A 57,671-nucleotide genomic window follows, 5' to 3' on the forward strand; every position below is an offset into this window, starting at 1 on the left:
ATCAGACAGTGTCGAATGCATTGTTGCATAAGGATTTACAGCGTTCAAGGACGCACAAAGGCGAACATGAGGAAACCCGCAAGGAAGGAACTACGGATCAGAAGGTTTCAGGTTCGAATCCTGACGGGTGCGCCACTCATTTAAAAAAATGAGTTCATGATTCCCGGGCGGCACAATCTTGCTTCGCTCCATCAGTGATCCTCGGCAAAGGTTCCGCGCAACTTCATGCATCCGCCGGCCATGACCCGTCGAAAGATCACTGTCTTGAATCCTCAGAGCACGGACGCGATCATTCCCACGGCCTCTCGCAGTACGGCTGCGGCGCAGCGCCTTTGGACGGGCTGGTTCAAAGGCAAAAAGTGGAAACCTTTTCCCTTTCAGCAGGAGGCCTGGTCCGCTTTTCTGGCGGGGGAGAGCGGTCTGGTGCATGCACCCACCGGGCTGGGGAAAACATATTCCGTCTGGGGCGGTCCCGTGCTGGAGTGGCTGGCGGCAAATCCAGACCGCACAAAGTGGCCCAGGAAGACCGAGCCCATCCGCGTGCTCTGGCTCACACCGCTGCGTGCTTTGGCCAATGATACGGTGGAGTCCCTGCGTGCCCCTTTGGCGGATCTCGGCATCCCCTGGTCCGTGGAACTGCGCACGGGAGACACCACCACCGCCGTGCGGCAGAAGCAGCGCCGCCATTTTCCCACTGCACTGGTCACCACACCGGAGAGCCTGTCTCTCCTGCTCACGCATGCGGACACCCAAGAAAAATTCGCCTCGCTGCGCTGCGTCATCGTGGATGAGTGGCACGAGCTCATGGGGACGAAGCGCGGCGTGCAGGCGGAGCTCTGCCTCGCGCGGCTGCGGCAGTGGGCTCCCGGCCTGCGCGTGTGGGGCCTGTCCGCCACGCTGGGAAATCTCACTGAGGCGCTGCACACCCTGCTCGGCGCTACTGCACAGACCGCGCAGTCGCGGCTCGTCTCTGCTCACGTGAACAAAAAATTCGAGCTCAAGACGCTGCTGCCGCGCAGCATGGAGAGCTTTCCCTGGAGCGGTCACGCGGGCCTGCGCATGCTGCCGGAGGTCATCCGCCGCGTGGAAAAAAGCCGCACCACGCTGCTCTTTGTGAATACGCGTTCCCAGGTGGAGCTGTGGTTCCAGTCCCTCCAGGCCGCGCGGCCTGACTGGGTGGAGACGGCGGACATCGCCCTCCACCACGGCTCCGTGGACCGCCAGCAGCGGGAGGAGGTGGAGGAGCGCCTGCGCGCGGGCACGGTGAAGTGCGTGGTCTGCACCGGCAGCCTTGATCTCGGCGTGGATTTTTCTCCGGTGGAGCAGGTCATACAAATCGGTGCGCCCAAAGGCGTGGCGCGCATGCTGCAGCGTGCGGGGCGCAGCGGCCACCAGCCCGGTGCGGTGAGCCGCATCTACTGCGTACCCGCGCATGCGCTGGAGCTCGTGGAGTTCGCCGCCGTGCGCGATGCCATCGGACGCGGAGAAATGGAGGCGCGCGAGCCCGTGGAGCGTCCGCTGGATCTCCTCGTGCAGCACCTCGTCACTCTCGCGCTCGGCGGTGGTTTCCACGAGGAGCAGACCAAGGCGGAGATCCGCTCCACGCATGCATTCCGGGATTTGAGCGATGAGGAATGGCAGTGGGTCATCGACTTCATCACACGTGGCGGAAAAAGCCTGCGCGCCTACCCGCAGTTCCGCCGCGTGCGGCAGGACGGCGATTTTTACACGGTGGACCAGGGGGACATCGCGCGCTTTCACCGCATGTCCATCGGCACCATCACCAGCGATGCCATGATGTCCGTGCGCCTCCTGCGCGGCAGCCACCTCGGCAGCATTGAGGAGTCCTTCATCGCGCGGCTCAAAGAGGGGGACGGCTTTGCCTTCGCGGGCTTTCAGCTCGAGTTTGTGCGCGTGCATGACATGACCGCCTTTGTGAGAAAGAGCAAGAAGACCGCGCGCCGCGTGCCGCAGTGGATGGGCGGCAAGATGCCGCTCTCCACCCAGCTCGCCCGCGCCGTGCGCCTGAAGCTCGCGGAGGCAAAACGCGGCACCTTTGACTCGCCGGAGATGCGCGCCGCGGAGCCTGTGCTGCACATTCAGTCGGCATGGTCGCTCATTCCCGAGCCGGACGAGCTGCTCATCGAGTGGACGCACACCCGTGAGGGCGTGCTGTACTTCATCTACCCCTTCGCGGGGCGTCTCGCGCATGAGGGCCTCGCCGTGCTCACCGCGCATCGGCTGGGCAAAATCGAGCCGCGCTCCTTTGCCCTCACCATGAATGATTACGGCTTCGCCTTGATGACACCCACGCCGCTGAATCTCGATGAGCAAACCTGGCGCGAGACGCTGTCACCCGAGCGGCTGGTGGAGGACATCCTCGACTGTCTCAATTCCACCGAGCTCGCCCGCCGCAAATTTCGCGAGATCGCCCGCATCGCCGGCCTCGTGTTTCAGGGCTATCCTGGCAGCTCCAAATCCACGCGCCAGGTTCAGGCCTCCAGTGGTTTGTTTTACGACATGTTTTCCCGCTATGAGCCCGACAACCGCCTGCTGGACCAGGCGCGGCGTGAGGTCATCGAACGCCAGCTTGAGGTGCGCCGTTTGCAGGAGGCGCTGGCCCACGCGCAGACCATGAAGCTGACGCTGCGCCACACCGAGCGCCTCACCCCGCTCTCCTTTCCGCTGTGGGCCATGTGGGTGCAGGCGCAGGTCACCACGGAAAAATGGGCCGACCGCGTGCGCCGCATGAGCGAGCAACTGGAGGCTGAGGCCAGGAACACATGAGAAACGATGTGACGCTGGAGTGGGGCGGCACCACTCTCACCCTGCTTCCGGAGCGCGCCGTCTGGTGGGCTGCGGAGAGCACGCTCTTCATTGCCGACCCTCACTTCGGCAAAGCCGCCGCCTTTCGCTTTGCCGGCATCCCCGTGCCGGAGACCTCGCATGAGGATGACCTGGAGCGCCTCACCCACATCCTCACGCACACCTCCGCCCGCCGTCTGGTCATCCTGGGGGACTTCCTGCATGCGAAGACGGGAAGGAATGAATCCATGTTCGCCGCGCTCCGCACCTGGCGCGAGAGCCACGCCGCGCTGGAGATCGTGCTGGTGGAGGGAAACCACGACCGCCGCTCCGGCACGCTGCCCGAGGATCTGCGCATCACCTGCGTCAAAGGCCCCTGGCCGCTCGGCCCCTTTCACTGCCGGCACGAGCCGCAGGAAGATGCGGAGGCCGTGGTGCTCGCCGGGCACATCCATCCCTCCTACGGTCTCTCAGACCGCCTCGGCACTTCCGTGCGCGCGCCCTGCTTTCACTTCTCCGCCCGCGTCGTCCTGCTCCCCGCCTTCGGCTCCTTCACCGGCACCCATGGCATTCGCCCCGCTGCGACCGACCGCGTCTTCCTCGTCGGCACCGATGCGGTGATCGAGGTGAGCGGCGCGGTAAAGTGAGTCTTGCTTTTAATGCACGGCCGCACCTGGGGGAGCGCCCGGGCCATCACAGCGCTCTCAAGCTTTCATCGCAGCCTCGGCTTCCACGTCTCCGCGCCGCGCTCACCCGTTGTTTGGCAGACGGGCTGTCGTGTGACATGGGCCGCGCCTAGTGCGTGTCCGTGGACCAAGCGGGCCCTGCGGTCTGACAACCGTACGAGGGATGAGGTGGATGAAGCCCGGGTTCAGGCTCCCGGGCGGCTTCGTCGTGTGGCGCTTCCGCTTCCTTTTGACTGCATGTTGGAAGAACGCCCCGCTTGGAGCTGCATTTCATGCCGCAGTCTTTCACCCGCTTCTTGGTAAGTGTGAATGGCTTGTTTCGCTTCCTCATGCAGAGCGGAAGCGCGGGCGATGGCACGCTTGGATTCTATCCCTGACGGCGTTCAGGCGGCATCAAACCCTGGACGCTAGGCGAAACGCTCACGGTCGCGCCATGAACTTGGAGCAAAAGCCTTTGGCTGGATTTCCTTTTCCCAGTCCTGAAGGGATAACTGGGCGCGCAGGAGATCCAACGCCTCCTTCAGAGAGAGGAGGGCGGGTTCTGGGTGGGGCGGTGTCTCAAGGGCGTTCATGGTTGGTGAGAGAACCATTCGAAGTGGTCTCTGATAATGCAACGATGAGCGGGTCAGGAGGGCCGCTGAAATTTCGCTCAGGCAAACCAGCAAGATCTCCGAATCTTGTCCCGGAAAGCGTGACATGCCTCCTGCCGTGGCGGTCGCATTTTCGTCTCACCGCAGAGGCTGCGCCTCCCCGGCGCGGACGGCACTTTGGCTGCGCAGTTGACGAAATTCTTTACCAACCGTGGAGCCTTTGAAACACGATCTGCTCAGACCGTGAATCTCCTTCCCGAATACGATGACGCATGGCGTGCGCAGGGCCGCGTCAGGCGTCGTTTCTCGCGCCGCCGTCTGGGATGAGATCAGCTCCTTCGAACTTCTCCCCCCTTTGCCATGAACCAGCTTTTCCCGCGCTCGGCCAATACCATCGCCCGCGTGGCGCTGGTGGGAGCCGTGCTGGGATTGGCAGGGCTGGTGTGGGCGCTCAGCGCCGTCAATGGCTCCTCCCACATGACACGCGTGGGTACGGCGCTGGAGCAGCCCGTTCCTTTCAGCCATCAGCATCACGCCGGCGAGCTGGGCATCGACTGCCGCTACTGCCACAGCACGGTCGCCGTTTCCGCTGAGGCGGGGCTGCCGGCCACGGAGACCTGCATGACCTGCCACTCGCAGGTCTGGAAGGACGCGCCCATGCTGCAGCCGGTGCGGGAAAGCCTGCGCACGGGCCGGCCCTTGCAGTGGACCCGCGTGAGCACCATCCCGGATTTTGTTTACTTCAACCACAGCGTGCATGTGAAGGCCGGCGCGGCCTGCATGGAGTGCCATGGCCGCGTGGACCGCATGCCGCTGACCGCGCGGCAGGAGCCGTTTGAAATGCGCTGGTGCCTGGACTGCCACCGCCACCCCGCGCAGCGACTCAGCGCGCCGGGCACGCAGTTTCAAATGCCCGACACCAAACCCGCCGACGCCACCGTGGCCGCCCGGTGGATGCGCCAGCGCCACGTGGAGACAGACACGCTGACCAACTGCACCGCCTGCCACCGATGAACCCTCCGCGCCTGGATCCCGCACTTCTCCACCATGCCGCGACGGGGCAGGGGGGCATGCAGTGGCGCAGCCTGGAGGAGCTGGCGGACACGCCCGAATTTCGCGCCGCTGTGCAGCGTGAGTTTCCCGCCGGTGCCTCGGAGTTTGCAGATGCTGGCAGCCGCCGCCGCTTTCTCGGGCTCATGGGCGCCTCCCTCGCACTGGCCGGCCTGTCTGCCTGCCGCCGTCTGCCCATGGAAAAACTGGTGCCGTATGTGAAGCAGCCGGAGCAGCTCATTCCCGGCGAGCCGCTGTTTTTTGCCAGCACGGAGGTGCTCAGCGGCTATGCACGCGGCGTGCTGGTGGAAAGCCACGAAGGCCGCCCCACCAAGATCGAGGGCAACCCCGGCCACCCCGCCAGCCTCGGGGCCACGGATGCGCTCATGCAGGCTGCTGTTTTGCAGCTCTACGATCCCGACCGCTCGCAGACGCCGCTGCGGCAGGGGCAGCCGGACACAGTCAGCAACTGTTTTGCCACACTGACGGCCCAGCGTTCAGCTTGGGAAAAGAACGGCGGTGCCGGCCTGCGCCTCGTATTAGGACATACCACATCACCCGCGCTGCTGGACCAGATCGCTCGGCTTGCGGCCCGTTATCCACAGGCCCGTTGCTGTGTGCATGAGCCCGCGCTCAATCTGCATGCCTCACATGCGCCGCTCCCGCTGGCGGAGAAGGATGTCATCTTCTCGCTCGATGCGGACTTCCTCGCCTGTGGCCCCGGGGCAGTTGCGCACACGAAGCAGTTTCAGAAGCGGCGCGATCCCGCTGGCAAAATGGTGCGGCTCTACGTGGCGGAGAGCACGCCGAGCCTCACCGGCGCGCAGGCGGATCATCGCTTTGTGCTCACGCCGCAGGAGATCCAGCAGCTGGCGCAGCAGATGGAGGCGGCACTGCAAGGGGCATCACCTCAGGATGCACCCGCATGGCTCCCAGCGGTGATGCGAGACCTCAAGGCGAATGCGAAACGAGCTCTGGTGGTGGCCGGGGAGTTTCAGCCGCCAGCCGTGCACGCCGCCGTGCGCCGCATCAACGAGGCCCTCGGCGATGCCGCGCCGCCTGCCGCCACCGTGGCTTTCCCCGCACCTCTGCAATCCCTGCAGGAACTGAGCGCAGACATGCTTGCAGGAGAGGTGGCCGCGCTGTTCATCCTCGGCTGCAATCCCGCCTACTCCGCGCCTGCGGATGTTCCCTTCGCAGACGCCTTGGCAAAGGTTCCCCTCAGCCTGCATCACGGTCTCCATGCAGATGAGACCGCCGTCCGCTGCACATGGCACCTGCCCGCCGCCCACTGGCTGGAGGCCTGGGGAGACGCCGCCGCTTGCGATGGAACGTGCAGCATCCAGCAGCCGCTCATCGAGCCTCTCTACGGCGGCCTCTCCGCGCATGAAATTTTGGCCGTCCTGCTCGCCCAGCCATCTGCTCTAGGCGGCTACGAAACCGTGCGCGCCTTCTGGCAGAAGCAGCACACCGGCGCGGACTTCGAATCCTTCTGGCGCACCTCCATCCATGACGGCGTGATCCGTCAGGGAGCGCGGGATTCATCCCGCAGCACCCCGCCGCCACCCGCCGCTCCGCTTTCCTCCGCAGCTTCCGGCTCGAACGGGCTCACGCTGCTCATCCGTCCAGATCCCCACATTCACGACGGCCAGTTCGCCAACAACGCCTGGCTTCAGGAGCTGCCGAAACCCATGACCAAACTCGTTTGGGAAAACGCCGCCCACATCGCCCCCGCCACCGCAAAACGGCTGGGCCTGAACCACGGCGATGTCGTCTCCCTCAGCCAGGGTGGCAGACATGTGGACGCTCCGCTCTGGCTTCTCCCCGGCATGGCGCAGGACTGCGTTCTCATTCATCTCGGCTACGGCCGCTGGCGCGCAGGCCGTGTGGGCACGGGGCTGGGCTTCAGTGCTTACGCATTGCAAACCTCCAACGCCCTCTGGCAGATCAACGGCCTGGAGCTGCGTCCCACCGGCGCACGTCACTCCTTCGCCACCACGCAGGACCACTCCGCCATGGAAGGCCGGGAGCTGGTGCGCCATGCCGATCAGCCGGCTTATCAGCGCGATCCTGCCTTCGCGCAAAAAGCCTCTCCATCGCCCGGCGCAGACGAAACTCTCTACCCCAAGGTGGCCTCCAAAGGCCACGCCTGGGGCATGGTCATCAATTTGAGCAGCTGCATCGGCTGCTCCGCCTGCACCATCGCCTGCCAGTCGGAGAACAACATCCCCGTGGTCGGGCGCGAGCAGGTGACGAAGCACCGCGAGATGCACTGGCTGCGCGTGGACCGCTACTTCGAAGGCACGCTCGAAGCGCCCGCCATCCTGCATGAGCCTGTGCCCTGCATGCATTGTGAAAACGCCCCCTGCGAGCTCGTCTGCCCCGTGGCCGCCACCGTGCACGACAGCGAGGGCCTCAACGCCATGGTGTACAACCGCTGCATCGGCACCCGCTACTGCTCCAACAACTGCCCCTATAAAGTCCGCCGCTTCAACTTCCTGCAGTTCGTCGACACCGAAACGCCGCAGCTCAAACTTCAGCGCAACCCCAACGTGAGCGTGCGCACCCGCGGCGTGATGGAGAAGTGCACCTACTGCGTGCAGCGCATCGAGTCCGCCCGCATCTCCGCCAAGGTGGCGGGCCGTGAACTGCGGGATGGCGACGTCACCCCCGCGTGCGCGCAGGCCTGCCCCGCGGAGGCCATCACCTTTGGCGATCTGAACGACCCCGCCAGCAAGGTCTCAAAACTCAGGGCAGACCCGCGCAACTACGCGCTGCTGGCAGAGCTGAACACCCGCCCGCGCACCACCTACCTGGCCAAAGTGTGGAACCGCAACCCGGAGATCCCCGCCGCATGAGCACGAGTGCTGACACCTGCGAACGCGTGAATGCGCAGATCACCACGCTGGTGATGCAGCGGCCCGTGGGGCGTCGCTGGCTGCTCGGTCTGGGCGTGGCCTTTCTGCTGCTCAATCTTCTGCTCGTCTGCATCGCATGGCTGCTCATCAAAGGCGTCGGCATCTGGGGCGTGAACATCCCGGTGGGGTGGGGCTTTGCGATCACGAATTTTGTGTGGTGGATCGGCATCGGCCATGCGGGCACCTTCATCTCCGCCATCCTGCTGCTGCTGCACCAGAACTGGCGCACGTCGATCAACCGCTTTGCGGAGTCCATGACACTTTTCGCCGTCGCCTGCGCGGGTCTCTTTCCGCTGCTTCACCTCGGCCGCCCGCAGCTCTTTTACTGGCTGCTGCCCTATCCGGACACCATGGGCCTGTGGCCGCAGTGGCGCAGTCCGCTCGTGTGGGATGTGTTTGCCGTCTCCACCTACCTCACCGTCTCGCTGCTGTTCTGGTTCATCGGCCTCCTGCCAGACCTCGCCACCTTGCGGGATCAGCAGCAGCGCCCGCTGTGGCAGCGGCGGCTCTACGGCCTGCTGGCCCTCGGCTGGCGGAACTCCGCCCGCCACTGGCAGCGCTACGAGTCCGCCTACATCCTCCTCGCGGGGCTGGCCACGCCGCTGGTCATTTCCGTGCACAGCGTGGTCAGTTTTGACTTCGCCGTCGGCATCGTGCCCGGCTGGCATTCCACCATCTTCCCGCCCTACTTCGTGGCCGGTGCCATCTTCTCCGGCTTCGCCATGGTGCTCACGCTGATAATCCCCGTGCGCCGTTGGTACGGGCTGGAGGGGTACATCACGCCGCGGCATCTGGAGAACTGTGCCAAGGTCATGTTCGCCAGCGGTCTCATTCTCGCCTACGGCTACTTTTCCGAATGGTTCACCGCGTGGTACAGCGATGACAAGGTGGAGGCCGCCGGAGTGATGGACCGCTTCTTTGGACATTACGCACCGGCCGCCTGGCTCATGCTCGGCTGCAACATCCTCGTGCCTCAGCTCCTCTGGTTCCGTGCCGTGCGCACTAGCGCCGCCATGCTGTTTGTCGTGTCGCTCCTGGTGAATGTGGGCATGTGGACGGAGCGCTACGTCATTGTGGTCGGCAGCCTCTCGCATGATTTCATGCCCTCCGCCTGGGGCCAGTTCCACCCCACGTTCTGGGACTGGGGCACCTATGCGGGCACCATCGGCCTCTTCCTCACGCTGCTCTTCCTCTTCGTCCGCGTGCTGCCCATGATCGCCGTCTCTGAAATGCGCAAGCAGGAGGTGGCCGAATGAGCGCGCGCATCCACGGCACCGTCGGCGAATTCGCCGAAGTGAGCGCGGTCCTCGCCGCCGCAAAAAAAGCCCGCGAGGCCGGTTTCGCAAAGCTGGAGGCCTACACCCCCTACGCCGTGGAGGGCCTGGCCGAGGTGCTCGGCATGCGCCGCACCGCCGTCCCGCTCATCACCCTCGCCGGCGGCCTGCTCGGCGGTCTGGTTGGTTATGGCATGATGTGGTATTCAGCCACCATTGCCTACCCGCTCAATGTCGGCGGCAGGCCCCTGCATAGCTGGCCCGCCTTCATCCCCATCACCTTTGAGCTGACCATCCTCGGCGCCGCGCTGGCCTGCGTCTTCGGCATGCTGGCGCTGAACGGCCTGCCCCGCCTGCACCACCCCATTTTTAACACCCCCGGCTTCACTGCCGGCAATGCCTCGCACAGCTACCTGTGCATCTGCGCAAAAGACACCCGCTACGATGCCGCGAAAGCCGCGGAACTGCTCCGTCAGGCCGGCGCCCAAAACGTCTGGGAGGTGCCCGCATGATCAGGCGCCTTCCAGCACTTTTGCTGCTGCTTTTCCTCGCCGCCTGCAAACCCCAGATGGGCGAGCAGGCCAAACACGAAGCCTACACCCCCAGCGACTTCTTCGCCGACGGCGCCGCCATGCGCCCGCTGCCTGCGCACACCGTCGCGCGTGGCCAGCTCAGCGCCACGGACGCCTACCACACCGGTTTGCGTGGCGACGGACAGCTCACCACCGAATTTCCCGACCCCGTCACGCCCGCGCTGCTCACACGTGGCCGTGAGATGTTTGAGGTCTTCTGCTCCGTCTGCCATGGCTTCACCGGGGCAGGGGATGGCATGATCGTGCAGCGCGGATTTCCCGCACCGCCCACGTTTCACAGCGACCGCCTGCGCCAAGCGCCCGTCGGCCATTTTGTCAATGTCATCCACAGCGGCTACGGCGTCATGTATCGCTACGCCTCACGCGTGCCTGCGGCAGACCGCTGGGCCATCGTCGCCTACATCCGCGCCTTGCAGCTCAGCCAGCATGCCACCCTCGCGGACGTTCCAGACGCCGACCGCTCTCGCCTCGCAGCGCCTCCGCAGAAAGGAGGCGGTTTATGAAAGCCTTCCTTGAGGCCTGGCTCATTGCCTGGCTTTTCTGGTCCGGCCTGGCCTTCGGCGCGCTGGCAAACCGCCTGCTGCAGGCTCTCACCGGCGGTGCCTGGGCGCAGGCGGTGCGCGCTCCGTGCGAGGCCGCAGCGCTCACCCTGCCGCTGCTCGGCGTCCTCTTCCTCCCCATCGCCTTCGGTGCCGAAACACTTTACCCCTGGGGAGACCGCGCCCTCTTTGCCACCCACGACTGGCCGCACAAGGCCGCGTACTTCACGCTTTCGTTTTTCAATGTTCGCAGCGCGCTCACGCTCGGTATCGGCGCGCTCTTAACCTTCCTCGTGCTGCGTTCTGACCGGCGGGAGGCCGCTCTCGGCGCCGGCGGACTCATCGCCTTCTTCCTGTGCATGAACTTCTCCGCCACCGACTGGGCCCTCTCCCTCACGCCGGAGTTTTCCTCGTCCATCTTTCCCACCATCCTCATGTTCTTCCAGTTCGTGGCCGCGCACGCCTTCGTGGTGCTCACCGCCTGCCGCACAAACGCAGAAACACTGACTGCAAAGCAGTGCCACGACCTCGGCAATCTCCTTCTCGCCTTCCTCATCTTCTGGGCCTACGTTTCCTTCTCCCAGTTCCTCCTCGTCTGGTCCGGCAACCTGCCGCGTGAAATTTCCTGGTATCTCCCACGCTGGAGCGGCGGCTGGGAGTGGCTGGCGCTGCTGCTGGTGCTGGGAAAATTCGCCCTGCCGCTCGCCCTCCTGCTGAGCAAAGCCGCCAAGAGCGACCCGCGCCGCCTCGCGCGCATCGCCGCCATCGTGCTGGCGGCATCCGTGCTCGAGATCTTCTGGCTCGTCGCCCCCGCGTTGCATCCCCGCACCCTCGCGCTGCCCTGGCAGTTGCCTCTCACATTCATCATCATCGGCTCCCTCTGGCTCTTCCTCTTTCGCCGGTTGCTCTCATCGAGAAAGGAGGCCGCCCATGCCTGAGCCCCGCTACGAGACACGCGATGCCAGCACCCGCGGCGTCTGGCTCTTCATCGCCGGCCTCGCCATGGTGGTCGGGCTCGTGTGCGCGGGTGTCTTTCTGCTGCAGCGCTGGCTTTCCTCCCACCCCAGCTCCCCGGTTCAGGCCTCTCACAGCACAGGTCCCAGCCTCACCCCGCCCGGCCCTGCGTTGCAGTCCGCTCCACGCGAAGACCTCATCGCCTATCGCCAGCGACAGCAGGCCCTCCTCGAATCCACCGGCTGGAACGACCCCGCAAAAACCAGCCTCCACATCCCCATCTCCCACGCCATGGACCTCATCGCCCAGCGTGGCATCAACGGTGGCAAAGCCGCGACCCCGCTCGAGATGCAGCAGCAAAAAGCCACCACCCCCCGCACACCATGAGGCACCACTCCATACCACACGTGCCTTCAGAAAAGTACGATGGGCATTGCCTCACTGCGTTCGCCCTTCGGGCAGCCTGCGGCTGGCTATCTCCGCTTCGCTCCGGTTCCTGCCCGTCGATCAGCGCTTCCACATCTCCCAACGCCTCCACCCAACCACAAGTCCCGCTCACACCACCAGGCATAGCTCTCGCCGCACAAAACACACGGGTGCCGAACTCTCGCTGCCTCTCCATCCTCCTCACCTGCCTCCTCATCCTCCACCCATTCACCGCCCACGCCCAGACCCTCCCTCCCGACTACAAAGACCGCGTGGGCTTCGACCAGCACCCCGGCCACACCCTCCCGCTCAATGCCGTCTTCGCAGACGAATCCGGCCGCCCCATCCGCCTCGGCTCCCTTCTGGGCACCCGCCCGGCGGTTCTCGTGCTCGCCTACTACGGCTGCCCCAATCTCTGCACTGTCGTGCTCAACAGCACGCTCGACAGCCTCCGCGATCTCAAACGTACCGTCGGCACCGACTTCGATGTCATCGTCGCCAGCTTCGACCCCTCCGAAAAGCCCCCGCTCGCCGCCGCCAAAAAGGCCGCCACCGCCCGCCGCTACGGCCGCCCCGGCTCGGAGGCCGGATGGCATTTCCTCACAGGAAATACCGGCTCCATCCGCCAGCTCACCTCAGCCGTCGGCTACCGCTATTTTTACGATCAGGCCACGCAGCAGTTCGCGCACCCCAGCGGCATCGTGGTCATCACGCCGGAGGGGAAAATCGCCCGCTACTTCATGGGCGTGGACTTCCCGCCGCAGGATCTCGCCACCGCGCTGGACGAGGCTGCCGCGGAAAAAATCTCCCCCCTCAGCCGCGCCCTGCTCCTCCTCTGCTTTGTGCATGATCCTGCCACCGGCAGGTACACCCTCCTCATCTCGCGGGTTTTTCAAATCGCCGGCGTCCTCACCGTCGCAGGCCTCATCGGCATGCTCGCCTTCATGAGCCGCACACGCACCGCGCCCCCCGCTTCCAGCGCATGAAAGACTTCCTCCAGCTCTTCCGCAGCGCGTCAAATTTCGGCGGCCCCGTCGATGCCCTCCTCTGGGCATTGCTGCTGACCTGCGGGCTCATGACGCTGATCCTCGGGGCGCTCATCCTGCTTTTCTGCTGGCGCTACCGGCGCGGCTCCCCCGCCAGCCGCGCCCCTCTGCAGCTCTCTCAGACCAAAGTGGAGATCACCTGGACCCTCATCCCGCTGCTCATCTTCCTCGGCCTCTTCGCCTGGGCGGCCAAGGTGTACTTCGACATGGCCCGCCCCCCGGCCGACGCCCTGGAGATCCACGTCGTGGCCAAACAGTGGATGTGGAAAATGCAGCACCCCAACGGCTGCCGCGAGATCAATGAACTTCACATTCCCGTCGGCAGGCCGGTCTCTCTCGTCATGATCTCGCAGGACGTCATTCACAGCTTCTACGTGCCCGCCTTCCGCACCAAGCAGGATGTGCTCCCCGGCCGTTATACCAGCGAATGGTTCACCCCCACGCGCACCGGCCGCTTTCATCTCTTCTGCGCGGAGTACTGCGGCACAGACCACTCCGCCATGACGGGCAGCATCGTCGTCATGGAGCCCGCGCAATACAGCGCCTGGCTGGCCTCCCAGCCGCCGCCCGAGTCCGTCACCGCAGCGGGCCAGCGCCTCTTCCTCGCCCTCGGCTGTGCCGGTTGCCACGCCACCGGCAGCCGTGTGCCCGCGCCCTTGCTGGAGGGCCTTTACGGCAGGCCCGTCGGCCTCGCAGACGGCACCACCCTCATCGCGGATGAGGCCTACCTGCGCGACTCCATCCTCCTGCCAAACAAGCACATCACCGGCGGCTACCAGCCCGTCATGCCCACCTACCAGGGCCAGCTCGGGGAGGAGGAGGTACTCCAGCTCATCACCTACCTGAAATCTCTCTCCGCTCCTCCGCCCCCCACGCCATGACGCCCACCTTCCATCCGCAGGCGTCTCCGCAAACGCCCGCCACTCAAGCGCCGGACTACCTCTCCGGTGGCACCACGCTGCGCTCCTGGCTTCTCACCACCGATCACAAGCGCGTGGCCATCCTCTACATGGTCGCCACCACGCTGTTCTTCTTTGTCGGTGGCACCGCCGCCGCGCTCATGCGTCTGGAGCTTGCCACCCCGGCGGGAGATCTCGTCAGCTCCGCCTTGTACAATAAACTCTTCACCATGCACGGCGTCGTCATGGTGTGGTTCTTCCTCATCCCCGCCGTGCCCGCGGTGCTGGGAAATTTCCTCGTGCCGCTCATGGTCGGCTGCCGCGATCTCGCCTTTCCCCGGCTCAATCTGCTGAGCTGGTATCTCTATATTGCCGGCGGACTCTTCGCCCTCTACGCCATCCTCGTCGGCGGCGTGGACACCGGCTGGACTTTCTACACGCCCTACAGCAGCACCTATGCAAACGGCCACGTCATCGCCATGGCCGCGGGCATCTTCATCGCGGGTTTCTCCTCCATCGCCACCGGTTTAAATTTCATCGTCACCATCCACCAGATGCGCGCTCCTGGTATGACGTGGTTTCGCCTTCCTCTCTTCATCTGGTCCATCTACACCACCAGCATCATCATGGTGCTCGCCACGCCCGTGCTGGCCATCACCCTCGTCCTGATGTCGCTGGAGCGCTTCTTCGGCGTGGGGATTTTCAATCCCGCGCTTGGTGGAGATCCTCTCCTCTTCCAGCACCTCTTCTGGTTCTACTCCCACCCCGCCGTTTACATCATGATCCTCCCCGGCATGGGCGTCACCAGCGAGCTCATCACCTGCTTCGCCCGGAAGCCCGTCTTTGGCTACAAGTTCATGGCCTATGCCAGCGTCGCCATCGCCGTTCTCGGCTTCCTCGTCTGGGGCCACCACATGTTTGTCAGCAGCCAGTCCATCTATGCCGGCATGGTTTTCTCCGTGCTCAGCTTCCTCGTCGCCGTGCCCTCCGCCATCAAGGTCTTCAACTGGACCGCCACGCTCTTCCGCGGCTCCATCTGGCTGCAGACCCCGCTCCTCTATGCGCTCGGCTTCATCGGTCTCTTCACCATCGGCGGCCTCACCGGCCTCTTCGTCGCCTCGCTCGCGGTGGACGTGCACCTCACGGACACCTACTTCATCATCGCGCATTTTCACTACATCATGGTCGGCGGCATGGTGCTCGCCTACCTCGGCGGGCTGCATTACTGGTGGCCCAAGATCAGCGGGCGCCTGTACCCGGAGTGGCTCGCCAGGATCGCCGCCTGCACCATCTTCGTCGGGTTCAATCTGACCTTCTTCCCCCAGTTTCTCCTCGGCGTCCTCGGCATGCCTCGCCGCTACCACGCCTACGCCCCCGAGTTCCAGACCCTCAATGTCCTCTCCACCTGCGGGGCGGGGGTGCTCGCCCTCGGCTACCTGCTCCCTCTGGGCTACTTGCTCTGGTCCCTCCGCTACGGCGCGCGCGCGCCGTGGAATCCCTGGAACGCCACCGGCCTGGAGTGGACCACGCCCTCGCCACCGCCGCATGAAAACTTCGCCGCCGTCCCGGTGGTTACCGCACCGCCTTATCAATATGACCCCGCAGCCGAAGAAGCCGCCCTGCGCCTGAAGGAGGTGCCGCATGCCTGAGCCCGCGCCAGCCCTCGTGGCACCGCAGTTTGAATCCGCCACGCAGCAGCGGCAGGCCTCGCTGCTGGGCATGTGGATCTTCCTTTCCACGGAGACGCTCCTCTTCGGTGGCGCGCTCCTGGGGTACGCCGTGTACCGCATGCAGCACGCGGAGGCCTTTGCCGCGGCGGGCCGCCACACCCTGCTGCTCGCAGGCACCTGCAATACCGCCATCCTCCTCCTCAGCAGCTACCTCGTGGCCCGCGCCGTGCAGCGCATGGAGGACGAGGAGGGCAGGGGAGCTCGCGCCGCCGTGCCGCGCCTTCTCACCTTCGCCGTGGCTCTCGGCACCCTCTTCCTCGTCATCAAAGGCTTCGAATACGCCCATGAAATCCGCGAAGGCCTCTTCCCCGGCGCCGCGTTTCACATCGAAGGCCGCGATCCCCAGGCGCAGCAGATGTTCTTCATCCTCTACTTCACCCTCACCGCGCTGCACGCCGTCCACGTCACCATCGGCATGCTCCTGCTCGCCTTTTGCGCGTGGAAAGTTCACCGCAGCTCCGCGCCGCAGCGCCTCGCCACCCTGGTGGATCTCACCGGCCTTTACTGGCACTTCGTGGACCTCGTCTGGGTCTTCCTCTTTCCCCTGTTTTACCTCCTCGGCCGTTCGCCATGAGCTTGAGCAAACAACCTCTCCTCACGCTGCTCGCCCTGCTGGCGTTGCTTGCTCTCACCGTGGGCGCGGCGTATCTGCCCATCGGTGCCGCACAGCTGCCCCTGGCGCTGCTCATCTCCATCGCCAAGGCGGTGCTCATCGTGCATGTGTTCATGCGTTTCTCTCACGGCACGGGCGTGGCCAGGCTCGCCTTCGCGGCAGGCTTTGTGTGGCTCGTCATCATCGCCACGCTGAGTTTGAGCGACTATCTGACCCGCTGACGCAGCACACTTCCGTGCTGCCGGCAGATTTAATGCTGGCATGCGGCGGACGGAGCAACGTATAAGAATCTGTCGTCAGTGATGACCCATCCGGTGATGGCCGGCTTGACGATGCAGCATATTTAGAGGTTCATGAACAGATTCGTACAGATTCGTCTCATTCCGGTCATTGCTGTGGGTGGCGCATTGTGCATGGCGGGACTGCTGTGGCCGGAGTCCGAATACCAGCGGCCTCTGACGGTGGCGTTGAACATCTGGCCTGGGACGGAAAACCTCGTCCTCGCATGTGATGCCGGCAACACTCGGGAACAGCGGATCAACACCGTGGAAATGTCCTGGCCCACGGCGGTGATGGGCGCCTTCCGCAAGCGTGTGGTGGACGCCGCGGTGGTGACGCTGGATGAAATGATCCGCCTGGAGGCCGATGGCGCGAAACCACGGGCCATCCTTGTGCTGGGAGTCTCCAAAGGCTCGGATGCGATCATGGGCCATGCGGGGATGGAGTCCATGCAAAGCCTGCGCGGCAGGCGCGTCGGCGTGGAGATCAGGTCCTCCGGCGAGCACCTGCTTTGGAAGGCTCTGGCAGCCAGCGGCATGTCGGTGAAGGATGTGCAGATGGTTCCGCTGAACCTGGCGGAGACGGAGGATGCCTATGACGAGCATGAGCTGGACGCGGTGGTCACCGCGGACCCCTGGCGGCTGCGGCTGCGGGACAAAGGCGCGGTCACGCTGTTTGATTCCGCCCGCAGCGGGCTGGAGTTCTGCCGCGTGCTGGTGGTGAGGGAGGAGGTCATCCGCGTCTATCCGAACGAGCTGAAATCCCTCGTGTCCGAATGTCTCAGACTCAGCGCGCAGTTGGAGCAGAGCGACAGCCCGGGGCTGGATGCCGCCCTTCGGCGCGAAGGATTCACACTGAAGCAGTGGCGGGAGTCGCTGCAGGCGTTTCATATGCCGGACGCCGCCGAGAACCGCCGGCTGCTGCGGCCGGGGAAAGGCGGGCTGGAGGAGTATGTGACTGAAATGGTCAGGACGATGCTGAAGGAAGGAATGCTGCATCGTCAGGTCAATGTGAAGGGGCTGTTCATTCCAAACTTTCTGGAGGAGGGGTCGTGAAGCGATTTTTGACTCTGCAGTTCCGCGTCTCGGCGCTGGTGATGGTCTTTGGCCTGCTGATGATCGTGCTGAACATCTCGCGGCAGTACAAGCATGATGTGAACGGCCGCTTTCGCGAAATGCGTCTGCAGGCCTATGAGGAGGGCACTCGGCTGTCCAGCTTTGCGCAGCATTTCCTCAGGCGCCGTCTCGCGCAGTCGGCGGACCTGGCCATCAGCTACGCATCGGTGAATCCCGACCTGCGGCTTGGGCTGATTTCCGACGGCAACGACGTCGTTCGCAATGCGACCCGCAAGCAATGGCGCGGCCTTTCACTGTGGGACTGCCCGCTGCCGCTGGAGCCCCACCTGGTGCACCAGGCCAAGGAGACGAGCGAGGGCATGATGGTGGAGGACCTGGAACAAGGACGCCTGATTGCCTTCTTTCCCTTCATGGACATCAGCGCGGCCTCCCGCAAAGGCCTGGTGGTCCTGCAGTATGACCTGAGCTGGTTCATCGCATCATCCGTCAGGCATGCGATGAATGAGATCCTCTCGCAGGCCTGCGTGCTGCTGGGGAGCTGCCTGCTCCTGTGGACGCTGCTGCAATGGCTGATCACCGAGCGCGTGGCCCTCATCGTGGAGCAGGCGCGGCACATCGGGCCGGATGAAGTCGTGCCGGATCCCATCGATGGCGGAGACGAGCTGGAGATCATTTCCAAGAGCATCGCGGATGCCTCGCACCGCCTGAAGGAGTCCGAATGGAGGTTCCGCCAGATCGCGTCCCACATGCGTGACATTTTCTGGGTGGCCCCGCCCGACACCACCGAGCAGATCTATGTCAACAGAGCCTACGGGGAGGTCTTTGCGCGCGCGGGTTCCAGGCTGCGCATGCACCGGTGGGACTGGCTGCGTACCGTGGTGCGCAAAGACCGCGGAAAGGCGCTGAAAATGCTGCGCGCCCTGCGCACCGCGCCTGGAGAAGCCGAGGCGGAGATCCGCATCCATGTCAGGGGCGGCATCGAGTGGCTGCGCTGCCGCGCGTTCTCCACCGCGCGCTCCCATGACAGGCCCGGGCAGTTGCAGGTGGCGGGCATGGCCAGCGTCATCACCGTGGAAAAGGAGATGTCAAAGCTGCAGATCGAGGCGGTCGAGAATGAGCGCAGACGCATCGGCCAGGATCTGCACGATGATGTCTGCCAGCGCCTGGCGGCCACGCAGTTGAAGAGCGGCGTGCTCGGCAGCAGCCTGGGGCGCGAGGGGCACCCGCAGGCCGCTCTGGCGGTGAATGTGGCGCGTGAGCTGGCGGAAACCTCCGAGCTCGCGCGCGGCTACGCCCGCGGCCTGGCGCCCGTGGCGGTCGGGCCGGAAGAGCTGCCGGACGCGCTGGATGACCTGCGCAAGTTCCTGGAGCATGCCTTCGCGCTGCAGTGCCGGATCTCCTGCGAGGACGTTTCCGGAGTGCTCAAGACTGAGGAGGCCGCCCTGATCTTCCGCATCGCGCAGGAGCTGGCCACCAATGCCGCCAAACACGGCCGTGCCACCTGGATCGCCATCAGTCTGATGCATGACCACGCCCACTTGCGGCTCGAAGTGGCCAATGATGGTGTCAGCTTTACTCCCGGCGCGGGCGTAAAAAGAAAAGGCATGGGGCTTTTCATGCTGCGGCAGCGTGCCGATGCCCTCGGCGCGACGCTGTCGTTTCAGCCGCGCAACGTGGCGGGAGGCGGGACGCTCGCAGTTTGTGAAATGCCACTTGCATCTTAAGCCAAACACAAGTTTCAAAAACCATGAGTGCAACCCCTCCCAAAGCTCCTGTCCAGCGCAAACGAGTCGCGCTGCTCGACGACCACACCATGATGCGCGGCGGCATGAAAGTCTTCATCGACAGCCTGCCGGACTTCGAATGCTGCTGGGAGGCCGGAGACTGCAAGACCGCCCTGGAAAAACTCGAGACCGACATGCCTGACATCATGCTCGTGGACATCACTCTTCCGGATCGCAACGGCCTGGAGCTCATCAAGGATGTGCACTCTCTTTACCCCAATCTCATCATGCTGGTGATCTCAATGCATGACGAGGCCTACTACGCGCACCGCGCGCTCAAGGCGGGGGCAAAGGGATACATGATGAAAAACATGGGATACGACATGTATGAGGCCGCGCTGCGCAAGGTGGCCGGCGGCGGGCGCTGGCTCAGCGACGCCATCTCAGAGCAGATCTTCCAGGCCTACACCACCGGCTCCAAGCCGCGGATGGAGGGCGGCCTCGATGAGCTCAGCGACCGGGAGTTTGAGATCTTCCAGATGATGGGAGACGGGCGTGGCACGCACGAGATCGCCGCCACGCTGCGCATCAGCCCGAAGACCGTGGACGTCCACCGCATGAACATCCGGCAGAAGCTGAAGCTCGAAGACGGCGCCGCCGTCACGCGCTTTGCCATCCGCTGGGTGGAGTCGCGCAAATTGGGCCCCTCGTGATGAGGCGCGGCTACTTTTTGTGACGGAAGGCCACAATGTGCGTTTTGTACGGCTCGATGCCGTACAGCTTGGCCAGGTCCGGCAGCCGCATCAGGAGCCACGGCGTCAGCAGATTGGACCCGTTCTTGGTGAACAGGATGTCATCCGCCAGGTAAGTCGCTGAATGCACGGCGCGTCCGTCAGGAGCGATGAACATGAGAATGTCGCCATAGCGGTACGGCGGCTCCACTTTGTCAAAGTCCTGCTTCACCAGGCTCGTGGCCAGGCGTGTGTCCAGCAGAAAGGGCTGCGCCTTGAGATTGAAAAAATTCAGGCTGGTCCAGTGGCAGTCCGGCAGCGGCCCCTCCGCGGCATAGCTGATGTCCGGATACGTGTAGAGCAGCTTGCGCGGCAGCGGCGGCAGCAGGTGGAGAATGTCCAGATGGGAGACGCCGCGGGTGCGAATGATGGCGTTCATCAGCGGCTCCAGATCCTTGCGCCGCAGTCCCAGCCCTGTGGACCAGTAGTTCAGCAGATCGGGGATGGCGTCTCCGTGGGAAAGATCGAGCTGGGCCATCAGCGTGCGCACCCGCGTCAGCTTGCGCATGATGAAGCGCGCCTCCGCCACATTGTCCGCCTGGCTCAGCAGCAGCGGAATGTCAGAAAATACCAGCGCGTTGCCCATCCGGTACGCCAGGTTTGAGATCTTGCCGACGACCTCCGCGGAAAGCCCGGACTCCCGCGCCCACACCTCCACGGAGTCGGAGAGAAAGAACACCGGTGAGTATTGAAACACGTTCACGGCATCGCGCGCGAGCTCGTTGTAAATCACCGCCCTGCCTTCGCGGCTCAGGCCCTCCACATCCGCGTTGGAGGGAAAGATGTACGCATGGCGTTCATCCTTGATCACACGCCGCGGTGTCAGCAGGCGGTCGATCTGCACGCGGGACATGCCCGCGCTTTTGAGCAGTGTCTCCGCGTGGTCGAGATCATTCAAATTGAAGGCCCATTTCGTGGTCGTGCTCGGCAGGGGAAACTGCTCCACCACATAATCCGGCGCCTCCAGATAAAAGTAGTAGTAGCTGAGCCGCCCCCACGGTCCTGGGGCACCGGTGTTGAGCTCGTCCTGCTGCGGAGGCGCGTTCTTTGCCGCGTCATGCGCCTGTGCATCATTTGCATGCGTGTTGTTCGTGTGTGTCTCCTCAGCGTGTGTTTGCAGGCAGCCCAGGGAAAGGAGCACGGGCAGAAGGCGGATTTTTTCCACCATCATGAGCGCGAATCCCAAAGCGTGGCGGAGAGGGCGAAGACCGGCCGGGAAAACGGAAGCCATACGAGGAAGAAGGTATGAAGGGAAAAGGCGGAGATGGGCGCCTGGAAGCGTCATGCTTATGCAGTCTCCGAAGATCGCGCACAGTTCAATCTTTGTCGCTTCAGATGTCAAATAACACCGCCTTGAGGGAGGCATAAGCAAATGCTTCAGAGGACGATTCGCAAAAGGTGTAGCAGCCCGCACATGCATCCTGCACAGGCATGCAAGCCGCGCTCCGATAGTCAGAAAAATTCATTCAGGCACAATGACTGGCAAACCACAGGGCTGTGCCCGGCAGCCTCGCAACCAGTTCAGCAACCACGTCATGAATTCATTTTTGCCTGCACATACACACGCGCGCGACCTTCTCTTCTGCCGGTCTTCCAAAAGAGAAAAAAACCTGCGAACCGGGCGCACCATTGTGGCGCTTCTCATCGGCCTCTTGCTCATCTCCGTTCTTCTGGGAGGCGCCCATGCACAGACCATTCACAGCACCATCGGCAACTGGACGAAAAACGGCAGCGGAAACTGGAGTCTCACCACCAACTGGGGAAATCTGGACGGCGGCACGGACTACCCCAGCGGCCAGGATGCCTTTGCCAATTTCAGCACGATCAACATCTCCAGCAACGCCACCATCACCCTGGATGTTCCCGTGACCCTGGGCGACCTCAGCATCGGCGACACCAGCGGAGGCAACAGCTACACCCTTTCGGGCGGCACGCTGACCTTTGACTCCTCCTCCGGCATCTCCACCCTCGTGAAAACCGACGGCGGCGGCAATGACACCATCTCCTCCGCCCTCGTGCTCAACAACGAGCTCGACATCACGAACTACGACACTTCCAACGGTCAGGGGCTGCTTCTCACCGGAGTCATCTCCGGCGGCACCGCCGGCCAGGTCACGATCAGATTCAGCGATCTGTCACCGGTTGGTGCGAGCGGGTCTTTAGACTTTTTGTATCTCAACAACGCAAGCAACTCCTTTCAAGGCCAGCTTGTGGTCGATTCGGGTCTGCTGCGCTATGAGGCAAATCCACGCGCGGCAGGAGCCCGGGGCGTGGGCAATGAAACCGTCGCCACGGGTGAAGGCGGCATCGATCTTCGCGACCAGGATTTCAACTATCAGGCCGATGACACGGAAATCTTCATGATCGCCGGCAGCGGCCCCAACGGCCTGGGTGCGTTGCGCAACACCGTTGGAACCTCCTATTTTTCCTACCTTGTTCTCACGGATGACGCCGTGCTGGACTCCCAGGGCACCATGGTGCTGGAGCGCCACCTCAAAGCTGACGCCAGTGGCGGCGTGGCGCCCGTCCTCGACTTCGCCGGCAAAAACCTCACCAAAATTGGCGCCGGAGATTTCGTCGTCCGCGGCGCGGACGTCCTGAATGCAAACGGCGCGTCCCTCACCATCAATGAAGGGGAGGTACGGTTCGAGTCCCGCGGCCTGCTCAATGGCACAGGCGCCTCCGCCGGCATCAATCTCAACGGCCTGACGGTGAACCTGGCCTACAACCGCAATCCTTACGACAACGTTGATCTGGCCAACGGCAGCCGCACCACCAGCGACCTCTATGGTGTCAACATGAACCAGACCGCCCTCCAGGGAAATGCGGTGCTCGACGCGCGCCTCTCCATCGGTTCCTACTGGGGGGCCAGTGTCACAAACACCGGCAGCCTGGCGGAGCAGAGCAAGGAGACGCTCACCTTTGACAGCATGACCTTCAACTTCAACAACGGGGTCTTCCAGCGCGAGGGCAACGGCGAGGTCGGCCGCACCTTCGATCACATCTTCACCAACGTCACCATCAACCTTGTCGGCGGTGGCATCACTCCGGACGACCGCGGAAACGGCAACCTCTTTGATATGAGCGGCGGCTCCGCCAGCTACAACAGCACCACCGGAGTCTTTGACAATCCCGGCGTGGAGGAGTTTGACGGCGTCTTTGACAACATGACCGGCGGCAATGCCGGCACCGGTTTCACCGTACGCGGCTCCCGCGAGATGCGCGTCACTGGAAACAGCGTCAATTTCGACGGCGACATCCTCATCAAGCTGCCCACCAGCCGCTGGGTGACCAACAGCTTTGACCGCGGCAACGGCGGCCAGGCCGCCTCTGTCATTTTCAACATGTCTCTCGCCGGGCCGGATGGCAGCTTCAGCCATGCCAACTCCATCACCATCACCCGCTGGGGCTCGCTGGCCCTGCTGAACAACTCCGCCAACCCGCTGTATGCCAGCGCCAACAACGACGACCGCATCAACGACCTCGGCTTCACCAATCTGCGCAACGGCAACCTGCTGCTGGAAACGGACGCCACGGTGGCCAACCATGAAAATTTCGGCAATGTGGTCGCTGACTTCGGCACCAACTTCCTTGTTCTGGACACCCGCGCCGGCGGGCAGTTTGACGGCGCTTTCCAGAGCTTCACCAGCAACAACCACGGCGTGCTCAAAATCTACGACGCGAACCCCTCCCACACCTGGGGAACCGGCGCGGGAGACGACCGCATCGCCCTGGTGAACGCCGGTGGTCTGAACCTCGTGGGGGCGAATCTGCCCGGCACCGCCAAACAGCAGATCGTCGTGGGTCTTTTTGGCGGCCTCATGCCCAATCTCGCCACCGCCACCTTCGCCACCAACACCCGGCCGCTGGCCTCCGCACAGGGCAGCTACATGTACAGCGGCATGGGCATGAACCTCATGACCTATGACAACGGCTACCTTCGCCCCCTGACCGCCGCGGAGTATGACACCAGCCTCAATCCGGCTGCCGACACCAACTGGCTGGTGAACCGCTACATCGCACCCCTCACAGGCGTGGAAAACTACGCCGACCCCAACAACTATGCCGGGCGCAATGTCACCGCGGACACCGCCATCAATTCCCTCACCATCAGCTTTGATGACGTGGCCTCGTCCCAGGTCATCGGCACCTCCACGAAGGACTACATCATCATCGAGCAGGGGAAGAAGCTCACGATCAGCTCCGGCGTCATCAACATCAACAGCTTCGTCCAGGCCACCAATGCCAACATGGAGGGCGTCATTCGCGGCGGCTTCCTGGACATGAATGGCGGCCCCACGCTGATCAACTCCAACGCCGGCTGGTATGACACCGACCGCGACTCCGGAAACTGGTATGACTTCACCGTCGGCAACAGCTCCTACATCCGCTCCCACATCATCAACACCACGGACTTCGTCAAGACCGGTCGCGACACCCTTTATCTCGACACCTGGAACACCATCTCCGGAAACATCTACCTCAGCGACCAGGGCGTGCTGGACGTGCGCAATCCCGGCGCCCTCGGCGTCGGCGGTGCAGGCCGGGAGGTCCTCGTTGGCGGAAACTCCGCCCTTCTCCTTGAATACGGCACCAACATCACCGGCATCAACATCCGCGCCACCAACACCTACCAGGGCTCCACCACGCTGCTGCGCGCGGAAGGCGCCACTCAGAGCACCTGGGGCGGAGATGTGATTCTCGACACCGCCGATGCCACGGGCAGCTCGGACTTCCAGTCCTATGCCGTCACCGCGCGCAACAACGGCACCCTCTCCATCTACGGCAACATCTACACCGCCAACAATCAAAACTTCACCGACAGCGACGCCTACGCCGATCCTCCCATCGTCACCTCCAGCTTCGGTGAGGCCTACACGCTCAATCTCTACGGCCAGTTCCGGGATGTGGCCACGGGGAATCTGGCCACCGACCCCGCCAACTCTGCCATTACCTCCATCTACCGCACCGGAGACTCCGCCACCCGGCTCGACACCAATCATTCCCTGCGCTTCCAGATGACCGGCCACGATGAGGGCAATGTGAACGTCTTCCAGCAGTGGGACGCCACCGGCAGGCTCGATCTCAACCGCGGCTACTTCCGCATCTTGTATGACCCCAATGCCGCAGGCAACGACGGCACCGGCTTCCTCACAGACGGCGCGGACTCCCTCATCCAGAGCAACGACTACTACACACGCCTGGCCCTGGGCGCCGACGGTGGCGGCACCGGCACCTACCACACGCACGTCATGCTCACCCAGGACGGGCAGGTTCTGAACTGGTCGGACCGCATGTATGTTTACAACAACAACCGCGACGGCACGATCAGCATCGGCGGTGAAAACCGGACGGGCACCGTTTACATCGGCTCCGCAGACGGCGCGTCCAATTACTACATCATCTATGAAAATCAGGGCGGAGATCGTGACCTCCGCTTCCTCCAGACCCGGGGCGGCACCACCGTCGTCAATGCCCGCCTCTACGACAACGGCACCAGCGTGAATTCCGGCGCCACGGTCATCGGGCCAGGAACGGTGATCTTCAATGCCAACACCGTCGGTGCATCCACCGTGGAGCGCTGGAGCTTCATGGGCGGCAGCGCCGTCTGGCAGGGAAATGCGGCCAGCGGCAGCGTTCTGGGAAATGACTACTTCGCCATCGCCACCGCACAGGCCATGTTTGGCGGCGGCAGCCTTTCCTTCTACGGAGACACCATCGCGAGCCGCACGCAAAATCTCACCGGCACCTTTCGCCTCCTCAATGGCGAGTCCGGCATCAATGTCATCTCCGGCGCGGGCTTCACGGACACCCTCAATTTCGGCGCCGCCGCCGCCAGCTTCTTCAAGAGCCAGGGGGCCACTCTCAGCTTCGTCGAGGCGGGTGCAGGCACGGCCGCCATCACTCTGCAGGCCACCGGTCTGACGAATACCGGCATCATGTCCTATGCCACCTATGGCACGGATCTGGGCGTGGTCACAGACTTCGCCAGCAACGGCGCCTCCGGTGCCATCAGCGCCTTCACCGGCTATGTGTCCGGCGCGTCCGAAGGTGACTTCACCACCGGCAATACCGTGGATGTCAGCGGAGACGTCGCCTTCACCGGCGCCGCCACACCTGACAATCTGCGCATCAGCTCTCCCGCCAGCCTCACCCTCGACGGCCAGAGCATGACTCTCGGTGGCGGCGCGGTTCTCATCTCCTCGCTCAATACGGGCGCAAATACCATCAGTGGCGGCACCTTGACCAGCGGCTTCGATGCGGACCTCAGCGGCAGCGGCACCAGCGATGACCTGATGATTCACAATTTCGGCTCCGGCTCTCTCACCATCGGTTCCACCATCACGGACAATGCCGGCACCAAGGTGAACCTCGTCATGGGCGGCACCGGCACCACCATCCTGACCGCCGCCAACACGAACAGCGGCGAGATCTACCTCAACAACGGCGTCCTCAGCATCTCCAGCGACAGCAATCTGGGCGCCATCAATGGCAGCATCACCAAGCTCGTCCGTGTGAACAACGGCGGCAATGGCAGCTCCTCCAGCACCGCCGCCTACACCAGCCTTGCCAATTCGCCCATCGTCTTCACCACGGACGGCAGTGTCGGCACGCCCGCCGTCGGCACCTTCAATTCAAACGGCACCGTTGTCACCTCCACCTCTCTCACCAGCGGCGGCGCTGGCTACACCTCCGGTGTCTGGGCCAATCTGGACGACCCCAGCCGCACCACCGAAAACCCCGCGGGCGTCTGGGCCATCCTGGACAGCGGCAACCTCCACTTCGACGGCGGCACCCTGCAGGTCACGCAGGATGTCACGCTCAATGGTGCGCGCACCTTGTTCCTCGGTGCGAATGGCGGCTTCCTGGATGTCTCCGCCGGCAAGACCCTCACGATCAACGGCTACATCACCAGCGAGTACAGCCAGGTCAATTCCTCCAACGGCTACACGGCAAATCAGCTCGGCGGCGTGGAGGATCCCGCCAGCAATGGCAATCCCGACATTGGTGATCTCACCATCCGCGGCGGCGGCACCGTGGTGCTCACCGGCGCGCCGGACAACACCGTCCGCTCCAACATGATGAACACCTATGGCGGCCTCACCTGGATCAACGAGGGCACCCTGAAGCTCGCGGGAGCGGGCACCTCGGGCAGCTCGGCTCTCGGCACGAACCGCTCCTGGATCGACGGCACCCTCATTGGCGCCAATGGCACCCTGGAGTTCTCCACCACCTCTGACCCCACGCTCTACGAGTGGATCACCTTTGGAGGCATGGGTTACGAAGGCCGCGGCGCCGTGCTGACCACGGGCGCCGGACGTACCGTGCGGCTCAACGGCCAGATGCAGGTGGACAGCCCCACTCTCTTCAACCTTGCCACCACTTCCTATGGCTACGTCCGTCTCGGTGAGTACGGCGGCGCGCTCTATGGCAGCGGAGACATCCTGCGCACCGGTGCCAATGAGTTCTCCTTCTATGTGAATGCTCCGGACTGGACCGGCCGCTTCCTCAGCGGCAGCGGCACCAGCCGTGTCACCGGTGCAGGCAGCCTGCAGGGCATGCTGAACATGGAGCTGGACCGCAATTCGTTCTTCCTGTACAGCGCCGGCAGCACCGGGGCGGACGAATTCCGCGACCGCCTGAATGACAATCTGACGATCACCAGCAATGGCTACACCCGCATGCGCATTGAAAATTCCGCCGGTGTATTCTCGGGAGAGGAAAAAGTCGGGGTCGTGAATGTGAACAGCGGCGTGTTCGGCATCGAGTACGCCCTGGGCGGAGACATCACCGGCGGCACCATACGTCTGCAGGGCGACTATGCCGCGTGGCATTTCACGGACATCGTACGCACTCCGGGCTCCATCGTCATGGTTCGCAATTTTGACCCCGGCATGGACATCTCCTCCGGTGTCACCGACCTCGCAAATCGTGCGCTGGTGCTGGTGGACAATGCGCCCACGCTCAGCGGCACCGGAGACGGCACCAATGGCAACACCGCCATCATCGCGGGCTTCTTCGGTGGCACCCGCCCCAGCCTGCTGAACACGACCACCGGCGTCGCATGGGATGAAGACCGCACCTCGCGCTACCTCATGACCTCGGTGCTGAGCTTCGACCCCGTCACCGGCGCTCCCGTTTACTACCTGCGCCCGCTCTCAGATGCGCCCGGTTCCACGGATTACAAGATCATCAGCAGCTCCGGCACGGTCTCCACACCCGGCTCATCTCTGGATCTCACCACCGCGGGCATCAGTCCGGATCAAAACGTGCGCTTTGTCGGCATCACCACAGACACCACCGGTGCCGGCAACGGCTTCACCTCCCGCATCAACTCCATCCTCACCCTCGACACCACGCTGGAGACGAACTCCGTCACCTTCGCCGCAGACACCACCGGCACCAATGTCAACGGCGCCGGCAATGACGTGAATCTCCTCATGACCCAGGGCGGCACGCTGAAAATCAACTCCGGTGTCCTCATGTTCGCCAACATCGGCACCATGGACAGGCTGGGCAACGCCTCGAACACCGGCGTCAATCTCGACATGAACAACTACATCATCGGCGGGAATCTGGACTTCAATGGCAAAGAGGCCATCATTTACGCCGGAAGTGAATGGGCGCAGTTCAACATCTCGGGAAACAGCGCCTATAACAACACCGATGGCGACAACACCACCGCCATCATCCGCAGCAGCATCTACAACACCGGCGGCAACGGCCTGACGAAAACAGGAGGGTCCAGCGTAACCCTGGAGGCCGCGAACTATTACACCGGAGACACCACCGTAAACTACGGCAACCTCTACGCCCGCCATGACCAGGCGCTGGGCCAGAGCATACGTCTGAACATCACCGGCGGCGGAAACTTCATCATTGGCAACAATTCCCGCATCGCGGGCGTGGACGCCTACGTCGGCCAGATTTCGGGCAACAACCTGGCCATGTATGCCGAAGGCGACGGTGCCGAATGGGTGGGCAACATCATTCTCGACAATGTGGACTCCACCGGCAGCGCCGGGGGCATCACCCGCAACTTTGTGCCCCGCATTGAGGCCGCCAGCTCCAACACCGTCTTCCACATCGATGGCAGTCTCTATGGCGGGGACACCGTGGTGATGCCTGGCGCACAGGCCACCTCCCGGGTCTTCACCACCTATACGAACGCCTCTCTCTCCACCCTGGATTTCATGGGCCGGATCAGTGACAAGTCCACCGGCGCGGTGGATCTCAGCGGCGGCCAGACGCTCAATGACGCGCTGCGCATGGAAGTGGCGGCCACCACCGACACCGCGAACGTCCATCTCTACCAGCAGTATGACGCCTCCGGCCGCATCACCATCGTGCGCGGTGTGCTGCGCTACATGGGCACCGGAAATTTCTACACCAACGCGGCGGCCCTGGCGCAGAATCCGGACAGCGATCTCTCAGGCTTCCAGATGGGCGGGCGCTCGCTCATCGACAGCAACTCGGGCATCGGCGCCTCGGACGTCTCCTTCTTCCTGCACAATGTCGGCACCACCTTCAATCTTTCCAGCTGGAACGTCGGCGTGGACACCACCGACCCGGACAACAGCCTCGGCAACAGCAACTACGGCTTTGGCAACACCACCGGAAACACCAGCCTCGGCGGTGAAAACATCAGCGGCACCATCACTTTCGGCACCGGCGCCGGCAGCATTCGCTTCACCCAGGCGGACACGCTTTACGACCGCAATCTGAACCTCTACGCCGCACGCGGCGGCACCGTGGACATGAGGGTGAACTTCCTCGATGGCGGCGACTTCGTGAACTCCTCCATCACCAAGGTCGGGGCGGGCACCGTGCGCCTCCTCGGCTCCAGCGCCGGAGACAGCACCGTGGAGGCTCTGAAGATGCTGGGCGGCACGCTGATCCTGACCGAGTATGACGTGAACGCCGGACGGCGTGTGGGCAATGGTGCCGCTCTCACCCTCAGCGGCGGTTACCTCATCGTGGATGCCACGCGGGGAACGGCGCAGGAAGACTTTGGCGACCTCACGCTGAATTCCGGCGGTTCACGCCTCGCTGTCCTTGGAAATGGCACCGTGAACATCAATTCTTCCATGACCATCAATCCGGCTTCCGGCGTCACCATGGCGTTCATCGAGGGCTCTGGCGGCGTCATCAACATCACCGCCAATGGGCTTACCACCACGGACGGCGATCGTTTTGGCTACTGGGCCGTTTACGGCGCTGCCCCCGGCCAGGTCACCGACTGGGCTGCCCGCGAAGGCACCACCGGAGTCAAGGCGTTCTCCAATTATGACGTGGATTCCTTCGCCAGCGGCAACAACACCGAAGTCACCACCTCCGCCACCTTCGCCGGTCCTGCCGCCACCAATTCCATCAAGTTTGCCACGGCCGCGGATTTGAACCTCGGCGGGAATACCCTGACTGTGGAGCACGGGGGCATGCTGGTGAGTTACTCCGTGGGCGGCGCTGTGAATATCTCCAACGGCACCCTCACCCGCAGCGGGGCAGGGGACATCCTGCTCTACAATTATGGCGCCGGCCTCACCACCATCTCCGCGGCCATCACGAACAGCGGTGCCGGTGTCGTGAACCTCGTCACCAGCGGCACCGGCACCACCGTGCTCACCGGTGCAAACACCTACACCGGAGACACCTACATCAATGGCGGCACCCTCCAGATTTCCAGTGAGTCGGCCCTGGGAGACATCAGCGGCTCCATCAGCCGCCTGGTGCGTGAAAACAACGGCTCCAACAACGGTGTCAGCCTCACAAATTCACCTCTGTACTTCATTGGCGGCGGCGGTGGCTCGGGCGCGACGGGGACTTTCACGACCAACAGCACCCAGAATGTGACCGCGACGACCCTGACCAACGGCGGCTCCGGCTACACCAGCGGCATTCATGTCAGCACCAACGCGGCCGGGACGAATAATATGGGCATCTGGGCCATCCTGGACAGCGGCAATCTCCACATCGACGGCGGCACCCTCGCCACCACTGCGGACATCACCCTGGACGGCGCGCGCACGATCTTCCTCGGCGCCAGCGGAGCCACCTTCAATGTGGCCTCGGGCACGAGCCTGACCATCAACGGCTACATCACCAGTGACGTCACCGACCTCCCCTCGGGTGATGATCCCATCGATCTGACCCGTCCGTTGATTGGCGGTCTGGCGGTCGAGGGCGGCGGCACTCTGGTGCTCACCGGTGCGCCGGACAACACCGCCCGTGAGAACATGTACAACGGCTACAATTCCCTGACTCTGATCAACAACGGCACCATCAAGATCAACGGGCTCGCCTCCTCTGCCTCCAATGCCCTTGGGACCTTCAGCGGCTGGGCGGACAGCACCTACATCGGCGCCAATGGCACCTTGCTGATGAACGTCACCAATGCCGATGTGGGCTTCTATGAATGGCTCACGCTCGATGGCCAGGGCTACCAGGGCGGCGGCACCTTTCAGAGCGTCACCGGCAACTCCGGCACCACCCGCGCCTACTATCTGCGCGGCCAGATCAATGTCCTCAGCGACGCGGTCTTCAACCTGCGCAACGGCAGCAACATCTACCTCAACAACGGCGGCGGCGAAACCTACGGCTCCGCCAACATCATCAAGATCGGCCAGGGAGAGTTCCGCTTTTACTCCAACGAGTCCAACTTCACCGGCAGCTTCATTTCCGCCTCAGGCTACGTCCGCGTGTATGATGCCGGCCGCATCATGGGCATGTCCAGCATGACTTTGGAGCGCAACAGCTTCCTCGGCATGAACGATGACAGCACCTCCTCCGACGAGACACGCAGCCGCCTGGGGGATGACATGCCCATCTACACCAACGGCTACATCCGCATGCGCATTGAAGGTCCCGCCGGCGTCTTCTCAGGCATCGAAAAACTCGGCATTGCCAATGTGATGGCCGGTCAGCTCGGCATTGAGTTTGACATGGGTGCGACGATTTCCGGCGGTGTGCCCGTGCTGAAAGGCGAGTACGTCGGATTCCACTACACGGAGATCGTGCGCAATCCCGGCACCAGCGTGCAGCTCCGCCTGCTGGACCCGGGCACCTCGTTTGCAGACGCAAACTTCAATGCAGCCGTGCCGTCCAATTCCAATGGAAACATCGCAGTGGTCCAGGTAGATGTGCTGCCCACCCTGATCGGTACCGGCGACGGCAGCAACGGCAACGCCGCGGTCCTTGCCGGCTTCTTCGGTGGCGTCCGTCCAAACTGGTACAATGCCGCGGGCACGGGCAGCATCTTCAATGAGGACTACATCGCCAATCGCCTCGTGACCGTGGACACCAACAGCGCCGGAGACCACTTCCTGCGCCCTCTGCTGGACTCCGAATACAAGGTGGTGGAAAACCCTGACACCGCGCAGACCACCACCGTCGCCCTGGAGGATCAGGACATCAGCGCGGACCAGAACCTCAAGATCGTCGGCGTCACCAGCGACAGCCTCGGAGGCGCCGAGTTTACAAACCGCCGGAACTCCATCCTCACGCTTGGCTCCGTGGCGGCGGACTGCACCCTGCCGGACGGCATCAACATGGTCGTCAACTCCCTGACCTTTGCCTCTGAATCCTACGTCTCCGCCACCAACGGCGGCGGCAACTGGACCTCCATCATGCTCGCGGACGGCGCGACGTTGAAGATCAACTCCGGCATGATCCAGATGTACAACACCGGCGTTCAGGACATGAATGGCGCCGCCTACAACGGGAACCTCAACCTGGACATCCGCAGCTCCCTGAACGGCGGCTCCACCGACTTCAACGGCATGGAGGCCCAGTTCAACATCGGCAGCATCTGGGTGCACTACAACACCTCGGACGCCATCAACGCCTACCGCGCCACGGACACCGACAACAACTACTTCTACATGAACTCCAGCATCATCAATGCCACCGGCCTGGTGAAGTCCGGAGGCTCCTCCCTGTTCCTGGATGCCGTCAACTATTACACCGGTCTCACCACCGTGAGCTATGGCAGCCTGTATGCCCGCCACGACAAGGCGCTGGGCGCCAGCACCCAGGTGCAGGTCACCGGCTATGGCAACTTCGTGCTCGGACTCGGCGCCAAAATCAGCGGCGTCGATCTCTACGTCGGGGCGATCGCCGGCAACAACAGCGCTCTCCAAATCGAGAACAACTCGGACTGGGCCGGGAACATCATCATTGACAATGTGGACTCTGGCGGCGCCACCGCCTACGCACGCAGCTTTGTCTCGCGTATTTTCACCAACTCCTCCGGCCTGGGCATCATTGACGGAAACATCTACGGCGGCTCCACCGCCATCGGCACCGGTGCGCGCACGGACTCCCGCATGTTCAGCACCTACACCGGCGCTTTTGGCCTGCTGTACCTCAATGGCGTGGTGCAGGACAACGCGGCGGGCGCTGTGACCGGCCCCATCGACATCTACAACCAGTCGCAGGTGCTGCGGATGGAGGTGACCGCCAACAACGACGAAGCGGCGGTTCAAATCGGCCAGCAGTACAATGCGGCGGGCCGCATCAACATTGACCGCGGCACGCTTTACTATTCCGGCAACGGCGACTTCTACACGGCCAGCGCCGCCGCCACGGTGAACTCCAATCCCCTGAATTCAATGATCGGCCTGCAGATGGGCGGCAGATCGCTCACCTCAGACAACGGCCTTGGCGCAGCAAACCTGGGCTTCTTCCTGCTCAATGCCGGAGCGAACTTCAATCTGACGTCCTGGCAGGTGGGGGTGGACACGAGCGACCCTGACAACATGGCCGGCAACTATGTTTACGGCCAGGGCAACACCACCGGCAACTCGACGCTGGGTGGCGTGAACACCTTTGGCAGCGTGACCTTCGGCACGGGGGAGGGAAGCATCATCTTCACAAACGGCACCACGACCTACACGCGTGACCTGGGCATCTTCGCGGCCGCGGGGGGCACGGTGGACCTCAAGGTGAACCTGCTGGACGGCGGCTCCCTTGTAAACTCCTCCATCACCAAACAGGGGGGCGGCCAGGTCAATCTGCTCGGCTCCACCGCCGGCGCCGGCACCGTGGAAGGCGTCAACGTCATGGGCGGCATTCTGGCGCTTGCCGGCTATGACACGAATCTCAACCGCCGTGTGGGCAGCGGCGCCTACCTCACCCTCGCGGGCGGCACGCTCGTCATGGACGGCAGCGGCGTCTCCTTCACGGAAAACTTCGGCGCCTTCAAGCTCAATCAGGGCGGCAATGCCCTCGCTGTCATCGGCGGCGGCACCATCAGCATCTCCAGCTCCGCCATCACACGCGCGGCTGCAGGCACCGTCCACTTTGAGTCCATCGCCGGAGGCGTCATCAACTTCTCCAACGCTGCCATGAAGAACGTCGCGCGCATCGGCTCGTATGCCACCTTCGGTGTCAGCGCGACGAATACCGCCGTCGCCACCGACTGGGCGGCCACGGACGCCGCGGGCAATGTCATCGCCTACACCGGCTACTCCACCGACACCTTTGGCGCCGGCTTGCAGACGGACGTTCAGGGCGCCGGGCTCGCCGCCTCGGCCACCAATTCCATCCGCTTCAACAACGCGGCCGGAACCATCGCCAGCGGCAGCCTCGTCCTGAATGACGGCGGCCTGCTCATCACCAGCAACTACACCGGCGGCACCCCCGTCGCGGCGGGCGTGAGCGTCACCACCAGCGGCAGCGGGGTGGATCTGCTCATCCACAACTTTGCCCTCGGCGTGGTCAATTTTGACGGAAGCATCACCGGCGCGCAGAATGTGGTGTTCACCGGCACCGGAGAGCTCGCATTCACTTCGCCCAGCAGTGTCACCAGCTCCGTGGTCAGCAGCACCACGGCCAGCAATTCCTTCACCGTCACCGTGGGCAGCACGGCCGGGCTCGTCGCGGGCATGGATGTGACCGGCGTGAACATCGCCCCCGGCACCAAGATCCTCAGCATCGTGAACGGCACCTCGCTGACGCTCACCCGGATGGTGACGGGCGCCGGCACCAACGATCTGACTTACTCCACCACCTCCTACACGCCTGCAAACACCTACACCGGAGCCACCCACATCACGGGCTCCGCCGTGGTCTCGTTCAATGATGTCGGTGCGTTCGGCTCCACTTCCGCGTTCTACCTCAATGGCGGCACCCTGAATTACTCCGAGACCGGCGCCACCAGCGCCGCACTGACCAACAACATCATCCTCGGCGGAAACAACGGCATCATCAGCGTCTCTGATGCGGACAGCATCCTGGTCATCCGCGGCACGACTGCCAACCAGATCTCCTCCGAGACAAACAACATCATCAGCGCCTACGGCACCAACAATCCCAACGCCGGCGGCCTGCAGATCGTGGGTTCGGGCACCGTGCAGTTTGGCGACCGCAGCGGATTCTCCAACAACACCACCGAAGACCTCCTCGGCGTGGTCAACAGCTACACCGGCCTCACCATTCTCGGAGACGGCGTCAACGCCCTGCGGGTGGACATCCAGGGCAAGGGCAACAGCAATGCCTACTACAATCTGTTCGGCACCACCCAGTCCTGGGCGGACGGCACCATCATCAAGAACAACGTGACCGTCGAATTCTCCATGGCTCGTGATTCCGCGCGCACCGGCCAGCTCCGCTTCCGCGAGTGGTTCCAGATCGGCGAAAAAGCCGGCGACCAGATCACCTTCGACGGCAGCACCCAGCGCCAGCCCACGCTTGACGGCATTCTCAACATCATCGGCGACCTGACCTTCCAGACCCAGGGCAACCGCTACAGCGACGCCGGCAGCACCGGAAATTCAGAGTTCCTCATCAACCCGAACGAAGGCGGCATCATGGGCGCCGGCAACATCATCAAGCTGGGGGATGGCAACCTGCGCTTCTACACGCCGCTGCATGAATGGACCGGCAACCTGGACATTCAGGACGGTTTCGTGGGCCTGCAGATGAACAACGGCGTGATCTTCAACTCGACCGGCAAAATCTATTTTGGCGACGCGGCGGGGCTTCAGACCTCCACCATCCAGATGCGCATTGAAAACCGCTACTATGGCAACAACACCATCGGCATCGACTCACCCGCCCTCGATTTGACGGTGAACCGCGACATCATCGTCCGGGACAACATCAAGCAGGAGGTGCGCATCGCCGCCGGCTATCTGCCCAACAGCGCCACGATCCATTTCACCAACAGCATCAACGTCGGCAGCGGCTCAAGCTCCTTCGTGCGCTTCTATTATGAGGACAACAACAACCTCGACGCCAGCATCACCGGCCACGTGCAGCAGACGGTGTTTGACATCACCGGCGCCATCTCCGGCACCAACAACATCTACCTCGATGGGAACAACAGCGGCGGCACCCTCGGCAATGGCGCCCTCTTCACCGTTTGGCTGCGCGGTGACAACTCCGGCTACGGCGGTGTCATCACCATCGGCGCTGACAACGGCACCACCGCCAATTCTGGCCGGAACGTCGCCCTGCGCATCGGCAATGTGGATGCGCTGGGCTCCAGCAGCACCGTCGGCTTCCGCAACTACGGCGCCCTCCAGCTCGCCGGTTACAGCATGACCTTCACCAAGAACTTTGTTTTCACCGGCGGCCCCGGCATGGCCACCACCGCCAGCATCGAAAATGCCTCCGACACCGCCGCCACCATCACCTTTGATTCAGGTGCGCAGTCCGGGCATACCTATCAGGATGTGGGCGTGGGCCTGCGTGATGGCGTGGCTGCCGCTTTCTTCGGCGGCGGCTCCTCCGCTCTTTCCGTGGTGAAGATCGGCGTTGGAGACACCGTGTTTGGCGCCAGCACCGGCGGCGGCGCCGTGGCCGGCTCCTTCAGCAGCTACACCGGCACCACCCAGGTGCAGCAGGGCACTCTGATTGCCGGTTCAAACAACGCCTTCTCCCCTTACTCGCGGTTCATCGTCAGCGACGGCGCCACTCTCAGCTCCTACTGGAGCGAGGCCACCGGCTTCGATGTCACCATCGGTTCGCTCACTGGCGGCTCGGGTGCCGCCCTCAACATCGACCAGTCCATCTTCCAGGTGGGCGGCGACAACACCACGGACGCGGACTTCGCCGGCGTCATCAGCGGCTACGGCAAACTGGTCAAAGTGGGCGGCGGCGCCCAGACCCTCTCCGGCACAAACGCCTTCTTTGGCGATGTCTCCATCGTGCAGGGCGCCCTCATCGGCGCAAACAACAGCGTCTTCGGTGATGCCTCCAACGGCATCTATCTCGGCGGGCAGCCGCTCGTGGGCACGCATCCCATCGATGCCATGGTGGAGCTGCTGCTTTCAGGCTCCGCCTCCGCCGTGGCAAACGCCGTCTCCATGAACACCTTTGACGGAAACGACGAGGGCGTCACGGTCATCGGCACCCGCGAGACCAGCGGCACCTATGGCTTCGCCACCGGCGGCACGGTGACTCTTTACCAGGACATCTCCACCAATGTGTTCTTCGAGGCGGACGGCTCCTCCACCTTCAAGTTTGGCGATTCCATCCTCGACGGCGGCTCCTCCGCCATGACCAATGTCGTGAAGATCGGCGCGGGCACCGTGGAGCTTTACGCGAGCAACAACTACGGCGTCGTGGGCACGGCCGGCTCCGCCATCGATGGCGGCACCGTCATCCGCAGCGGCACTGTGAGTGTGTTTGATAACAACGCCCTCTCCACTACCGTCGTGGAGCTGGGAGACACACGCTACGATCTCAACAGCGCCTACCTCGCCACCACCAGCTCCCTCATCACCAAGACCACCGGCAGCTATGACCCCTTGGGCAATGGCGCCACCGGCGCCGGCAGCGGCGCCTTCCTCAATGTGCGCGCCTTGGTGGACGGTGTCACCATCACCACCGCGGATGTGGGCAAGCGCATCCTCGTGAAAAATGAAAGCGACCATCCCGAGTACAACGGCATCTACCAGGTCGTCAGCGTGGACGACTCCTGCGGCCAGATGAACCTCGTCCGCGTGGCAGACTTCGACGCCTCCGGCGAAATGCAGTACGGCTCCAGCATCGCCATCACCGGCGGCATGACGCAGGCCGGCCTGCAGTTCTTCCAGGCTTCGTCGGACGTCACCAATGTGAACGCCGCCGGCACGGATCCCGTTCACTGGCTGCAGGACATCCCGGATGCCACCGTCGCGCTGCTCGCCGCGAATGGCGGCATGACCATCCTCAATGACATCGACATCAATGACACCAACGGCGCCGGCGGCACCATCCTCGGCGGCAGCTTCACCAGCGGCAGCAGCTACTTCAATGGCAATGTGACCCTGCAGCATTCCTTCCTCCCCGGCGTGGACAATATCCGTCAGCTCACCCTCGTCTCCTCCTCCAATGATGAGGTGACAGCGGGAGAGAAAGGCGTGGTCTTCACCGGCGTCATCTCAGAAGCCGCTCCGGGGGATGTCCTCAGCGTGAACAAGGAGGGCTCCGGCACCGTCACCCTCACCAATGACAACACCTACACCGGCAAGACCACCGTCACGGAGGGCACCCTCGCCCTCGCTGGAGACGGCGCGCTCTCCGGCACCAGCTGGATCGAGGTCAACTCCGGCGCCACCTTCGACTTCTCCAACACCAATGCGGGCGATCTCACCTTCGATGGCCCCATCAGCGGCTCCGGCACCGTCGTCACCGGCGCGGGCAGTCTCATCGTCGGCACGGACGGCGGCGCGGGCGTCCTGCTTCCCGGCATGTCTTCGGACCCCGGCAGCATCAGCACCGCCGGCGACGGCATCGGCCTGCTGACCGTGGACGGAAACGTCGTTCTCACCGGAGACAGCAGCGGCGTCACCCGCCTGACCCTGCAGATGGGCGCCACCAATGGCGCGGACTACAATGACAGCGGCATCGGCTCCCATTTGGGCGCCGGAGACTTGTCCACCTACCTGAACTCCCAGGCCGGCTTCTACGACACCATGCACGGCGGAAACCATGACCACCTCATCGTCACCGGCTCCTTCGAAATGAACAGCGGCGGGCACATCGTCTTCACCGGTGGGAGCGGCGCTTATCAGCCTGTCGTCGGGGACGTGTTCAATCTCATTGACTGGTCCACGGTGTCCGGCAATGGCTTCAGCGTCGGTGGCACCTTCCGCACCGGAGGCCTCCTCGGAGACCTGGAGCTGCCAGACCTCGGCCTTTCAGGCCTGATGTATGACACGAGTTTGTTCGCAGACTACGGCATCATCGTCGTGGTGCCTGAGCCCGGGCGTGCCGCGCTGCTGCTCTTCGGTCTTGCAGCCGTGCTCGTCGGCCGCCGCCGCCGCCGTCGTTGCTGAATCTGGTCACCATCTTTGTTGCACGGCCATCAGTCGTTGTTGGGGCCGCACAGCAGAACCTGCGGGCACATTGAAGCCAGTGTGCCCGCAGCTTTTTTTACGGTGCAGAGAACAGGTGGAGAGGCTGCCATTCCTGGTATCTTGAAATATTTAGTAGCCTTGGAGCACCCTGGAGCCTCCCCTTTCGCCATCAGCGAGGATTCTTTCCTGCGCATGCCCCGCCACGAAGCGAAACAAAGGAACACAGCACCACCCGGCCCATGGCTAAGCAAATCCTTCATCGCAGACTGAAATGAAGGTGGGGGTGCCGGCACGCGCATGCTGCACGCATGCACCAACCACGGCCCCATAGGAAAAGAATTTGGGTTCGGGCAAAATGTCCGCATTCAACAAATTCGCGGCGCTTTCCTGCCGTCACCGCATACACATCATGAATACATCATCCATACCACGCATGCTCTCCGCCCGCGGTCTGCGGGTTCTCGCCGTCAGGAAGCGCCGCCGTCGCGCCGTCGCTCTCATCACCGTGCTCGGCGTGCTGGCGCTCTCTCTGGTGCTGCTCACGGCTCTGCTCAGCGCCACACGTATTGATTACAACACCACTGTCGCTCAGGTGGACGGCGCTAAAGCACGGCTGCATGCCGACTCCGTGATCAACCTTGCCATCAGCCAGATCCAGCGCGGCACCCATCAGGACACAGACACCTCCGGTGTGGAAATCTGGGCCTCCCAGCCCGGCATGATCCGCCAGTACAAGCAGGACGGCACCCTGCTCCGCGGGCTCAAGCTCTATTCAGACAGCACCATGATCGCCAAGACCGAGGCCGAGATCGCCGCGGACACACCGCCGGCTGACTGGGACAAAAAGCCCGACCAATACACGGACCTCAATGCTCCCGTGGTCCGCGCGAACTCCACGGACCCCACCGCCCCGCCGCGCCTCTTCTTTCCCATCATTGATCCCAGGGCCTACTCGCAGACGGCCAGCCGCTCCGTGGAAGGCTTCACCTACTCCACCTATGCCAATGGCATCTCCGGCCAGGCTCTGGATGGCGTGGTGGCTCCCTCCAGCGGCGGGAATGAGGACAAGCAGCGCCTCCCCATGCCCGTGGAGTGGCTCTACATGCTGAAGGACGGCACCCTCGGCTACCTCGACAACACCGGAAAATTCATGGGCCCGAAAGGCGAGCAGGCCACCCAGGACAATCCCATGATCTCACGTGTCGCGTTCTGGACCGATGATGAGTCCACCAAGATCAACATCAACACCGCCGGCGAAGGCACCCCGTGGGACACGCCGCGGCTCTTCCATCAGCGTGATGGTGAATGGGCGCAGTATCAGCCGATGATGTACGAATATCAGCGCTATCCCGGCCATCCCGCCACCGTCTGCATGAGCACCGTGCTCTTCCCGGGGCAGAACATGAACCCGCATGTGTCTGAGACCTCCGCCTTCAGCAAGGCGCTCACCTACAAGGAGGCCATCTACGATCTCATGCCCAAAATCCTCCCAGGCGGCTCCAAGGCGGGCTCCGTGCTCGTGCCGGTAAACCAAACCTTTTCCCCCACAAACTTTCAGGCCGTTCAGGCGGCGCTGGCGGAGCGCCTCTTTCCCAGCGTGGATGAGTTTCTGCTGCGCTCCACCCTGCAGAAGGACGGCCAGCGCAGCGAGATCAATCTGGGCGTGAACCAGATCTGGTCAGGGCTGCAAAACTACGAGGTCCTCGAGCGCCTCCGTGCCTTTCTGACCACACAAAGCCGCGCTTCCGAGGCCAACCCCTTCGGCCTTCCCAAAATCAGCATGTGGCCCGTGAACCGCACAAACTCCACGCGCTACCGCACCGCCTATGACAACACCATCGTGAACTGCTCCCAGATCGCGGGAAAAGATTACTTCTTTACCCGGCAGGACAGCACCAGCGAGACCGAGCTCTCCAGCATCACGCGCAACAAGCAGCTCTTTGACTACCTCATGACGCTCACGGACCAGCCCATCCCGGGCTTCGGCGCGGCCAATGCCTCCTTCTACACCAAATATGGTGACAACCGCCAGCAGATCCTGGTGGAGCTGTTTGACTACATCCGCTGCACCAACTTGTATGACGACACCATCGCCGAGCGCAATGTGGGCCTGACCCCCTCCATCACCGGCCTCCCGGACGCGCGCACCACGGCCACCTCCGCCGGCATGGCGGCGGGCACTTTCACTCCCATGCGCAATGCCACGGGCAGCAGTTTCCCCGGCCACGGCCAGGTCACCCCCACCGTGCTCCCGAAGGGCAAGGATCAAGTGTACCGTGGCATGGGCCGCTTCCTCACCATCAGCGAGGCAGGGCTGCAGTTCATCGCCTGCGCCCAGGGGTACTCCGGCCCCAAAGGTCCCGTGCCAGGCGGTGTGAACGCCCTCAAGCTCAAGGCCAGCGGCCCCGCTCCCAATGGCTACGTGCCCCCCACCTGGAAGGGAAATGGCAGCGCCACCGTGCTGGACTGGGACAGCTCGAACTACTGGTATTCAAACTTCCCCCCACTCAGCGCGGCCAATCAGGACCCGAAGAAAGGCTTCTACAAAAACAAGTACCCTCTCACCCACCAGCTCGAAGGCATCAATGGCGACCAGCCCAACTACCCTGGCTACAATCCGCTGAACTGGAACTGGACCCTGGATGTGGACACTCCGCTCGATCCGGGCGTGAAGCGCGTGCAGGCCACCTTCCTCCTGGAGTGGTTCTCGCCCTCGGCAGGCTGGACCTTGATCAATCCTGACATCTGCATCGAGGTGGACGCCAGCGCGCTCACTGTGGGCGGCAAAAAAATGTTTCCCGTCAATGGCGGGAAGACGCTCATCCGCCCCTTCAAGCACATGAGCAGCGCCAATGGCGTGTATCAGCGCGGCGGCACCACTTCCTACCGCGCATTCTTGCAGGAGCGCAAGCTCCCCGCCGTGGCCAAAGGTGTGAACGGCTACACCTCCGGCAGCATCCTTTATCCCGACACCAACATCCCCTCCAGCAACAGCCAGTCTCCCTACAGCGGCGGGGTCAACTACACCTACTACTCCAGCCGCTCTGGGGCGCTGCAGAACTGCAACCAGTACAACCTCGTCAGTGACTTCATCGACATTCCCGGCGGTGATGCCGGCACCATTCCCTTCGGCGGCGGCAACGTGGTCGTGAAAATCCTCAGCAATGAGAGCACGCCCAAGCTCCTGCAGACCTTCAACTTCACCTTCCCGGCCGCCCACTTTCCCTCCCCGCTGCTCGTGCTGAAGAGCGAGGACACCCGCTGGTCGCAAAACGCCGACGGCACCTGGCACATCTACGAGCCCGTGCCGGCTCCTTACTGGTGGGCCTTCCATTCAGACGGCGCTCTCGGCCGTGACCACTCCGGCAAGATCACCAAGGTGGCCGCGGTGCCTTCCACCCGCATGGGCGGCAGGTTCCGCTACATCGGCAACGAGATCGGCAGCTATGCCTCGAACTTTCACAATCGCGGCAACCTCTCCGTCAACGAGGACACCGTGCAGTCCCTCGTCCTGCGCCACGGCGACCCCCGCCTGACCATGGGGCAGTATGTCGTGCCTGCCACGGAGTTTCAGCAGCACCGCCTCTACGGCATTCAGCGCCTCGCTCACAACATCGTCCTCCTCAACTGGAGCGAGGGGCCCGGCCTTGACACCGGAGATGACAAGAAGGGCTGGCGTCTCGTCAAGGACGCGAACTACAACTACTCCTTCCTCCCCGACCATCCCTACACCGCGGCCACTGGCGCGGGCCTCCAGAAGTATGGAGACTTTGACCGCGGCATCGCCAATCAGACCGACGGCGCCTACATCAACAAGCCGGACGAAGGAAACACCTACAGCGTCAACTCCACCACCGGCCAGCAGCTCGTCCCCTATTTCTCAAATTCCTGGGTCACCTGGATGGGCGGCTCCACCTACTTCTCCCCGAACCGTCAGGTGGCATCTCCTGGTATGTTCGGCTCCCTCCCCACCGGCGTGCAGGACTCCGGCGGCTCCGGCGGCCAGCGGCGCGAGCCCTGGCGCACGCTGCTCTTCCGCCCCCAGACCTGGAGCGCCAAGCAGGGCCAGCAGTTCCACATCGGCGCGCCGAAAATGCTCAAAGGCTACGGCAAGAGCGGCCTGGCCATCCAGGGCATGGACCCTCCGGACTATCTCTTCATGGACTTCTTCTGGATGCCCGTGGTCGAGCCCTACGTCATCAGCCAGCCGGGCTCCACGGCCGGCAAGATCAACATGAACTACCAGATGGCTCCCTTCCGCCACATCCGCCGTGCCACCGGTCTGGCGGCTGTCATGAAAAGCGAGATCCTCACCGCCGTGGCCACCAAGGACGCCCCCGACTACCTCCGCCACCCCCCCGGCGCACCGTCAAACCAGGGCGAGTCCTGGTTCTGGAAGGATGACACCAGCGCGCAGGGCGGCAAATACTGGCATCGTCAGATCGACACCGAAGCCACTCTGAAGCTCTTCGACGAGCGCTTCAGCTCCGGCTTCGCCTTCATCTCCCCGGCGCAGATCTGCGAGATGTACCTCCTGCCTAAGCAGGCAAACAGCTCAGACACCCTCGTGCCCGCCAGCTGGCCCACCACCATCAGCTCCATGCTCAAGACCGGCGCCAACAGCATCCTCACCTTCTGGGAAAATCATGCGCTCACCGCAGACAATCTCAAGGAGCGCCCCTACACCAACATGTATCCGCGCCTCACCACCCGCTCCAACACCTTCCAGGTGCACATGCGCATCCAGACGCTGCGGAAAAAGCGCTCCACGGACCCCTCCAGGTTTGTGACCGGCGTGGACAGCACGGGCTCCGAGTATCGTGGCTCCGCCGTCATCGAGCGCTACCTCGACTTCAATGACCCGGCCTTGGACACCTCCAAGAACCTTGACTACGCCACGGGAAATCCCCTGTCCAAAACTTCGCTGGATGCCCTGCACCGCTTCCGCGTCCTTTCCCAAAAGCGCTTCAATCCCTGAACCACGCACCCTCCTTTCCGTCATGAAAACTTCAGCCGCCACCCTGCGCCTGCCTCGTCACCCGGGCGCCTTCTCCCTCGTGGAGGTGACCATTGCCGTCGCCATCGCCGCACTGGGTTTCATCACCCTCCTCGGCCTTCTGCCCCAGGGCATCACCATGGCGCGTAATTCCGCCGAGATGTCCGTCGGCTCCAAGATCATTCAGAAGCTCAGCGGAGACATGCAGTCCATGTCCTGGGACCGCATCACCTGGACCGGCTACGGCCCGCTGCGCTATTTCACCAATGAAGGACGGGAGATGACCAAGGCAGACACCTCGCCGGAAGACTTGGCCGCTTCGCTGGCCTTTGTGGCCTCGGTGTATGTGCCGCAGAAGGCGCTGGATGTGGTGCTGCCCGCCGGCGCCGGCGGCGCCACCACGCCGGAGACCTACATGCGCCGCATCCAGGTCTGCGTGGCCACCTCCTCTGATCCCTCTTTCAATTTTAACGCCGCCTCCCCCCTGCGCATCACCTCGGCCTACGCCTACATCGCCAAAATGGGCAACTGACCGAAAACCATCCCACCCCCCACACCCATGACATCTCCGCATCACAGACATCGCCGGCAGGGGTTCACCTTGATTGAGGTGGGCCTCTCCATGGCCATCCTCTCCATCATCCTGCTGGTCTCCGTGCAGGTGCTCAATCAGACCCAGCGCGCCTGGAAGCGCGGCGTCACCCGCGTGGAGCAGTTCCGCGAGGCGCGCACCGCCTTTGAAAGCATCACCGAGAATCTCCGGCAGGCCATTCTCAACACCTACCAGGCCTACCAGTACAACAGCGGCTCCACCCCCACCATTCCCACCTCCAAGACCCAGGTGCCCTCCAAGTACATCCGTCAGTCGGAGCTGCAGTTTGTCACGGGGCAGGCCTCTGCCCTCCTCCCCGGCGCGCAGGCCACCTCCCTCGTGACTCACGCCATTTTCTTCCAGGCTCGGCTCGGCCTGAGTGACCGCACCGGCTATGAGGCGCTCAGCCGTCTGCTCTGCGGCCGCGGTTATTTCCTCATGTACAGCGGCAATGACGCCTTCCGTCCCAAGCACGTCACCACTCAGAGCTCCCGCTTCCGCCTCTGGGAGTACCGTCCCACCGCGGAGGAAAACACCATCTACGCCGTGAAGCCCGGCCAGTGGTTCCTCAAGGCGCCCGCCAATGTCATCACCGCCAGTGAAACCGCCACCACCCCGGCGGACACCCGGCCCATCGCCGAAAACATCATCGCCCTCATCATTTCCCCCCAGGTCACCACGGATGACGCCGCGCTGAAAAACACCACCCCTTACTGGATCGCCCCGAAGTACGCCTTCGACTCCACCGAGCTCATCTACACCAGCAATGACAATCCGCAGGGCACCCAGCACATGCTGCCGCCTCGCGTGGTGGTCACCATGGTCGCCATCGATGAGGCCTCCGCGCGCAAGCTCGCGGAAAAATATCCGGAAACCATGCCCCAGCTCGTCCCCACCGGCGCTTTCACCCTCTGTGAAAACCGTCAGAAGGACCTCAAGGCGCTGGCGGACAAGCTTCGCGCCGAACAGCTCAACTACCAGGTTTTCTCCACCACCATCAGCATGCGCAACTCCAAATGGGGCCTCCTCCGATGAACACACCACTGCCACTCCTCCCTTCCTCCGTTGATCCATCTCCTCATCGTCACCGCCCCCCGGCGGCGCGGGCCTTCAGCCTGGTGGAGACGGTCATTGTCGTCGCCCTGGTCTCCATGTTGTTTGCGCTCGCCGCGCCCTACACCATCTCGGCCATCCAGGCCGCCAGCCTCTCCTCCGCCGGGGACACGCTCATGCAGAAAATCTCCCTGGCGCAGCAGAAGGCCACGTCTGAAAACCGCCCCGTCGGCCTGGACTTCTTTTATTACAACAAAGATGAGATCAAGGGCTGCCATGCCATCCAGCTCATCTCCTACGATCCCGCCACCAATATCGCCACGCCGCTGGAGCCGGCGGTGTACTGGAGCGAGGGCAGGGCCGTCCTGGTGGAGGGCGTTCTTTCTCCCATGTTCACCACCAATGTTTCGGCGATCAACACCGGCCCCGCCACCGCCGACCCCTTCAAGAAGCTCGGCGCCACCTTCTACCGCGTCGTCTTCTATCCAAACGGCTCCACCAGCCTGAAGGTCCCCCTGCGCACCGCCTACCTCACGCTCGTTGCCACCAAAAACTACAAGCAGGACATGGACAAGCCGCCGCCCAATTACTACACGGTGCAGATCGATCCCGTGACCGGCCGCGGCCACTCCTACCGCCCGTGAATATGAATGGAGCTGTTTAAATGAACAGTTGATCGGTGGGGGCTGTCAGGGAAGATGTCGGCGCACGGCTGTTCAGCCCTGCCGCCCAGCCCCTTCCATGTCTCCCTCCAGTAAAAAATCAGGCCGCGGCTCCGCCAGCAATCCGAAGAACCGCTTTGACGCCCTCGAGTACATCGCGGAGCCGGAGGACGGCGCTGAGGAGGCGCCCCACCCACGCACCCAGTTCATCCGCGACGACTCGCAGTCGCTCATCACCTACAACAAAAGTCCGGATGTCGGCTTTGATGCCAGCTTCAATGTGTACCGCGGCTGCGAGCATGGCTGCGCTTACTGCTTCGCCCGTCCCAGCCATGAATATCTGGGAATGTCGGCCGGCCTCGACTTCGAAACCAGGATCCTGGTGAAGGAGCGCGCCCCCGAGCTGCTGCGCCAGGAGCTCTCGAAGAAATCATGGAAGCCGCAGGTCCTAGCCATGAGCGGCGTCACGGACTGCTACCAGCCGGTGGAGCGCATCCGCCAGCTCACCCGCCGCTGCCTCGCCGTGCTCGCCGAATTTCGCAATCCCGTCGTCATCATCACCAAGAATCATCTCGTCACACGCGACATCGATCTGCTGGCCGAACTCGCCCGCTTCAACGCCGTCTCCGTGACTCTCTCCGTCACCACGCTGGATGGAGAACTGGCAAAGAAGCTCGAGCCGCGCGCCTCCAGTCCCACGCGAAGACTGGCGGCCATCCGCGAGCTGAGCGCTGCGGGCATTCCCGTGCGCGTATTGATGGCGCCCGTCATTCCCGGTCTGACCGATCACGAAATGCCCGCCCTGTTGCAGGCCTGTGCCAAGGCGGGCGCGCAGGACGCCGGCTGTGTGCCTCTGCGCCTGCCATGGGCGGTGGCCCCGCTGTTTGAAGACTGGCTGCAGCGCCACGCTCCCGGCGCCAAAGAAAAAGTCCTCGGCAGGATCCGCGAGATGCGCGGCGGCAAGCTCTACGATTCCCGCTGGGGCGTCCGCATGACCGGCGAGGGCTTCTACGCTGAGCAAATCCAGGCCCTCTTCAAAGTCGCCCACCTGCGGGCCGGTTTCCCCGGCAAAGGTCCTCCTCTCTCCACAGCCTCCTTCCGCAGATCCAGCGATCAGCTCGAACTCTTCACCTGACCCAGGCTCTCTTGAAGGCTGTGTAATAGATTGCCAGCCTCGTCCTGAAGGCCAACGCCCTTCCGTAATACAGCCCAGGGTTGCCAAGAGTTATACCACGAACACTTGAAAACAGGTCTGTATTTCAAATATGGCATGGAACCTTTCTCAAACAGGCGGACAGCGCGGCGCTCTGGCCGTAGGTTGGGTGTGTTTGGCGTCGAAAGCGTTTCATGCTCCACCGCCACTCTCCGCCAAACCGCCCGACTTCGAGGACATCCGCGTGCCCCAGCCCTGACAGCACGCTAACAGAAGGACACGCGGTTCTCGCCACCACGGTCCTAAAACACCCTGCCACAGACTCGTTTTCAACTGCCGATGGTATCAGCGAGTGCGCCCCTGGGTTCTGGCTCCCCACCGCGTCCTCCCGCAGATCCAGCGACCAGCCCGAGCTCTCCACCTGAGCCAGACCCTGTTGAGGGCTGTGTAATAGACTGCCTGCCGTCGTCTTGAAGGCCAACGGCCTTCCGTAATACAGCCCAGGGGTGCCGAGCGCTAGCGAGTGCTCCCCTGGGTCTGGCAGCCAATCCGGAAAGCGAACCCATCACCTTCTTCACACTCCCCGTCTTCCAGAAGCGTCTCCCGGCCATTTCGCCGCAGACTGCTGGCACCTCCGCAGCGCCCCACGCCCCGGACTCCAGCTCCAGCCCGCGCAAGCACTTCACCCGCGCCATTCTATTTACGCAAGCCTCAACAGCCGTGTGTGAAAACCACCTCAAAGCTGCGAAGCCGCGACCAAAGTAGCCATCTCGCTCCGCGAGATGAGCCCAGCGCTCCCACCCCGCCCCAGTCGCCCCGCACTCCCCAAACTCTCCGAAACGGCGACAGCCCTCACTCCCCCCTCGCGCCCCGCGCCGCGCCGTAACCAAAGCTTTCAAACACCGCCTACTACTCCTCCAGAATCTTCCGCAAAATATTAAAAGCCGCCACCTGCCTGCCTTTCTCCAGATCCTGCATGGCCCGCTTCACCTGCCGTTTCAGCCCAGCAACCTCCGCCGTGTCTCTCTCCTTCGGTTTTTCTTCCTCTTTCACCTTTTCCTTCTTCGGCTTCTCTTTCCTCGGTTTCTCTTTTTTGGGCTCCACCTTCTTGGGCTCCTCTTCCTTCGGCTCCGTCACCTCCTCTTCCTCCGCAGGCTCAAACAGCGCAATCGCCTGTTTCTCGGCGGCAGCCGGTCTCTTGTGGCCCCGCTGCGGCTTCGCATGCGCGGTGGTTTTTCGGGCCGCCACCGGTTTGTGCGTGTGCGCACGCTTTCGCGGTGCGCCTTCTTCATCCCCCAGCATCTCATACTTGATGCCCACCACCGCTCTGCCGGAATACGCCTTCAGCGACTTGGGAAACAGCAGGTACTGCCGGTGAATGCCCGGATGAAACCCCGTCTCTCCCCAGTCGCTTTTTGTCCCCACCGTGGCCTCCATCAGCGTCAGCACCCGCTGCTCCTTCACCGCCGCCTGCAGCTCACCATCCTTCTTCGGATCCGTCAGGATCAGATGCGTCTCCGGCCGCCCGCACTTCGCCACCAGTTGGGAAAAACGTACCGTCTTCATGGCTGCATGAGAAACCAATCGCACCAGTCACCCCCGAAGGTTCTGTAGAACTACACCTCGCTGATGATGCCATTGCTCGCGCCAAACGTCGGCGCCTCGATGCCCATGTGGTGCAACATGCGCACATACAGATTGGAAAGCAGCGTGTTGTTCTTCGTGTCGTAGGCCAGGTGGCCCTGGTGTTTGAAGGCGCCGCCGGCCAGGAGCACGGGCAGGTTGTTGTTGTCGTGAGAGGAGGAGTTGCCCAGGTTGCTGGTGTAGAGCACAGCCGTGTGATCCAGCAGCGACTGCCCGCCTTCCTGGCTCTGCTTCATCTTCTCCAAAAACTCCCCAAAAACCTTGATCTCCGCCTCTTCAATGAGAGCGAGCTGCTCCAGCTTCGCCGGGTCCTGGCCGTGGTGGGAGGCATCATGATGCCCCAGGTTCACGCCCGTAATCTCCGGCCGCTCCTGCGTGCCGATCCACAGCGAGACCACGCGTGTGGAGTCCGTCTGCAGCGCCAGATGGACGATGTCATACCACAAACGAGAACGCTCCACGAGCTGCGGGCCGCTGGGCTCCGCGGTGGGCGTGGCAAAGTCCACATGCGGCTTCGGCGTGGTGCTCCAGTGCTCATCCTGTTGCAGCGTCTGCTCCGCCTCGCGCACGGAGGAAAGAAACAGGTCCAGCCGGTCGCGGTCCGTGCTGCTCACGCGCCGGTTCAGCGCTTTGATTTGAGAGCCCACGTCATCCAGGATGCTCTGCCCGTCCTTCACCCGCTGCAGCTCCCGCGCCTCCTCCTCCGGCGTACCGGCAATGAAAAGCCTTTTAAACACAGCCGTGGCGCGCTGCTCGGAGGGGATGCGCACGCCGCGCCGGTTCCACGCCACATCGCCCCCGCCCAGGATCAGTGAGGAAAAGCGCGTCTGATTTCCCAGATGCGCCGCCACTTCCTGATCCAGCGAGATGCCGTTTTTGATGTCCTTGTCGCGGATGCGCTCCGGTGCCACCCCGGTGAAGATGCCCACCTCCGCAAAGTGCCCCGCCGCATAGCGGTGAGACATGCCGGAGAAAACCGTGAAGCGGTCCCGGTGCGCCTGCAGCCCCTTCAGGTAGCGGCTCGGCGCATAGTCCTTGCCCGCCTGCTCAGGAAAGAAATTCGGCCCATACATCCCCAGCGGCTGCCCCACCAGCACCATGCGTGGCGCAGCCTTCAGCGCCTTCTTCGCTTCAGTGGCCGAGGCGGGAATCATCGCCTCCAGAAACGGCAGACCAATGGCAATGCCGGAGGAGCGCAGGAAGGTGCGGCGGTCGAGTCGTGAGGCAGGCATGGCGGGTGAAGTTGCGGTTACTTCTTCAAGAAGACGCGGCTTTGTTCGATTTTATGCACCGGTGCAGTCATATCATCAGGTCGGAAATCATTTGCCCTGTTTGAGCTGGGAGAATCGCATCGCCATCTTTTTGAGGTCAGCAAGAGCTTTCCGGGACGGCTCCGGCAAGTACGCGTTGATGGTATAATGACCGACATCCTGTTCATATTTTTCAAACATGAGAATATTAGAGTCTTCCCCGAGGGGCTTATTGCCGAAAGCATCATCCCATTTCAAGGGGCCAAGGGCCTGTGTCATGAGCAACACGGCATTTTGAATGTCCTTTTCCTCGGTAAGCTTGATGCGGAGCAAGGTCGACTGCATGGGGAGATAAGACATCACCTCAATCATCACTGATTTTTCCGATTTTTCTTCGAACAGCGTGCATGCATAGTTTGGTCCCCAGCCACCCACCGCCGCGACACGAGTGATCTTCACAGCCTTTGGGTGCTGCTTTCTCAGCTCGTTGAATGAGGATAACATCAGGGCCTCATAAAATTCAGGCCTCGATTCTCGGATATGCTCCCATGAGAGTACATCCACATCGGCTGCCATCGACTTCCCCTGAGGAAGCAAAGCCATCCCAACGATGATGCACTGAATGAGTCCTTTTCTATTCATGTTCCATGTGGCTGCTGAGATCACTTGTTCAAAAACACGCGGCTCTGCACAATCTCATGCACCAGCGTCCGCAGACCATAATTCTTTTCGCGCAGCCGCGCCACAATCTCCTCCACCACCTCGCGGTCGGCAAACTGGAGGTCCGCTCCGGTGGCATAGATGATCAGCTTCTGCGTCAGGCTCCTGGCGAGCTGCTCCTTGTCCTCCAGCAGCAGCTTCTTGTAGTCGGAGATGTCTTTGAAAGCCTTCCCCTCCGGCGTGGTGCCGCCCTGCTCCACATCCGCCCCGCGATAGATGCCGCGCCCGCTCGTGGGAAACAGCGGCATCGGGTAGGCCCGCGTGCGCTCCGTGCCACGGTAAAACTCGCGGTAGTTGCCGATGGGATCAAAATTCTCCAGCGCAAAACCAGGCGGGTCGATGTGATTGTGGCAGATCGCGCAGGCCTGTGTGTTTCGATGTTTGTCCAACTGCTGGCGGATCGTGGTCGCACCACGGATGTCTGGCTCAATGGCCGGCACGTCCGGCGGCGGCGGCGCGGGCGGCTTGCCCAGAATACGGTTCAGCACCCACGTGCCGCGCAGCACCGGAGAGGTGCGCGTGCCATCCGCCGTCACCTTCAGCACACTGCCCTGCGTCATCACGCCACCGCGATGCGACTCCACCGGCAGCTTCACTTTGCGGAACTCATTCCCCTGCACGCCAGGAATGCCATACAGCGCGGCGAGACGTTCATTGAGCATGGACCAGTCGGAGTCGATGAAGTTCAGCAGGGACAGATCATTCCGCAGCACCTCATCAAAGAAGAGCTGCGTCTCGCGTGGCATGGCATCCAGCAGCAGCGAATCAAAGTCCGCATAAAGCTGCGGGTCCGGAATCGTGAAGTCGATCTTCCGCAGGTCCAGCCACTGGCCGGTGAAGTTCACGGTGAAGCGCTCCGCCCGCGGGTGCTTCAGCAGCCGCTCCACCTGCGCACGCAGCACCTGCGGTTGGTGCAGCGTTTTCTTCGCCGCCAGCGCGGTCAGCTCCGCATCCGGCGCGGAGGACCACAGGAAGTACGAGAGCCGCTCCGCCAGAGAAAAATCATCCAGCCGTGTGGAGACGAGCTCTCCCTGCTCATTCGCCTGCGCACTCTCCGCATCCATCAGAAACAGAAAATCCGGCGAGGAGAGCGCCAGCTTAAATCCATACATCATCGCATCGTGAAAACTGTACTTCTGCTCCAGCCGCTCCTTCACTTTCCCAACATAATGCTGCTGCACCGCCTCGCTCACCGGCCGGCGAAACGCACGCGGCAGAAAGGCGCGCAGAATGCGCTCCGCATCCGCCTGCGGATTCGCGGAGGCGGGCACCAGCGGGTCCGCGTTCCACTGGTATTCATTGCGCTTCTCATTGATGACGGGCACGCGCGCACCGGTCATCTCCGCCTTCACCACGGAGCGCGCCTTCAGCGGCACGTCTCCATACAGCGCGGTGTACGCCGGCGGTGGAAAGGCATCCAGCGGGCCGTCGATCTGCATCCACTCCACCTTCAGGCCGGGGCCGGTGTATTCCTCGATGGGCTTTTTGAAAATGCGGATGTCCCAGGTGGTGAGCAGGTTCAGCACAAAGGCCTGGTTCGCCCCCAGCTCCACCTCGTACTCGATCACCTTCGGCGCGCCATGCGGGATCTCGCGCACCTCCCGCAGCACCGGGCCCTCGCGCCCGCTCTGATTCACCACCATGAAGCCCGCCGGAACGGGTTTCTCCTCCGCGCCCACCGCGCAGGCGGACATCGTCACCTTGTAGCGCCCGGCAAACTTCACCGGCGAAGTCGCGCACAGTCCATAACGCGGCAGCTTGCTGTAAAAGATCAGCGCCCCGTCCTTCAGCACCGCGCTGCGCGTCAGCGTCTGCTGAAAATTCGATCCCTTCTTCACGATCATCTCCGCCGTGCGCCGGTCGCTGAAAGGCTGCGGCGGGCTGATGGGAATCACCGACTGCACGGCGCGTGCCGCCGCCTCCTGGTAGCGCAGGAAATGCGTGGCCGAGAGGTCCAGACCCGTGCTCACATTGTCAAAGCCCGCCGTGGTGCTGTCCTCCGGCAGCAGATCCTTCAGCACCACATTTGTGCCAAAGAGATCGCGCAGCGTGTTTTCAAACTCGGTGCTGTTGAGCCGCCGCACCATCACGCGCCCCTGCTTCTGCTGCTGCTCCAGAGACGCGGCATGCAGGCGCGCGTGGAGGAAATCCGTGGCATCACTCAGCAGCGCCTGCGGCGGGCGCTCGCGCTTCTTGGGGGGCATCTCCCCGGAGCGCAGTTTATCAAACACCTGCGCCCATTTCTTCGCCGCCGTGGCATCGTGCAGATCCGTGGAGAGTGTGTCCAGCCGCAGCCCGCCCTTCTGCGCGTCCTCCCCATGGCAGTCCGTGCAGTGCTGCTCCAGCAAGGGCCTGACCTTGGCGGTGAAATCCGGCGCCGCGCCTGCATGGCTCAGCACGAGGGCGAAGAAGGCGAAGGTCAAAATGAAGCGGAGAGACGGCATGATCTGGCGGGAGGTGAACGAAGGGAGCGTGGGAGTTTTTGCTCATCCAGGCACCTGGAAAAAAGCCGCCGCAGCCCTCCCCAGGCCCAAAGTGAATGGAGAGACGGAGCGAAGACATGCGCTCCCAGCTCCCTCAGGGAATCTGGAGCTCCGCCAGGTAGATGGCGGTGATCGTCCTGCCGGCCTCGTCCTTCTCATGACTGGAGTAGTAGGACACCAGCGCACGTTTTTCAGACAGCGCGACGAAGCCCGGATAGGAGTTGTCGCCGCCGCTGGGGAGTTCGGCAAACTCCTGCAGCGCATCTCCCACCAGCCAGCAGAGGGAGGTCTTGGGCCCTCTGTCTTTGGTTGTATTGCGTCCGCCGACGAGGGTGTGCTCCCCCCATTTCACCACGAGCGGGCCGCCCACCTGCCTGTCCAGGCTGCGGCGGCTCCACTCCGTGAAGGGCGGCCTGGAGCGGATGATGAGGGCGTTCTTGCGGCCGCCATGGCGCCCGATGGCGAGCAGGCTGCCGTCCTTCTCAAACAGAAACGCCGTTTCATCTCCGGCAGACTCGGCAAAGTAGCCGCGCTTTTTCCAGATGAGCCCGTCATCGCTTTCCAGCATGAGGGACTGCACCTTGTCTCCTTCGCCCTTGGGGCCGATGTCGTAGCCGGGCTTGCGCCGGCCGCAGAGGTAGGCCTTTTCCCCGGAGGCCGCGGCGCGCCAGATGTAGAGGCCGAAGGTGCCCTCCAGCAGCTCGGGCTCGCTCCACTTCGTGCCGTCATCGCTCCAGGTGGCAAAGCCGAGCATCTTGTTCATGTCGTAGTCCTTGGGCTCGATGGTGCCGGGGCCGCTCCACCAGGTGCCGGTGTAAACAAAGAGCCGGTCCCTGAAGACGAGGAAGTGCGGATCACGCGTGTCGCGGTCCTTGATGGAAAAACGGTGCACCTGCGTCCACGTGGCGCCGTCATCCGCGCTGCGCATGACGATGGCCGAGGCGGTGTTGAAGACCATGTGGCCGTCCGGGCAGCTCCGGAAGCAGAGGTAAAGCTGGCCGCGAAAGCGGATGAGATCCGTGAAGGCATTGTGCTCGCCATTGTGGAAGATGCGGCGCACGCTGCTGACGGTGACCTGCGGCGGTGTGTCCGCGGCGTAAAGCGCTGCCAGCAGCAGAAAGGCGAGAGTGGTGATAAGGCGCATGAGATGGAAGCAAGGGCTGCTCAGTCAGGCAATGATCCCGCGCACCACATCCCCATACACATCCGTGAGGCGGAAATCCCGTCCGGCGTAGCGGTAGGTGAGCTGCTCGTGATCAAGGCCGAGCTGATGGAGAATGGTGGCGTGCAGATCGTGCACGTGGACTTTGTTTTCCTCGGCGTTCATGCCGAGCTCATCCGAGGTGCCGTAGGCCAGGCCGCCCTTGATGCCGCCGCCCGCCAGCAGCGTGCTGAAGGCCGTGTGGTGGTGGTCGCGCCCGCGCCGCATCGGGTCCACCTGCTTGTTTTTGTCCATCGTCTCCTGCGAGTACGGCGTGCGGCCAAACTCACCCGTCCACACCACCAGCGTGTCGTCCAGCAGCCCGCGCTGTTTGAGATCGCTGATGAGCGCGGCGGAGGCGCGGTCGCTGTCGGCGCAGAGCTTGGGGTGGTTCTTGTAGTGGTCGCTGTGCGTGTCCCAGGGCTGGTTGCTGCTGCTCGTGTAGTACACGCTGATGTAGCGCACGCCGGACTCCGCCAGCCGCCGCGCCAGCAGGCAGGAGCGGCCAAACGGCGTGTCGCCATACATCTCCCGCATCTTCGCCGGCTCGCGGCTGATGTCGAAGGCCTCGCTCGCCGCGCTCTGCATGCGGTAGGCCGTTTCCATCGCTTTGATCTGCCCTTCCAGCGCATGGTCATTCTCACGCTTCGCGGCGTGCAGGTGGTTGAGCTTTTGGATCAAATCGATCTGCCGCCGCTGCTGCGCCGGTGCCAGCGCGGAGTTCCGCACGTTCGCCACCAGCTTGTCCACGCTCATGTCAGAAGTGATGACTCCCGTCGCCTGGTACTCCGCGGGCAGGAAGGAGTTGCTCCACAGCGCGGGGCCCACCACGATGTTCGGCGTGGGCCGCAGCACCACAAAGCCGGGCAGGTTTTCATTTTCACTCCCCAGCCCGTACAGCACCCAGGACCCCAGCGAAGGGCGGATCGGCTGGATGTTCCCCGTGTTCATCATCAGCAGCGCCGGCTCATGATTCGGCACATTCGTGTGCATGGAGCGGATCACGCAGCAGTCATCGATGATGCTCCCCAGCGCCGGCAGGCTCTCGCTCACCTCGATCCCGCTCTGTCCGCACCGGTGAAACTGCAGCGGCGAGGACATAAAGCCGCTGGTTTTCGGTGCGCGGTAGAGTTTTCCAGAAGGCTGCTGGCCCTCGTATTTCTTCAGCGCCGGTTTCGGATCAAACGTGTCGATGTGCGAGGGCGCACCGTTCATGAAAAGAAAAATCACCCGCTTCGCGCGCGGCGTCACCTGCTGCTTCACCGCAGCTTTTGCCTGAGAGCCCATCATGCCCGCGAGGCCTATCGCACCAAAGCCTGCCGAGAGGCGGTGCAGCGCTTCGCGCCTTGTCATCTGCATCGGATGAGATTCAGTCCACATAAAGCATTTCGTTGGTGGCCAGCAGCGCCTGCGCCAGTTGCTCCCACGGGCTGAGTCCGGCCTCCGCAGGCTGCTGCAAAAACTCCCGCGCCAGCGCCAGCTCCTCCGGCTCCGGTTCGCGCGCAAACAGCAGCGCGTAGGCCTGGCGTACTCGGCCCGCATCATCACCGCCGCTCTCCTGCAGCCGCTGCGCCAGCCTCTTCGCCTGTTCAATAATGAAGGGGCTGTTCATCACAAACAGCTTCTGCGTCGGCGTCGTGCTGCTGCTGCGCCGCGCCGCATGCACGTTTGCATCCGGGTAGTCAAACAGCATCAGCGTCTTGTTCAGCTCCCGGCGGCTCACCTGGGAATAAATCGTGCGCTTGTGGTGCGCGGCATCATCGAGGTTCTTCGAGACGCCGCCCTCCCGGCTCAGCGTGCCCGCCGCGCTCATCAGCGCATCCCGCCATGCCTCAATCCCCAGCGTCCGCCGGTTCATGCGCCACAGGTGCTCGTTCGCTTCATCCAGTTGCGCATTCGCCGCGCTGCCGCTGCTGCTCTGGCGGTACGTGGCGGACATCACCATCTCCCTCATCAGCCGTTTCACAGACCAGCCGTTCTGCATGAAGCGCAGCGCCAGGTCATCCAGCAGCTCCGGGTGCGTGGGCTTCTCCCCCGTCGCGCCAAAGTTGCTCGTCGTCCGCACCAGCGGCCTGCCAAACACCACGTCCCACAGGCGATTCACCATCACCCGCGCCGTCAGCGCGTTGCTGGGGTCGGCGATCTTCCGCGCCAGCTCCGCGCGTCCGCTGCCCTTCTCAAACTTCACCGGCTCATCCTTGCTCAGCACCTGCAGCCAGCCGCGTGGCACCGTCGCCCCGGGCGTCTCCACATCGCCGCGCTCATACACCGGCAGGTCATGCGCATTCGCATCCCGCACGATGTGCAGCGTGCCGGGGTCCATTTTGTCCGCCAGCGTCTTGCCGTCTTCGTCCTTGCCATCCGGCCGCAGGTTCACCATCTGCACCGAGGCAAACACCCCCGCCATCGCGTAATAGTCACGCGCCGTGATCGGGTCAAACTTGTGGTCATGGCAGCGCGCGCACGCTACCGTCAGGCCGAGAAACGTCTGCGACACCGTGTCCACCTGTTCGGACCATTCCTCCGCCTGCACATCCAGCCGGTTGCGCGCATACAGCTTGTGCCCCAGCCCCAGAAATCCCAGCGCCGCCAGGTCCGCCTTGTTCTGCGGCTCCATCAGATCCGCCGCCAGTTGCTTCTG

Annotated in this window: 31 protein-coding genes (1 of these 31 running past the window's edge); 23 read left to right on the forward strand and 8 right to left on the reverse strand. The window is 63.1% G+C overall.

The annotated features are described in order from the left end of the window. Nucleotides 1-240: 240 nt before the first annotated feature. The 17 genes from ACILSQ_RS29995 to ACILSQ_RS30075 all read left to right on the forward strand — a co-directional run bounded on the left by ACILSQ_RS29995 (nt 241) and on the right by ACILSQ_RS30075 (nt 19,915). Nucleotides 241-2,787 (forward strand): ligase-associated DNA damage response DEXH box helicase, encoded by a 2,547-nt coding sequence (locus ACILSQ_RS29995; protein WP_395747390.1) that lies wholly within the window; start codon nt 241-243, stop codon nt 2,785-2,787. Beyond that, nucleotides 2,784-3,452 carry a ligase-associated DNA damage response endonuclease PdeM gene (gene pdeM / locus ACILSQ_RS30000; protein WP_395747391.1) on the forward strand — a complete coding sequence of 223 codons (669 nt, stop codon included), beginning with the start codon at nt 2,784-2,786 and terminating at the stop codon, nt 3,450-3,452. Before ACILSQ_RS29995 ends, pdeM begins: the two co-directional genes overlap by 4 nt. A gap of 989 nt (nt 3,453-4,441) precedes the next feature. After that, the gene (locus ACILSQ_RS30005) at nt 4,442-5,095 is read left to right on the forward strand and encodes a cytochrome c3 family protein (RefSeq protein ID WP_395747392.1); all 654 of its coding nucleotides are present in this window, start codon (nt 4,442-4,444) and stop codon (nt 5,093-5,095) included. After that, the gene (locus ACILSQ_RS30010) at nt 5,092-7,989 is read left to right on the forward strand and encodes a TAT-variant-translocated molybdopterin oxidoreductase (RefSeq protein ID WP_395747393.1); all 2,898 of its coding nucleotides are present in this window, start codon (nt 5,092-5,094) and stop codon (nt 7,987-7,989) included. Before ACILSQ_RS30005 ends, ACILSQ_RS30010 begins: the two co-directional genes overlap by 4 nt. Then, nucleotides 7,986-9,305 (forward strand): NrfD/PsrC family molybdoenzyme membrane anchor subunit, encoded by a 1,320-nt coding sequence (gene nrfD / locus ACILSQ_RS30015; protein WP_395747394.1) that lies wholly within the window; start codon nt 7,986-7,988, stop codon nt 9,303-9,305. The genes ACILSQ_RS30010 and nrfD overlap by 4 nt, the downstream gene beginning before the upstream one ends. Next, nucleotides 9,302-9,835 (forward strand): DUF3341 domain-containing protein, encoded by a 534-nt coding sequence (locus ACILSQ_RS30020; protein ID WP_395747395.1) that lies wholly within the window; start codon nt 9,302-9,304, stop codon nt 9,833-9,835. Before nrfD ends, ACILSQ_RS30020 begins: the two co-directional genes overlap by 4 nt. Then, nucleotides 9,832-10,419 (forward strand): c-type cytochrome, encoded by a 588-nt coding sequence (locus ACILSQ_RS30025; RefSeq protein WP_395747396.1) that lies wholly within the window; start codon nt 9,832-9,834, stop codon nt 10,417-10,419. The genes ACILSQ_RS30020 and ACILSQ_RS30025 overlap by 4 nt, the downstream gene beginning before the upstream one ends. Beyond that, complete coding sequence (locus tag ACILSQ_RS30030; RefSeq protein ID WP_395747397.1) at nt 10,416-11,393, forward strand: hypothetical protein; 978 nt, start codon at nt 10,416-10,418, stop codon at nt 11,391-11,393. Before ACILSQ_RS30025 ends, ACILSQ_RS30030 begins: the two co-directional genes overlap by 4 nt. Then, the gene (locus ACILSQ_RS30035; RefSeq protein WP_395747398.1) at nt 11,386-11,796 is read left to right on the forward strand and encodes a hypothetical protein; all 411 of its coding nucleotides are present in this window, start codon (nt 11,386-11,388) and stop codon (nt 11,794-11,796) included. Before ACILSQ_RS30030 ends, ACILSQ_RS30035 begins: the two co-directional genes overlap by 8 nt. 209 nt (nt 11,797-12,005) lie before the next feature. Next, on the forward strand, nt 12,006-12,821 hold the full coding sequence (locus ACILSQ_RS30040; RefSeq protein WP_395747399.1) for an SCO family protein: 816 nt from the start codon (nt 12,006-12,008) through the stop codon (nt 12,819-12,821). Then, nucleotides 12,818-13,762 (forward strand): cytochrome c oxidase subunit II, encoded by a 945-nt coding sequence (gene coxB, locus ACILSQ_RS30045; protein ID WP_395747400.1) that lies wholly within the window; start codon nt 12,818-12,820, stop codon nt 13,760-13,762. Before ACILSQ_RS30040 ends, coxB begins: the two co-directional genes overlap by 4 nt. Further along, complete coding sequence (ctaD, locus tag ACILSQ_RS30050; protein ID WP_395747401.1) at nt 13,759-15,429, forward strand: cytochrome c oxidase subunit I; 1,671 nt, start codon at nt 13,759-13,761, stop codon at nt 15,427-15,429. The genes coxB and ctaD overlap by 4 nt, the downstream gene beginning before the upstream one ends. Further along, nucleotides 15,422-16,084, forward strand: coding sequence for a cytochrome c oxidase subunit 3 family protein (locus ACILSQ_RS30055; RefSeq protein WP_395747402.1), 663 nt, complete (start codon nt 15,422-15,424; stop codon nt 16,082-16,084). Before ctaD ends, ACILSQ_RS30055 begins: the two co-directional genes overlap by 8 nt. Beyond that, entirely contained in the window at nt 16,081-16,344 is a 264-nt protein-coding gene (locus ACILSQ_RS30060; RefSeq protein ID WP_395747403.1) for a cytochrome C oxidase subunit IV family protein, read from the forward strand. The genes ACILSQ_RS30055 and ACILSQ_RS30060 overlap by 4 nt, the downstream gene beginning before the upstream one ends. A gap of 132 nt (nt 16,345-16,476) precedes the next feature. Beyond that, complete coding sequence (locus tag ACILSQ_RS30065; protein WP_395747404.1) at nt 16,477-17,457, forward strand: ABC transporter substrate-binding protein; 981 nt, start codon at nt 16,477-16,479, stop codon at nt 17,455-17,457. Next, nucleotides 17,454-19,202, forward strand: coding sequence for a histidine kinase (locus tag ACILSQ_RS30070; RefSeq protein ID WP_395747405.1), 1,749 nt, complete (start codon nt 17,454-17,456; stop codon nt 19,200-19,202). Before ACILSQ_RS30065 ends, ACILSQ_RS30070 begins: the two co-directional genes overlap by 4 nt. Nucleotides 19,203-19,225: 23 nt before the next feature. Then, nucleotides 19,226-19,915: a response regulator gene (locus ACILSQ_RS30075; RefSeq protein WP_395747406.1), complete on the forward strand. Its 690-nt coding sequence runs from the start codon at nt 19,226-19,228 to the stop codon at nt 19,913-19,915. Nucleotides 19,916-19,925: 10 nt separating this feature from the next. Here ACILSQ_RS30075 and ACILSQ_RS30080 read toward each other — a convergent pair whose 3' ends face one another. Continuing rightward, the gene (locus ACILSQ_RS30080) at nt 19,926-21,224 is read right to left on the reverse strand and encodes a hypothetical protein (protein WP_395747407.1); all 1,299 of its coding nucleotides are present in this window, start codon (nt 21,222-21,224) and stop codon (nt 19,926-19,928) included. 421 nt (nt 21,225-21,645) lie between these two features. On the opposite strand from ACILSQ_RS30080, the gene ACILSQ_RS30085 reads away from it, so the two are divergent. From ACILSQ_RS30085 to ACILSQ_RS30110, 6 genes are all read left to right on the forward strand, one after another. After that, complete coding sequence (locus ACILSQ_RS30085; RefSeq protein ID WP_395747408.1) at nt 21,646-39,255, forward strand: beta strand repeat-containing protein; 17,610 nt, start codon at nt 21,646-21,648, stop codon at nt 39,253-39,255. Nucleotides 39,256-39,685: 430 nt separating this feature from the next. After that, complete coding sequence (gene vccA / locus ACILSQ_RS30090) at nt 39,686-44,254, forward strand: Verru_Chthon cassette protein A (protein WP_395747409.1); 4,569 nt, start codon at nt 39,686-39,688, stop codon at nt 44,252-44,254. Nucleotides 44,255-44,276: 22 nt separating this feature from the next. Beyond that, nucleotides 44,277-44,804, forward strand: a complete 528-nt coding sequence (gene vccB, locus ACILSQ_RS30095; RefSeq protein ID WP_395747410.1) for a Verru_Chthon cassette protein B — start codon at nt 44,277-44,279, stop codon at nt 44,802-44,804. Between the two features lie 27 nt (nt 44,805-44,831). Beyond that, nucleotides 44,832-45,899, forward strand: coding sequence for a Verru_Chthon cassette protein C (vccC, locus tag ACILSQ_RS30100; protein ID WP_395747411.1), 1,068 nt, complete (start codon nt 44,832-44,834; stop codon nt 45,897-45,899). Further along, a complete protein-coding gene (gene vccD, locus ACILSQ_RS30105) occupies nt 45,896-46,561 on the forward strand; it encodes a Verru_Chthon cassette protein D (RefSeq protein ID WP_395747412.1) in 666 nt (221 codons plus the stop codon). Before vccC ends, vccD begins: the two co-directional genes overlap by 4 nt. 97 nt (nt 46,562-46,658) lie before the next feature. After that, nucleotides 46,659-47,714, forward strand: coding sequence for a PA0069 family radical SAM protein (locus ACILSQ_RS30110; RefSeq protein ID WP_395747413.1), 1,056 nt, complete (start codon nt 46,659-46,661; stop codon nt 47,712-47,714). A 927-nt stretch (nt 47,715-48,641) separates the two neighbouring features. Here the strand turns inward: ACILSQ_RS30110 and ACILSQ_RS30115 are convergent. From ACILSQ_RS30115 to ACILSQ_RS30145, 7 genes are all read right to left on the reverse strand, one after another. Continuing rightward, nucleotides 48,642-49,298 (reverse strand): hypothetical protein, encoded by a 657-nt coding sequence (locus ACILSQ_RS30115; protein ID WP_395747414.1) that lies wholly within the window; start codon nt 49,296-49,298, stop codon nt 48,642-48,644. Between the two features lie 50 nt (nt 49,299-49,348). Continuing rightward, nucleotides 49,349-50,608 carry a DUF1552 domain-containing protein gene (locus ACILSQ_RS30120; protein WP_395747415.1) on the reverse strand — a complete coding sequence of 420 codons (1,260 nt, stop codon included), beginning with the start codon at nt 50,606-50,608 and terminating at the stop codon, nt 49,349-49,351. An 87-nt stretch (nt 50,609-50,695) separates the two neighbouring features. Then, on the reverse strand, nt 50,696-51,229 hold the full coding sequence (locus ACILSQ_RS30125; protein WP_395747416.1) for a hypothetical protein: 534 nt from the start codon (nt 51,227-51,229) through the stop codon (nt 50,696-50,698). 59 nt (nt 51,230-51,288) lie between these two features. Then, nucleotides 51,289-53,790, reverse strand: a complete 2,502-nt coding sequence (locus tag ACILSQ_RS30130; protein ID WP_395747417.1) for a DUF1592 domain-containing protein — start codon at nt 53,788-53,790, stop codon at nt 51,289-51,291. A gap of 133 nt (nt 53,791-53,923) precedes the next feature. Beyond that, a complete protein-coding gene (locus ACILSQ_RS30135) occupies nt 53,924-54,973 on the reverse strand; it encodes a sialidase family protein (protein ID WP_395747418.1) in 1,050 nt (349 codons plus the stop codon). Between the two features lie 24 nt (nt 54,974-54,997). Then, nucleotides 54,998-56,410 carry a DUF1501 domain-containing protein gene (locus tag ACILSQ_RS30140; RefSeq protein ID WP_395747419.1) on the reverse strand — a complete coding sequence of 471 codons (1,413 nt, stop codon included), beginning with the start codon at nt 56,408-56,410 and terminating at the stop codon, nt 54,998-55,000. Beyond that, on the reverse strand, nt 56,400-57,671 hold the 3' portion of the coding sequence (locus ACILSQ_RS30145) for a DUF1549 and DUF1553 domain-containing protein (RefSeq protein ID WP_395747420.1). 540 nt of this gene lie beyond the right edge of the window; the window shows 1,272 of its 1,812 coding nt (coding positions 541-1,812); the start codon falls outside the window, past its right edge; the stop codon is at nt 56,400-56,402. The genes ACILSQ_RS30140 and ACILSQ_RS30145 overlap by 11 nt, the downstream gene beginning before the upstream one ends.

Origin of the sequence: Prosthecobacter sp., from assembly GCF_044227185.1 — a bacterium.
Taxonomy (GTDB): Bacteria; Verrucomicrobiota; Verrucomicrobiia; order Verrucomicrobiales; family Verrucomicrobiaceae; genus Prosthecobacter.

What these genes read in the sequence shown, in the direction of transcription:
- ACILSQ_RS29995 (WP_395747390.1), top strand. Translation starts at nt 241, where the DNA reads ATGACCCGTCGAAAGATCACTGTCTTGAATCCTCAGAGCACGGACGCG.
- pdeM (WP_395747391.1), top strand. Translation starts at nt 2,784, where the DNA reads ATGAGAAACGATGTGACGCTGGAGTGGGGCGGCACCACTCTCACCCTG.
- ACILSQ_RS30005 (WP_395747392.1), top strand. Translation starts at nt 4,442, where the DNA reads ATGAACCAGCTTTTCCCGCGCTCGGCCAATACCATCGCCCGCGTGGCG.
- ACILSQ_RS30010 (WP_395747393.1), top strand. Translation starts at nt 5,092, where the DNA reads ATGAACCCTCCGCGCCTGGATCCCGCACTTCTCCACCATGCCGCGACG.
- nrfD (WP_395747394.1), top strand. Translation starts at nt 7,986, where the DNA reads ATGAGCACGAGTGCTGACACCTGCGAACGCGTGAATGCGCAGATCACC.
- ACILSQ_RS30020 (WP_395747395.1), top strand. Translation starts at nt 9,302, where the DNA reads ATGAGCGCGCGCATCCACGGCACCGTCGGCGAATTCGCCGAAGTGAGC.
- ACILSQ_RS30025 (WP_395747396.1), top strand. Translation starts at nt 9,832, where the DNA reads ATGATCAGGCGCCTTCCAGCACTTTTGCTGCTGCTTTTCCTCGCCGCC.
- ACILSQ_RS30030 (WP_395747397.1), top strand. Translation starts at nt 10,416, where the DNA reads ATGAAAGCCTTCCTTGAGGCCTGGCTCATTGCCTGGCTTTTCTGGTCC.
- ACILSQ_RS30035 (WP_395747398.1), top strand. Translation starts at nt 11,386, where the DNA reads ATGCCTGAGCCCCGCTACGAGACACGCGATGCCAGCACCCGCGGCGTC.
- coxB (WP_395747400.1), top strand. Translation starts at nt 12,818, where the DNA reads ATGAAAGACTTCCTCCAGCTCTTCCGCAGCGCGTCAAATTTCGGCGGC.
- ctaD (WP_395747401.1), top strand. Translation starts at nt 13,759, where the DNA reads ATGACGCCCACCTTCCATCCGCAGGCGTCTCCGCAAACGCCCGCCACT.
- ACILSQ_RS30055 (WP_395747402.1), top strand. Translation starts at nt 15,422, where the DNA reads ATGCCTGAGCCCGCGCCAGCCCTCGTGGCACCGCAGTTTGAATCCGCC.
- ACILSQ_RS30060 (WP_395747403.1), top strand. Translation starts at nt 16,081, where the DNA reads ATGAGCTTGAGCAAACAACCTCTCCTCACGCTGCTCGCCCTGCTGGCG.
- ACILSQ_RS30065 (WP_395747404.1), top strand. Translation starts at nt 16,477, where the DNA reads ATGAACAGATTCGTACAGATTCGTCTCATTCCGGTCATTGCTGTGGGT.
- ACILSQ_RS30075 (WP_395747406.1), top strand. Translation starts at nt 19,226, where the DNA reads ATGAGTGCAACCCCTCCCAAAGCTCCTGTCCAGCGCAAACGAGTCGCG.
- ACILSQ_RS30080 (WP_395747407.1), bottom strand. Translation starts at nt 21,224, where the DNA reads ATGGCTTCCGTTTTCCCGGCCGGTCTTCGCCCTCTCCGCCACGCTTTG.
- vccA (WP_395747409.1), top strand. Translation starts at nt 39,686, where the DNA reads ATGAATACATCATCCATACCACGCATGCTCTCCGCCCGCGGTCTGCGG.
- vccB (WP_395747410.1), top strand. Translation starts at nt 44,277, where the DNA reads ATGAAAACTTCAGCCGCCACCCTGCGCCTGCCTCGTCACCCGGGCGCC.
- vccC (WP_395747411.1), top strand. Translation starts at nt 44,832, where the DNA reads ATGACATCTCCGCATCACAGACATCGCCGGCAGGGGTTCACCTTGATT.
- vccD (WP_395747412.1), top strand. Translation starts at nt 45,896, where the DNA reads ATGAACACACCACTGCCACTCCTCCCTTCCTCCGTTGATCCATCTCCT.
- ACILSQ_RS30110 (WP_395747413.1), top strand. Translation starts at nt 46,659, where the DNA reads ATGTCTCCCTCCAGTAAAAAATCAGGCCGCGGCTCCGCCAGCAATCCG.
- ACILSQ_RS30115 (WP_395747414.1), bottom strand. Translation starts at nt 49,298, where the DNA reads ATGAAGACGGTACGTTTTTCCCAACTGGTGGCGAAGTGCGGGCGGCCG.
- ACILSQ_RS30120 (WP_395747415.1), bottom strand. Translation starts at nt 50,608, where the DNA reads ATGCCTGCCTCACGACTCGACCGCCGCACCTTCCTGCGCTCCTCCGGC.
- ACILSQ_RS30125 (WP_395747416.1), bottom strand. Translation starts at nt 51,229, where the DNA reads ATGGCTTTGCTTCCTCAGGGGAAGTCGATGGCAGCCGATGTGGATGTA.
- ACILSQ_RS30130 (WP_395747417.1), bottom strand. Translation starts at nt 53,790, where the DNA reads ATGCCGTCTCTCCGCTTCATTTTGACCTTCGCCTTCTTCGCCCTCGTG.
- ACILSQ_RS30135 (WP_395747418.1), bottom strand. Translation starts at nt 54,973, where the DNA reads ATGCGCCTTATCACCACTCTCGCCTTTCTGCTGCTGGCAGCGCTTTAC.
- ACILSQ_RS30140 (WP_395747419.1), bottom strand. Translation starts at nt 56,410, where the DNA reads ATGTGGACTGAATCTCATCCGATGCAGATGACAAGGCGCGAAGCGCTG.